At 40.1% G+C, this 57,671-nt stretch carries 56 protein-coding genes, 2 pseudogenes and 4 riboswitches (1 of these 62 running past the window's edge); of the genes and pseudogenes, 14 read left to right on the top strand and 44 right to left on the bottom strand.

Annotated features, from left to right (window positions below):
* The 3 genes in view from AWH49_RS12155 to AWH49_RS12145 are tightly spaced (at most 22 nt apart) and all read right to left on the bottom strand, a layout consistent with a single transcriptional unit that may run on beyond the window.
* Nucleotides 1-1,034 carry the 5' portion of an LLM class flavin-dependent oxidoreductase gene (locus AWH49_RS12155; protein WP_063965928.1) on the bottom strand. 37 nt of this gene lie to the left of the window's left edge, so the window shows 1,034 of its 1,071 coding nt (coding positions 1-1,034); the start codon lies at nt 1,032-1,034; its stop codon lies off the left edge, out of view.
* Between the two features lie 22 nt (nt 1,035-1,056).
* Nucleotides 1,057-1,905, bottom strand: coding sequence for a VOC family protein (locus AWH49_RS12150; RefSeq protein ID WP_063965927.1), 849 nt, complete (start codon nt 1,903-1,905; stop codon nt 1,057-1,059).
* Between the two features lie 16 nt (nt 1,906-1,921).
* Nucleotides 1,922-2,329, bottom strand: coding sequence for a DoxX family protein (locus AWH49_RS12145; RefSeq protein WP_063965926.1), 408 nt, complete (start codon nt 2,327-2,329; stop codon nt 1,922-1,924).
* 143 nt (nt 2,330-2,472) lie between these two features.
* On the opposite strand from AWH49_RS12145, the gene AWH49_RS12140 reads away from it, so the two are divergent.
* Entirely contained in the window at nt 2,473-2,799 is a 327-nt protein-coding gene (locus AWH49_RS12140) for a winged helix-turn-helix transcriptional regulator (protein WP_063965925.1), read from the top strand.
* An 87-nt stretch (nt 2,800-2,886) separates the two neighbouring features.
* On the opposite strand, the gene AWH49_RS12135 is transcribed toward AWH49_RS12140, so the two are convergent.
* Together AWH49_RS12135 and AWH49_RS12130 are read right to left on the bottom strand one after the other, a co-directional pair.
* Nucleotides 2,887-3,636, bottom strand: a complete 750-nt coding sequence (locus tag AWH49_RS12135; RefSeq protein ID WP_063965924.1) for an NADPH-dependent oxidoreductase — start codon at nt 3,634-3,636, stop codon at nt 2,887-2,889.
* Between the two features lie 286 nt (nt 3,637-3,922).
* Nucleotides 3,923-5,140: an MFS transporter gene (locus AWH49_RS12130; protein WP_063965923.1), complete on the bottom strand. Its 1,218-nt coding sequence runs from the start codon at nt 5,138-5,140 to the stop codon at nt 3,923-3,925.
* A gap of 190 nt (nt 5,141-5,330) precedes the next feature.
* Here AWH49_RS12130 and AWH49_RS12125 point away from each other — a divergent pair, with 190 nt between their 5' ends.
* Nucleotides 5,331-6,683 (top strand): amino acid permease, encoded by a 1,353-nt coding sequence (locus AWH49_RS12125; protein ID WP_063965922.1) that lies wholly within the window; start codon nt 5,331-5,333, stop codon nt 6,681-6,683.
* A gap of 5 nt (nt 6,684-6,688) precedes the next feature.
* Here the strand turns inward: AWH49_RS12125 and AWH49_RS12120 are convergent, their stop codons facing one another.
* Nucleotides 6,689-7,315, bottom strand: coding sequence for a LysE family transporter (locus tag AWH49_RS12120; RefSeq protein ID WP_063965921.1), 627 nt, complete (start codon nt 7,313-7,315; stop codon nt 6,689-6,691).
* A 364-nt stretch (nt 7,316-7,679) separates the two neighbouring features.
* On the opposite strand from AWH49_RS12120, the gene AWH49_RS12115 reads away from it, so the two are divergent.
* Entirely contained in the window at nt 7,680-7,955 is a 276-nt protein-coding gene (locus tag AWH49_RS12115) for a YqhV family protein (protein ID WP_063965920.1), read from the top strand.
* Nucleotides 7,956-8,169: 214 nt separating this feature from the next.
* Here the strand turns inward: AWH49_RS12115 and AWH49_RS12110 are convergent, their stop codons facing one another.
* Entirely contained in the window at nt 8,170-9,339 is a 1,170-nt protein-coding gene (locus AWH49_RS12110) for a glucose-1-phosphate adenylyltransferase (protein WP_063965919.1), read from the bottom strand.
* A gap of 355 nt (nt 9,340-9,694) precedes the next feature.
* Between AWH49_RS12110 and AWH49_RS20780 the strand changes: the two genes are divergently transcribed.
* Nucleotides 9,695-10,012: a YfhD family protein gene (locus AWH49_RS20780; RefSeq protein WP_244886832.1), complete on the top strand. Its 318-nt coding sequence runs from the start codon at nt 9,695-9,697 to the stop codon at nt 10,010-10,012.
* Nucleotides 10,013-10,041: 29 nt separating this feature from the next.
* Complete coding sequence (locus AWH49_RS12100; RefSeq protein WP_063965917.1) at nt 10,042-10,230, top strand: H-type small acid-soluble spore protein; 189 nt, start codon at nt 10,042-10,044, stop codon at nt 10,228-10,230.
* Nucleotides 10,231-10,321: 91 nt separating this feature from the next.
* On the opposite strand, the gene AWH49_RS12095 is transcribed toward AWH49_RS12100, so the two are convergent.
* Nucleotides 10,322-10,645: a hypothetical protein gene (locus AWH49_RS12095; RefSeq protein WP_063965916.1), complete on the bottom strand. Its 324-nt coding sequence runs from the start codon at nt 10,643-10,645 to the stop codon at nt 10,322-10,324.
* 475 nt (nt 10,646-11,120) lie between these two features.
* On the opposite strand from AWH49_RS12095, the gene AWH49_RS18810 reads away from it, so the two are divergent.
* Nucleotides 11,121-11,276 (top strand): DUF1540 domain-containing protein, encoded by a 156-nt coding sequence (locus AWH49_RS18810; protein WP_064506470.1) that lies wholly within the window; start codon nt 11,121-11,123, stop codon nt 11,274-11,276.
* Between the two features lie 81 nt (nt 11,277-11,357).
* On the top strand, nt 11,358-11,513 hold the full coding sequence (locus AWH49_RS18805; RefSeq protein ID WP_064506469.1) for a DUF1540 domain-containing protein: 156 nt from the start codon (nt 11,358-11,360) through the stop codon (nt 11,511-11,513).
* A gap of 379 nt (nt 11,514-11,892) precedes the next feature.
* Here AWH49_RS18805 and AWH49_RS12090 read toward each other — a convergent pair whose 3' ends face one another.
* The 6 genes from AWH49_RS12090 to AWH49_RS12065 all read right to left on the bottom strand — a co-directional run bounded on the left by AWH49_RS12090 (nt 11,893) and on the right by AWH49_RS12065 (nt 15,633).
* On the bottom strand, nt 11,893-12,114 hold the full coding sequence (locus AWH49_RS12090) for a helix-hairpin-helix domain-containing protein (RefSeq protein ID WP_063965915.1): 222 nt from the start codon (nt 12,112-12,114) through the stop codon (nt 11,893-11,895).
* 37 nt (nt 12,115-12,151) lie between these two features.
* Nucleotides 12,152-12,406 (bottom strand): hypothetical protein, encoded by a 255-nt coding sequence (locus tag AWH49_RS12085; protein ID WP_082862814.1) that lies wholly within the window; start codon nt 12,404-12,406, stop codon nt 12,152-12,154.
* Complete coding sequence (locus AWH49_RS12080; protein WP_063965914.1) at nt 12,384-12,929, bottom strand: RNA polymerase sigma factor; 546 nt, start codon at nt 12,927-12,929, stop codon at nt 12,384-12,386. The genes AWH49_RS12085 and AWH49_RS12080 overlap by 23 nt, the downstream gene beginning before the upstream one ends.
* Nucleotides 12,916-13,287 carry a hypothetical protein gene (locus tag AWH49_RS12075; RefSeq protein WP_034289569.1) on the bottom strand — a complete coding sequence of 124 codons (372 nt, stop codon included), beginning with the start codon at nt 13,285-13,287 and terminating at the stop codon, nt 12,916-12,918. The genes AWH49_RS12080 and AWH49_RS12075 overlap by 14 nt, the downstream gene beginning before the upstream one ends.
* A gap of 142 nt (nt 13,288-13,429) precedes the next feature.
* Nucleotides 13,430-14,548, bottom strand: a complete 1,119-nt coding sequence (locus tag AWH49_RS12070; RefSeq protein WP_082862813.1) for an alanine/ornithine racemase family PLP-dependent enzyme — start codon at nt 14,546-14,548, stop codon at nt 13,430-13,432.
* Complete coding sequence (locus AWH49_RS12065; protein ID WP_034289566.1) at nt 14,545-15,633, bottom strand: N-acetyltransferase DgcN family protein; 1,089 nt, start codon at nt 15,631-15,633, stop codon at nt 14,545-14,547. The genes AWH49_RS12070 and AWH49_RS12065 overlap by 4 nt, the downstream gene beginning before the upstream one ends.
* Before the next feature lie 508 nt (nt 15,634-16,141).
* Between AWH49_RS12065 and AWH49_RS12060 the strand changes: the two are divergent.
* Nucleotides 16,142-16,393: pseudogene (locus AWH49_RS12060) on the top strand (methionine synthase); the annotation flags it as partial.
* A 117-nt stretch (nt 16,394-16,510) separates the two neighbouring features.
* On the opposite strand, the gene AWH49_RS12055 reads toward AWH49_RS12060, so the two are convergent.
* From AWH49_RS12055 to AWH49_RS20770, 4 genes and pseudogenes are all read right to left on the bottom strand, one after another.
* Nucleotides 16,511-17,038: a thioredoxin domain-containing protein gene (locus tag AWH49_RS12055; RefSeq protein WP_034289563.1), complete on the bottom strand. Its 528-nt coding sequence runs from the start codon at nt 17,036-17,038 to the stop codon at nt 16,511-16,513.
* Nucleotides 17,039-17,137: 99 nt separating this feature from the next.
* Nucleotides 17,138-17,341: pseudogene (locus tag AWH49_RS20775) on the bottom strand (short chain dehydrogenase); the annotation flags it as partial.
* A 118-nt stretch (nt 17,342-17,459) separates the two neighbouring features.
* Nucleotides 17,460-17,885, bottom strand: coding sequence for an OsmC family protein (locus AWH49_RS12050; protein ID WP_244886833.1), 426 nt, complete (start codon nt 17,883-17,885; stop codon nt 17,460-17,462).
* A gap of 93 nt (nt 17,886-17,978) precedes the next feature.
* On the bottom strand, nt 17,979-18,200 hold the full coding sequence (locus AWH49_RS20770; RefSeq protein WP_342341789.1) for a sulfurtransferase: 222 nt from the start codon (nt 18,198-18,200) through the stop codon (nt 17,979-17,981).
* 330 nt (nt 18,201-18,530) lie between these two features.
* On the opposite strand from AWH49_RS20770, the gene AWH49_RS20985 reads away from it, so the two are divergent.
* Nucleotides 18,531-18,665: a hypothetical protein gene (locus tag AWH49_RS20985; protein ID WP_280512828.1), complete on the top strand. Its 135-nt coding sequence runs from the start codon at nt 18,531-18,533 to the stop codon at nt 18,663-18,665.
* A gap of 647 nt (nt 18,666-19,312) precedes the next feature.
* On the opposite strand, the gene AWH49_RS12040 is transcribed toward AWH49_RS20985, so the two are convergent.
* Nucleotides 19,313-20,989 carry a ribulokinase gene (locus AWH49_RS12040; protein WP_063965910.1) on the bottom strand — a complete coding sequence of 559 codons (1,677 nt, stop codon included), beginning with the start codon at nt 20,987-20,989 and terminating at the stop codon, nt 19,313-19,315.
* Nucleotides 20,990-21,199: 210 nt separating this feature from the next.
* Here AWH49_RS12040 and AWH49_RS12035 point away from each other — a divergent pair, with 210 nt between their 5' ends.
* Nucleotides 21,200-21,619, top strand: a complete 420-nt coding sequence (locus AWH49_RS12035) for a cupin domain-containing protein (RefSeq protein ID WP_063965909.1) — start codon at nt 21,200-21,202, stop codon at nt 21,617-21,619.
* A 204-nt stretch (nt 21,620-21,823) separates the two neighbouring features.
* On the opposite strand, the gene AWH49_RS12030 is transcribed toward AWH49_RS12035, so the two are convergent.
* The 5 genes from AWH49_RS12030 to AWH49_RS19270 all read right to left on the bottom strand — a co-directional run bounded on the left by AWH49_RS12030 (nt 21,824) and on the right by AWH49_RS19270 (nt 30,296).
* On the bottom strand, nt 21,824-23,281 hold the full coding sequence (locus AWH49_RS12030) for a restriction endonuclease subunit S (protein WP_063965908.1): 1,458 nt from the start codon (nt 23,279-23,281) through the stop codon (nt 21,824-21,826).
* On the bottom strand, nt 23,278-24,708 hold the full coding sequence (locus tag AWH49_RS12025; RefSeq protein ID WP_063965907.1) for a type I restriction-modification system subunit M: 1,431 nt from the start codon (nt 24,706-24,708) through the stop codon (nt 23,278-23,280). The genes AWH49_RS12030 and AWH49_RS12025 overlap by 4 nt, the downstream gene beginning before the upstream one ends.
* 83 nt (nt 24,709-24,791) lie before the next feature.
* Complete coding sequence (gene hsdR, locus AWH49_RS12020; protein WP_063965906.1) at nt 24,792-27,998, bottom strand: type I restriction-modification system endonuclease; 3,207 nt, start codon at nt 27,996-27,998, stop codon at nt 24,792-24,794.
* A 473-nt stretch (nt 27,999-28,471) separates the two neighbouring features.
* Nucleotides 28,472-30,076, bottom strand: a complete 1,605-nt coding sequence (locus AWH49_RS12015) for a M20/M25/M40 family metallo-hydrolase (protein ID WP_063965905.1) — start codon at nt 30,074-30,076, stop codon at nt 28,472-28,474.
* A gap of 91 nt (nt 30,077-30,167) precedes the next feature.
* Nucleotides 30,168-30,296 carry a MazG-like family protein gene (locus tag AWH49_RS19270; RefSeq protein WP_082862810.1) on the bottom strand — a complete coding sequence of 43 codons (129 nt, stop codon included), beginning with the start codon at nt 30,294-30,296 and terminating at the stop codon, nt 30,168-30,170.
* A 143-nt stretch (nt 30,297-30,439) separates the two neighbouring features.
* Between AWH49_RS19270 and AWH49_RS12010 the strand changes: the two genes are divergently transcribed.
* Nucleotides 30,440-31,027 (top strand): LysE family translocator, encoded by a 588-nt coding sequence (locus AWH49_RS12010; protein WP_342341790.1) that lies wholly within the window; start codon nt 30,440-30,442, stop codon nt 31,025-31,027.
* A gap of 217 nt (nt 31,028-31,244) precedes the next feature.
* On the opposite strand, the gene bioC is transcribed toward AWH49_RS12010, so the two are convergent.
* From bioC to AWH49_RS11960, 10 genes are all read right to left on the bottom strand, one after another.
* Nucleotides 31,245-32,039: a malonyl-ACP O-methyltransferase BioC gene (gene bioC / locus AWH49_RS12005; RefSeq protein WP_063965903.1), complete on the bottom strand. Its 795-nt coding sequence runs from the start codon at nt 32,037-32,039 to the stop codon at nt 31,245-31,247.
* Nucleotides 32,032-32,751 carry an alpha/beta fold hydrolase gene (locus tag AWH49_RS12000; RefSeq protein WP_063965902.1) on the bottom strand — a complete coding sequence of 240 codons (720 nt, stop codon included), beginning with the start codon at nt 32,749-32,751 and terminating at the stop codon, nt 32,032-32,034. The genes bioC and AWH49_RS12000 overlap by 8 nt, the downstream gene beginning before the upstream one ends.
* Nucleotides 32,751-33,923 (bottom strand): 8-amino-7-oxononanoate synthase, encoded by a 1,173-nt coding sequence (gene bioF, locus AWH49_RS11995; RefSeq protein WP_063965901.1) that lies wholly within the window; start codon nt 33,921-33,923, stop codon nt 32,751-32,753. Before bioF ends, AWH49_RS12000 begins: the two co-directional genes overlap by 1 nt.
* Nucleotides 33,920-34,615: a dethiobiotin synthase gene (bioD, locus tag AWH49_RS11990; RefSeq protein ID WP_063965900.1), complete on the bottom strand. Its 696-nt coding sequence runs from the start codon at nt 34,613-34,615 to the stop codon at nt 33,920-33,922. The genes bioF and bioD overlap by 4 nt, the downstream gene beginning before the upstream one ends.
* Nucleotides 34,612-35,994 (bottom strand): adenosylmethionine--8-amino-7-oxononanoate transaminase, encoded by a 1,383-nt coding sequence (bioA, locus tag AWH49_RS11985; RefSeq protein WP_063965899.1) that lies wholly within the window; start codon nt 35,992-35,994, stop codon nt 34,612-34,614. The genes bioD and bioA overlap by 4 nt, the downstream gene beginning before the upstream one ends.
* Before the next feature lie 606 nt (nt 35,995-36,600).
* Nucleotides 36,601-37,578 carry a magnesium/cobalt transporter CorA gene (gene corA, locus AWH49_RS11980; protein WP_063965898.1) on the bottom strand — a complete coding sequence of 326 codons (978 nt, stop codon included), beginning with the start codon at nt 37,576-37,578 and terminating at the stop codon, nt 36,601-36,603.
* 222 nt (nt 37,579-37,800) lie between these two features.
* A riboswitch (M-box (ykoK) riboswitch) is annotated at nt 37,801-37,963 on the bottom strand.
* A gap of 87 nt (nt 37,964-38,050) precedes the next feature.
* Nucleotides 38,051-39,391: a TrkH family potassium uptake protein gene (locus AWH49_RS11975; RefSeq protein WP_063965897.1), complete on the bottom strand. Its 1,341-nt coding sequence runs from the start codon at nt 39,389-39,391 to the stop codon at nt 38,051-38,053.
* 96 nt (nt 39,392-39,487) lie between these two features.
* A complete protein-coding gene (locus AWH49_RS11970; RefSeq protein WP_063965896.1) occupies nt 39,488-41,314 on the bottom strand; it encodes an APC family permease in 1,827 nt (608 codons plus the stop codon).
* Nucleotides 41,315-41,650: 336 nt separating this feature from the next.
* Nucleotides 41,651-41,793: riboswitch (cyclic di-AMP (ydaO/yuaA leader) on the bottom strand.
* Between the two features lie 52 nt (nt 41,794-41,845).
* Nucleotides 41,846-42,232 (bottom strand): Na-translocating system protein MpsC family protein, encoded by a 387-nt coding sequence (locus AWH49_RS11965; protein WP_063965895.1) that lies wholly within the window; start codon nt 42,230-42,232, stop codon nt 41,846-41,848.
* Nucleotides 42,233-42,261: 29 nt separating this feature from the next.
* Nucleotides 42,262-42,681, bottom strand: coding sequence for a sporulation protein (locus tag AWH49_RS11960; RefSeq protein WP_082862808.1), 420 nt, complete (start codon nt 42,679-42,681; stop codon nt 42,262-42,264).
* A 155-nt stretch (nt 42,682-42,836) separates the two neighbouring features.
* Nucleotides 42,837-42,976, bottom strand: a riboswitch (cyclic di-AMP (ydaO/yuaA leader).
* A gap of 589 nt (nt 42,977-43,565) precedes the next feature.
* A riboswitch (cyclic di-GMP riboswitch) is annotated at nt 43,566-43,652 on the bottom strand.
* 474 nt (nt 43,653-44,126) lie between these two features.
* On the opposite strand from AWH49_RS11960, the gene AWH49_RS11955 reads away from it, so the two are divergent.
* Nucleotides 44,127-44,834, top strand: coding sequence for a class I SAM-dependent methyltransferase (locus tag AWH49_RS11955; protein ID WP_063965894.1), 708 nt, complete (start codon nt 44,127-44,129; stop codon nt 44,832-44,834).
* A 23-nt stretch (nt 44,835-44,857) separates the two neighbouring features.
* On the opposite strand, the gene AWH49_RS11950 is transcribed toward AWH49_RS11955, so the two are convergent.
* Nucleotides 44,858-45,697: a DUF2268 domain-containing putative Zn-dependent protease gene (locus AWH49_RS11950; protein ID WP_063965893.1), complete on the bottom strand. Its 840-nt coding sequence runs from the start codon at nt 45,695-45,697 to the stop codon at nt 44,858-44,860.
* A gap of 195 nt (nt 45,698-45,892) precedes the next feature.
* Between AWH49_RS11950 and AWH49_RS11945 the strand changes: the two genes are divergently transcribed.
* A complete protein-coding gene (locus tag AWH49_RS11945) occupies nt 45,893-46,141 on the top strand; it encodes a hypothetical protein (RefSeq protein WP_063965892.1) in 249 nt (82 codons plus the stop codon).
* 51 nt (nt 46,142-46,192) lie between these two features.
* On the opposite strand, the gene AWH49_RS20050 is transcribed toward AWH49_RS11945, so the two are convergent.
* From AWH49_RS20050 to AWH49_RS11910, 7 genes are all read right to left on the bottom strand, one after another.
* A complete protein-coding gene (locus AWH49_RS20050) occupies nt 46,193-46,354 on the bottom strand; it encodes a hypothetical protein (RefSeq protein WP_157723720.1) in 162 nt (53 codons plus the stop codon).
* A gap of 217 nt (nt 46,355-46,571) precedes the next feature.
* Nucleotides 46,572-47,585 (bottom strand): C40 family peptidase, encoded by a 1,014-nt coding sequence (locus AWH49_RS11935; protein WP_094777171.1) that lies wholly within the window; start codon nt 47,583-47,585, stop codon nt 46,572-46,574.
* Between the two features lie 244 nt (nt 47,586-47,829).
* Nucleotides 47,830-48,573: a response regulator transcription factor gene (locus AWH49_RS11930; protein WP_211268401.1), complete on the bottom strand. Its 744-nt coding sequence runs from the start codon at nt 48,571-48,573 to the stop codon at nt 47,830-47,832.
* Between the two features lie 224 nt (nt 48,574-48,797).
* Entirely contained in the window at nt 48,798-49,859 is a 1,062-nt protein-coding gene (locus AWH49_RS11925; RefSeq protein ID WP_063965889.1) for an ATP-binding protein, read from the bottom strand.
* Nucleotides 49,846-50,544: a response regulator transcription factor gene (locus AWH49_RS11920; RefSeq protein ID WP_063965888.1), complete on the bottom strand. Its 699-nt coding sequence runs from the start codon at nt 50,542-50,544 to the stop codon at nt 49,846-49,848. Before AWH49_RS11920 ends, AWH49_RS11925 begins: the two co-directional genes overlap by 14 nt.
* Before the next feature lie 170 nt (nt 50,545-50,714).
* Nucleotides 50,715-52,904 carry an ATP-dependent helicase gene (locus AWH49_RS11915; RefSeq protein ID WP_063965887.1) on the bottom strand — a complete coding sequence of 730 codons (2,190 nt, stop codon included), beginning with the start codon at nt 52,902-52,904 and terminating at the stop codon, nt 50,715-50,717.
* Nucleotides 52,905-53,211: 307 nt separating this feature from the next.
* Nucleotides 53,212-53,475 (bottom strand): DUF1292 domain-containing protein, encoded by a 264-nt coding sequence (locus AWH49_RS11910; protein ID WP_034289506.1) that lies wholly within the window; start codon nt 53,473-53,475, stop codon nt 53,212-53,214.
* Between the two features lie 275 nt (nt 53,476-53,750).
* Here AWH49_RS11910 and AWH49_RS11905 point away from each other — a divergent pair, with 275 nt between their 5' ends.
* Complete coding sequence (locus AWH49_RS11905; protein ID WP_063965886.1) at nt 53,751-54,668, top strand: proline dehydrogenase family protein; 918 nt, start codon at nt 53,751-53,753, stop codon at nt 54,666-54,668.
* 62 nt (nt 54,669-54,730) lie between these two features.
* Here AWH49_RS11905 and AWH49_RS11900 read toward each other — a convergent pair whose 3' ends face one another.
* Nucleotides 54,731-55,924, bottom strand: a complete 1,194-nt coding sequence (locus tag AWH49_RS11900; protein ID WP_063965885.1) for an ornithine--oxo-acid transaminase — start codon at nt 55,922-55,924, stop codon at nt 54,731-54,733.
* A gap of 28 nt (nt 55,925-55,952) precedes the next feature.
* The gene (gene pruA, locus AWH49_RS11895) at nt 55,953-57,500 is read right to left on the bottom strand and encodes an L-glutamate gamma-semialdehyde dehydrogenase (RefSeq protein ID WP_063965884.1); all 1,548 of its coding nucleotides are present in this window, start codon (nt 57,498-57,500) and stop codon (nt 55,953-55,955) included.
* Nucleotides 57,501-57,671: the final 171 nt, after the last annotated feature.

Below are 57,671 nucleotides of genomic sequence, written 5' to 3'. Positions count from 1 at the left end.
TCTGTTGCTAATCGTTCAATGTTTTTGGCGACTTTATTAAAAGGCATCCCACCTATGTCCATCTGAGCCATAAATCGCTGATGCCCGAACAATTCGTATTGATGCATAACCTTTTCAATAATTTGCTGTGAACTGCCAACGAATAACGCGCTATCTGGACTCGACATCTGGTCGAAATCAGCCCGGGACATACGTGTACTCATTCCTCGTTGACTATTTACATATCCCCAATAATTTGAATAGTAAGGATAGAATTCTTCTCTTGCCTGCTGAGTGGTTTCCGCAATGTATGCGTGCCCAGTAACACCTATGTTCAAATCGTTCACATTGTGCCCAGATGCTATGCCTGTCCTGCGATAAATGTCAACAAGAGGCTTGAAACGAATCGGATCGCCTCCGAGGATCGCTAAAGCCATCCTGGTTCCCAATCTGCCTGCTCGTTCAGCACTCTCAGGAGTCCCGCCAACCCCAATCCATAGGGGAAGTTGCTTTTGTGCGGGCCTAGGTGCAATCTCTGCATGCCCAAGTGCTGGGCGAAAGCGGCCGTTCCACGTGATGTTCTCATGATTGTTTAGCTTTAAAAACAACTCAATATTCTCTTCGAACAAGTCGTCATAGTCATTGACGTTATATCCGAAAAGCGGGAAGGATTCTACAAACGCTCCTCGGCCAGCGATGATTTCAGCGCGTCCATTTGACAGCAGATCCAACGTCGCAAAATCTTCGAATAAGCGGACAGGGTCGACCGTACTTAGTACCGTAGTGGCACTGGTCAATTTAATCTGTTTCGTTACTTGCGCAATGGCAGCCAAGACAACCGGCGGTGCAGAGACGGCATAGTCTAAACGGTGATGTTCACCAACCCCAAAAACATCAAGTCCAGCCTCGTCAGCGAGTTTCGCTGCTTCTATGATTTCTTTCAAACGCTGCCCTGCACTGATTTCTTTACCGGTATGAGGATCCGGTCCAATATCGGCAAGCGTATAAATACCGATGTCAAAACCGGAATTGTTTAATGCACGCTCTTCCTTCATTATCCGTTCCTCCAATAGGCCTTTATATGACTAAATGAATTTCATTTCCTGATGGATCAGCCGTGACATAAACATTGTTTTCTTGTGTCACGACAGCGCCTATTTGCCGCAGCTGCTCAATCACTTTATTTCTCGCTGCTTCATCTGCAAAAACGAGCGTATACCAGTTGAGTCCTACACTGTTCTTCTTAGGTGCAGGAGCTCCAACACCATTCCATGTGTTTAATCCGATGTGATGATGGTATTTACCCGTAGAGATGAAAAGTGCCTGAGTACCGTATCGGTTCACCACTTCGAAACCGAGTCCCTGAATATAAAACTCTTCTGTTTTTTTCAATTCGGATACATGTAAATGAAGATGTCCCATGACTGTACCAGCCGGCAAGCCTTTCCATGACTGCTGTTTCCCACCAGAAAGAAGATCTACAAAATTCAATGGATCAACGGCCATTGCCACTTCACCGTTACGCCAGTCCCAATCGGAAGGATCGCGGTCTATATAGATTTCAATTTGATTTCCATCTGGATCTGATACATATAGAGCTTCACTTACAAGATGGTCTGATGACCCAAATCGCAAACCGATCTCCGCAAAATGTTGCACAATTTTAGCTAAATCAGAGCGTTTAGGGAGAAGAAGGGCAAAGTGATATAAGCCCGTCGTCTTTCCTTGTTTTGCTATAATGTTTTCTGGTTGTTCGATTGACAATAAACTCGTTTTGCCATCCGTCGTTAATTTAGCTGTTGTTTCGGTTTGTTCAAGAATTTGAAAACCGATCATCTCTTGATAAAATGTAAGAGAACGATTTAAATTTTGCACCTTAATCGCTACATGCTCTACAAAAGTATTTGGTTTACGATGAAATCCCATATTATTACCTCCCGTTTTATTTTTCTTCCTCAGAACGAAAGAATTTGTTATCTAGTGAGAAGCGAGAGCCGGTTGCAACAGCAAAATAAATGGACATAGCGAGCAGTACTATTTCCAGTTCATATCCTGCTGTTTGACCATTGCCAAGAAATCCTGCAGAAAGTTTCACTGTAAAAATGGCTCCTAGCATAATAACAACGAACAACACAGAAACAATTCGTATTCCCAACCCTAGTATCAATGCAATACCACCGATTAACTCTACAAATGCAACGATATAAGCTAAAAACCCTGGAATGCCAATACTGTCGAAAAAGCCAGCCGTATTACTTATTCCCCCCTGAAACTTGGATAATCCGTGAATGAAAAAAGTAAGACCTAAAATTGCACGCAAAAGAATGTTACCTGCTTCATGTTTATTCATGATGTTTATTCTCCTTTTTTGTTTAGTTACTTTATGTAAGTTATTATATTTTTATAATCATATTACGTCAAGTAATTTTATTGTTAAAAATAACTTAATGTCAAATTATAATATGATATACTGGAACAGAGGAGTGAAAGAACATGAATCAATCCATTATTTGTCCGCGATTTGAAAAAGCCATCTCGCTTTTAAGTCAGCGCTGGACGGCTTTGGTTATCTATCAATTATTGTCCGGTCCACAACGATTCGGCACCATCCAATCATCTATTGCGATCAGCGGAAGAGTTTTGTCAGAACGATTAAAAGATCTAGAACAACAAGGAATTGTGAAACGTGATGTCATACCAGAGACACCCGTTCGCATTGAATACTCATTAACGGAAAAAGGGTTCTCATTGGAACCGATTTTGAAAGAAATAGAAAAGTGGTCTCAGTCGTGGGTCGAAACAGAGCGCATAGAAAAATAAGATGGATCGCGCCCTTTAAAAATTTTGTTCAATAAAAAAAGGTTACAACCCGGAACAACCGAGTTTGTAACCCTTTTTCTCTTAACGTTACTCATACGTAAAGCCTTGTTTCTTCAACGCAGAAGGCACATTTTTTTTGTACGCTTCAAAACCGGTATCATAAAAAGCCGCCGTTTTCTCAGACCAATTCGCCGACTCTTTTCCATCCGTTCGCTCATTTAAATAACGGCTATACGTCGTATCGTACGCATCTATGTCCTGTTGTACATGTTCTTTCCGGTACTTTTCCTTATGATGGACGGCACGAATGGGAAGCCTTGGTTTCTGATCCGGAAGACTCTCCGGATGCCCCACGGCAAGACCCGTCACAGGAAAAACATACTCCGGCAAATCGAGCAGTTCAATCACTTTTTGAGAATCCTTGCGAATCCCTCCAACTGGAACAATGCCTAGATTCATTGATTCCGCTGCCGCGATCGTATTCGATAATGCGATGCCTACATCGGTCGATCCGACAAGCGCAAATTCAATATTATGGACGATTTCCAATGGTCGATTGTTTTTTTCCGCTGCCAGCTTTGCCCGGTAAAAGTCTAAACAAAAAACAAAAAAGACAGGGGCTTCCTTTACCCATGTTTGATTGCCGGCCAAAACAGACAGTTCCTGTTTCGTTTCTTTGTTTTGGATTTCGATAATGGTCACCTGTTGTCCGTTCGCCCAATTCGGCGCGGCCATAGCTGCTCTCATCATGACGTCGATTTGATCGTCTGTTACAGATTTTGGCTGAAACGCGCGAACCGAACGATGGTTGTTCAACACATTGATCACTTCGTTCATATGATGCTGCCTCCTTTATATCATCCTTTTTATACTACCACTTTGTTGGGGAAGACTTCTATTCTTGAGGGTATGTTATACTGAAATAGAACAACAGGTATCGTGCCTAAGTCATTTATTTTTAGGAAAGAAGGATAAACATGCCTAAAACGCAAGGATTTCATCTTTATCCATGCGTTTTTGTTTGCTATTTCTATTGTTATTTAACTTTCTATATTAAATGAGATTTCCAATGTTTTTACTTTTTCTCCACATTATCTGAACTACTTATCTTGGATGGCCCCCTTTAATTCTCGATTCCCTCCACTTTAATAAACTTCATGACAAGAAATAAAAAAAAGATTCCGAGTACACTTGCTGTGATATAGCTGACATTAAGATAATTTTTCATCACGAGCGACATAATCGGCGGACCTGCCGCTACCCCGATAAACCTGGCTGAGCTGTAAAAAGAAGAAATCGTGCCCCTCTCCTGCTTTTCGATGTTTTCCGTTACAATGGCGTCAAGAATGGGCAGCAACATGCCAATAGCCATCCCGACAATGCTCGTAACGATTAAAAGCAAGATCAGTTTTTCGCTTGTATAGCCAACAAAAGCGACACTCACTGACAAGACAATTAAACAAATAATCATCATTTTTTTCATTGTTGGCAAATTCCCTTTAATATTGCGGCCGGTAATAAAAGAAGCGACACATAGGAAAAAAAGCGGAATAGCTAGAACGAATCCTTTCTTTATTCCTTTCAAATCGTACATTTTTTCTAGGTTTTCAGATAAAAAAAATAACACGCCAAATAAAATCAGCATGACAAAAGCACCAATAAGAAAGACGGCAAGCAGCCATTTCCCTTCCTTTTTAAACGTTTTTTTCGTGTTTTCCAAAAACTCTTTTAACTTTTTTGGCTCCTCTTTTTCTTTTGGTGCTTTCACAAAGAAAAAAATAAGGGCAATGGAAATCAAACTGAACACGGAAATAGAGAAAAACGGCAAGAACCATAAAACCGCGGCAAATACGGCCCCCAAGATGGGACTTAATACTTTTCCAAATGTGTTGGACGTTTCGATGGTACCTAAACAGGAACTTGTTTTTTCGTCATCATCTTTATACAAATCGCCTACAAGCGGCAAGATGATCGGCATAGCCCCTGATGCTCCTATCCCTTGCAAAATCCGACCGATAATAATCCACATATAGGGATCTTCCATTTTCCATGAAGCAAACCCGGCAATAAGCCCCCCGATTAACGCCAGGATCAAACTGGGCAATATCACTTTTTTTCTTCCTAAACGGTCTGATAAATAGCCCGCTACAGGGATGAGTAAAATAGCCGCTACCGAATAGCTTGTAATGATCATGCTCGATTGAAAGGATGTAATCCCAACCTTTCTTTCCAATATCGGCAGCACCGGTATAAGCATGGAATTTCCAAGTGTCATCACAAGAGGGATGGAGGCCATACTTACCACACACCATATACTTACTTTGTCTGCGCTTTTCTCCATACATACCCCTCAATTCAACTATACGTTATCTTTGAACATTACCTGTATGCTTTCCCTGCTTATTCTTTTTATACAGATAGGTACAGGTTGCTGACTTGTTTTATAAGGGACTAACCTCATTTTTTCCCAACACTTCATTTACATAAATCGATTTCCTTGTGAGAGCCTATTTTCGTGAGGAGGTGTACATATGGAGAAAAATGTGTGCGGCGGCAGTACAGATAAAGAGAAATTTGCCTGGTGGCAGCTCTCCCTTATTGGGGTAGGCTGTATTATTGGCACAGGATTTTTCCTCGGGTCAAGCATCGCTATTCAAATGACGGGCCCTTCTGTCATTTTGGCTTTTTTACTGGCTTCATGTGGAACGTATATTGTCTTTCAAGCACTTGCCAAAATGTCCGCAAAAGATCCGCAAAAAGGCTCTTTTCGCTCCTATGCCAAAAAAGCCTATGGACGGTGGGCTGGTTTTAGCAGCGGCTGGGTTTATTGGTGTTCGGAAATGTTAATCATCGGCAGCCAGCTTACGGCGATTTCTCTTTTGTCACAGTTTTGGTTTCCTCATATTCCTTTATGGATGTTTGCATTAGGATTTGCCGTTTGCGGCCTCCTTGTTCTTTTTATTGGTACAAAAGCATTTGGTAAATTAGCCAGTATATTTGCCGTAACAAAAACTGCCGCTATTTTTATGTTTATTGTCATTGCCGTTTTAGCACTTACAGGTGTAATCGATGGCGGTCCAAAAGAAGGCCTTCCCCGTTCGGTAAATGCCTTTTTTCCTAACGGAGGAATTGGTTTTTGGAGTTCTCTTTTGTTTGCCTTTTACGCCCATGGAGGAATTGAAGTAATGGGCGTCATGGCCATCCATCTCCGTAATAAAGAAGAGGCGCCGAAATCGGGAAAAGTGATGCTTGGGTTGCTTGCCTTGATTTATGTGACGGCTCTGTCGTTAGCCCTATTATTGATTCCGTGGACGACGTTTGAACCGGATAAGAGCCCGTTTGTTGTCGCATTAGCTACTTATCATCTCGACTTTTTCCCGCATGTGTTTAATGGGGCAATCATTATTGCCGGGTTTTCAACGATGTCTGCTTCCCTGTTTTCAGTTACCACAATCCTTTTAACTTTATCTGAAGAAGGGGATGCGCCTAAGATCTTTAGTAAACAGACGAAAAAGAAGTTAAAAGTACCGTTGCCTGCTGTCGCTTTAACGTCCGTCGGGCTTATTCTTTCCATTGTTTCCTCTTTATTATTGCCCGAAAAAGTGTACGAATATATTACAACCGCTGCAGGACTTATGCTGCTTTATAATTGGTTTTTCATTTTACTCATGTACCACAGATTAATCGAACCGTCTTCCGGGGACAAAGTGAAAAGAGTAATCGGGATGATCCTTGTCTTTTTGGCCGTTAGCGGCACACTCTTTCACCCGACAAGCCGGCCTGGATTTTTTATCAGTTTAGCCTTCATCACCGTGATCGGCATTGTCGTCTTATTTCTTCGGAAAAGATGGAAAAAAGAAGAGACGAAGGAAAGCCCTGCGTAAGCGGATCAAAACAGGACCTGATACGCCTGAATACCAAAATAAATCCCGAAGCCGATCATAGAAATGGAAGAAAGAACAGAGATGAATTCCAAGAGCGTGGTGGATAAAAATCTCCGGGCGCCACTGGATAGAAAAGCCATCGTTAAGTCCCATAAAAGAACACCCGATATAATGGCCATACTGTAAATCATGACTTGGTTTTCTGTAAAGGCGTCGGCTGTTTCTGCAAGGACAGAACCATAGATCCCCAGCCAAAAAAGGATTGTGAGCGGGTTTAACAGAGACATGAAAAAACCAGATAGTAAGGATCTTCTAAGCGGGATATTTCTACCGGATCTTATATCCACCTCAATTTTATGCAGTGTCAGTAAGTTTTCTATACCGGTATACGTAAGAACAAAACAGCCAAACAACCAGAGAAGGGTTTGCATAAATGGCAGCTCAATAAAGTGGCCAACGCCAAAATAAACCAGGATCATATACAAGACGTCGGCTGCTAAAGCACCAAGACCAAAAATCCAAGCATGAAAAAAACCATTTTTAATGCCTGTATCGAGTTGCGCCGCATTAACAGGGCCTACTGGTGCAGCTAACGATATGCCTAAAAAGATATAGGTCAGGAGCGAATTCATAAAGTAGCCCTCCGTTAAAATGATGTCTTGGCATCTTATTCAGAGGGAATAGCTTGTACGACTGTCTAAAGGAGAAATTTTCATGAGCAAACAGAGTATTCTTTTCCTCTTTTTATTAAGGTCTTCCATTTCATTTTGATTGACCTACTATATCTATTACATGCATATATATGATGAACATAGGGAAATCCAGATAAAAAGTACGGGGTCCCTTGTTAATACTTGAGTGACCGGCTTCATGCAGGCCCGAACCAATCGGGCTTTTACAGGCAGCCAATCCCAAACAGAGCCTTCTTTTCTTGAAGTTAAAGATCTTACTGTCCGTTAATGCGGAATAAATAGATATCAGATAGAGGGTGATAGAATGGTCATTTTTATGGAAAAGGCACTCCTTTTTATGATTACATTGCGACTTCTTTCAGGAAGCATCGAGATCACAGCTGCGATGTTGATGCTTAAATTTAATAATTTAGAAAAAGCCTTTTATATTAATAGCCTGCTTGCATTAGTAGGCCCCGTGATCTTAATCGTGACGACGGGAATTGGCCTATATGGACTTGCGGGGAAAATGCCCTTAACAAAAAGCATTGGTCTCGTATGCGGGGTTTTGCTTATTCTTTACAGTTTACGTTCTAAATGAACAGGAGGAGAATGAAGATAAAAACAAAAAAATTTTATAAGGAGAGGACCGATTCGGCATAATTGATGATTCGGTCCTTTTTGTCATTTTTTCTTCAAAATAAGGAGGCTTATTCAAAATGACGTATGATTCATAAAACTCAGTAATAAAAAGCCCGGTCCATCCTCAAAGATGAAACGAGCTTTGAAATTGTTTAGCATAGAGTATGGAGAAGTCATCCGCTTTTTTCTTCATACTTTACCGATTCCTGTTTATGTGCCGTTAAGAAAGCCTCTGTAATCAGCAATATTTCAGCTGAATTATTATAAATCACTGTATTTTCCGGTATATAAATGTTTTCCATTACAATTGCCCTTTCAATAAAAGATCCACGTCCAATTCGCGCATTTGGCATGATAACGCAATCTTTCATAAAAGCGTCTTTTTCCACTTCGACGCCCTGGGACACAATCGAATGTTGAATTTCTCCATCAACGATACACCCTTCATTTAAAAGCGAATGTTTAACAACCGCGTTATATCCCATAATTTGCGGCGGCTGATTGGAAGGAACCGAATAAATGCGCCATGAAGGGTCATATAAATCCAATTTCTTTTCTCGATCCAGCAAATCCATATTTGCTTCCCATAAACTTTTAACTGTTCCAACGTCTTTCCAGTATCCCTTAAACGGATAAGCAACCAATTTCTCTTTATCCGCAAGCATTGCTGGAATCACATCTTTGCCAAAGTCATTGGTTGAATCTGGATTATGAGCATCCCGTTCCAAATATTTTTTCAATACGGACCATTTGAAGATGTAAATACCCATTGACGCAAGATTGCTTGCCGGGTTTTTCGGTTTTTCATCAAAGCGCGTCACGTGATAAGAATCATCTATCTTCATAATGCCAAAACGGCTTGCTTCCTCCCACGGTACCTCAATAACGGATATCGTTGCATCGGCTCCTTTCTCCATATGATAATCAAGCATCAAATCATAATTCATTTTATAAATGTGGTCACCTGATAAAATTAACACATGCTCTGGGTCATATTGGTTTATATAATCAAAGTTTTGATAAATGGCATTGGCTGTACCCGAATACCATTTCACTTCAGATGAATTAGCGTATGGCGGAAGAACAGTCACCCCGCCATTGCTGCGGTCAAGGTCCCATGCACTGCCAATACCGATATATGAGTTTAACACGAGTGGCTGATATTGAGTCAAAACGCCAACCGTATCAATTCCTGATTGAGCACAATTGGAAAGAGGAAAATCAATGATACGATATTTCCCTCCAAATGGCACTGCCGGTTTTGCTATGTTTTCAGTCAATTGTTTTAACCGACTCCCTTTTCCTCCCGCAAGGAGCATTGCTATACATTTTTGTTTAGTCATGTTGTAAGTTCTCCCTTTTTATCTTTTGTAAAGTCTAAAAATATCCATATTTTTTAGCATACCCTATTTGAACTGTCGTAAACCTGTTACCGTTTACATATTTCTTCCACTAAGCTATTCAACTGAATTTTTAAAAACCTGTTTTACAAAAGGACAGCCGGGTAACATAATATGGTAAATAATTACAACCCACTCTTAGATGCTCAAAAAGGACCTTCTAAACAAGATGATAATCCTACACTACTCTCTTTAGGAGGAATAAAATGAACTCGATAATTTTATTTTATGGTTTTATCATTATTCCAAGCCGGATTCGACATATCGTGTATAATTGGATTGCCAAGAATCGTTATAAATGGTTCAGGAAAAAAGAAAGCTGTATGCATACCTTGTACGTTATTTTTCCCATTATTTTTATGAAAAATCCGCTGATAATTTTATTTCTTCTCCCCATACTATAGGAACGGGAACGCGCGCACCCGAGTTCGAATTAGACGAAAGGAGACGAAAGGATATGGGAAGAGACGGGAATAAAAAAGGCAACCGCAACAAAAATTCGTTGCCACAAACACCAAAACATTCAAAAATACTTCCAGACAAATTGAATGAAGAGTTTTCCACTGAGATGAATGGAATCAATAAACGAGAACGAAAAAACGCACGAAGAAAATAAGTTGCTGTTACGCCTGAGGAGGAGATCGTATGGAATTAGTACGGGCAAAACAAATTGTGTCTACTCCATCATCCGATGTGGAAGTTCAATTTAACGGTGTTTCCGTCTGGATTGATGAAATCCATGACAATGGAAAAACGGCGACTGTCCATTTACGCGGGCTGGGAGAGGAACGGACCGAAGTGGGCATAGAAGACCTTGAAGAAATCACACATTAAGCAACTAAACAACCATCCTTTTTTGTTGAAAAGGATGGTTGTTTTCCAAATAAAACAAATGCTTCGTGCTTCAAAACGGTCTAGCAGCTGTTCAAACATCCAGCCGTTTCAGCAGTTTGATCGTTTTTGACATATCAACGATGCCGTTATCATCTGTCTGTATGTAATTGTCTTTCACGAGGACCGTCATCGTTTTTCCCATTCTCGGTTTATCTGGCTTTCGAAATGACAGATCCTGCAATTGAGGCAGACTTAACAAGTAAGCCGCACCATTTTTGCGGGCTTTCCGCTGTTTTTCTTTCTGTTCTTCCACGATTTTAATACAAAGACGCGTTTCTTCGACCTGGAAATAATACGGACTATTTGAATTTTGTCCCCACCAGAACGCTTGAAAGCCCCTGTTTTGATTCGGCACATACCCCCAATTTCCTTCAATCTCTTCTTGAAGGCGGCGAAAAAACCCTTGCTAGGAAAAAGAATGCCACTTCTCAACCGGCCATTTTTTGTACGATTGATAACTGAGAATTCAACACATTACCCGACGTCATTCATTTTCACTGTCAACTTCACATTTTTAAAATACTTATTTAAGTTAGTCTAGTCGGGTAGAAATCAGATTTCTTTATCTTTTCAGCAAGAAAATTTATAAAAAAGGAGAAATATAGAAAAACTCTGCAGAGATTTCTCTCCACAGAGCTTCACTTTATCATTTGAAAGAAGTGGGTATAATCCTTTTCCCCTCCTCCCCTTTGCTGATTCAACAAGTTCTATAGTAAACTGGTATAATCTTCGAAATTTAATTTTTCAAAAAAATTAAAACAATTTGCGTTTTTTAAAATTGAATGATAGTTAAAATGTTGTTATACTATTGAACAAGGAGGTGCAATACTATGGCTCAAACTGTTCTTTGTGAAGTCAATAACTGTTCATATTGGGCTTCTGGAAATAAGTGTAACGCAGAGACTATTTATGTAGTAAGTCATCATGGTAAGGTAGCTTCTACTACTGAAGAAACAGACTGCAAAACATTTAAACCAGAAGCTTAATAAAATAACACCATTTGCGTTTTTTAAAATTGAACGATAGTTAAACTGTTGTTATATTATTCAACAAGGAGGTGCAATACTATGGCTCAAACTGTTCTTTGTGAAGTCAATAACTGTTCATATTGGGCTTCCGGAAATAAGTGTAACGCAGAGACTATTTATGTAGTAAGTCATCATGGCAGAGAAGCTTCTACTACTGAAGAAACAGACTGTAAAACATTTAAACCAGAAGCTTAATAGGATAAGGTTAATTTAAAGTAGCCAATATTTTGGTTACTTTTTTTATATAAATATTTCCAATCAATTGATATAGATTATCATTATTAATTGATGTATTTAATATATCAAATCGAAGTAACTTCCGTCAAGTAGACGGTAATAAAAACAATCATATTTTTTTTATTCACACTCATTTTAAAACTTTGCTAAGTTAGGTAGTTCAAATATGTAAATTGTCCCTCATTGTCACTAAACTTCTCTCTACTTCCTGTTGAACGAGCTTGATAAACGAATCATTATTCCCTTAATCCGCTTTACCTATTGCTGAATAATAGTCAATTCGTTCTTCTCGGAGTATCATTGGATTTCCACCACTTGATGTTTTGATCATCAAATTTTAATCTGAATCATTAGCGAACGATAAACCTTTATCAGCGAGAGCACGGCGGAGTTGATCCATCGCTTTTGGACCCATCCCATGCAGCTGCAAAATATCGGCTTCACTGAGCTTCGTGAACTGCTCTAGCCGCACATACCCAGCTCCTTCAAGCGCTCGTCTTGCCGGCCTGGCTAACTTAGCCGGAAGGTCGCTTTCTTTCGCCTGATCCTTCTCTGTCATCATGATTCCTCCCTTTATTTCTGATTGAAGTTTCACTTTATAAGAAAATCAAAACTTGTATAAGTGTAAGTGCAGCTGTTCCCGCTATTGGTGCCATTTTTAAAAAAATGAACCCATTCGTCGTTGAAATGAATGGCTCAAGCGGGTTTTTTGCGGGTGAAGCGAGAACGTTGATCAATTGCTCCCATCTTTTCCTTTTCAGTTTCATAGGGAAATCAGGAACATCCACGTGATATTCATCTAATTTCGTACGCAGATGAGGCTCCTCTTTAAAGGGATCTTGTTTCATCATCGTCTCTCTCCCATTCTTCTTTTAATCGTTGGATCGCCTTGTGCAATCGTGATTTAACGGTCCCTATCGGAATGTCTAGAATTTCGGCCATGTCCTTTTGAGTCATATCATGATAATAGAAAAGTAAAATAACTGCACGCTGTATGTCAGGAAGCTTTGCGACTGCTTCACGAATCGTCATTCGATCGGCATGATGGAATTCTTCTTTCCCGATGGGTGTGAGAAAAGGCAAATAGGTCCGTAATTTTTTGCGGCGATTTAATTTGGCGATCATTAATCGGTAGGCGATTTGAAAAAGATAGGGTTTTAATTTCCCTTTACTTGGATCGTAGTAATGCTTGTAACGTTGTAGTTTGACAAACGAATCTTGAACGATATCAATGCTTAATTGCTCATCTCTCGTATAACGGAAAATAAACGAATAAAGAGGCTGTTTTAACAGGTTGTATATGCCTCCTAACGCGTCATCATCTCCATTTTGATACGCGATCATTAATTCATCTTCCCGTTCAATCAATATCATCTCCCCAACGTTCCTTAATCGATTTTAACGTCAACGACACCCGAGAGACTAAGTAAATAATCGATACGAGTGTCCACACTTGTGCCTGGTTTGTAAAAAATTGTACGAAAACATTCTCAACCGTTTCCCCGGAGGAAATGAACATATTTAGCGCTTGAACACAAACAATCGAATAGATGGCTAGAATAAGCGTAACCGTATCGAATACATTCCATCTTAAATATATTTTCGTTTTCTTATAATTGATTTTACCATTTTCACGGACAACGTACTTACGATCCATTGGAATCGCAATTGCTAAAATGGAAACCAACAAAACACCTGCAACGATCAGTGAAACCACCCAACCTGTATCCATTTGAACATCCCCTATTTCCTTTCTTTACTGACTATACAAACGAGAAAGCGAAAAGGTTCATTTAAATACAAAAAAACTACACCGTTGTCGGATGTAGTAATTGTGTAATGCTACCTGCTAACCCATATGTTCATGATGAGTTCTACCGTAGCGCCAAAAACTCCCTAGCTATTTTTCTTTCATCATATATAGGTTGAATATATTTTTTCATCACATAGGGTGAAGTCATAACCGAAAGAAGGGCTCCATAATCAAGATTGAATGCTACTTCGTCTCCTATTTTCAAATCCACTTTTTTCGCATCAAGAATCGTATGGTCACTGCTTGATCCTAAAATATCTATATCCAGTTTTGGGATGAGTCCACTCACAAGCACATCCTGAATGCCTACCCCAAGGATGGCTCTTCTAATGTGCCCGCGATCTTGCCATGTTGGAGAAATTCCAAATGCATTTTGACCTATTTCTCCATCAGGTACGGATGACTTTATTTTTGATTCGATGACCTCAGATATGAAGGTGAAAACGTCTGTAAATAATTCGGGTATTCTTTTACGACCAAGTGTTTCTCTCCCTAAAAATATGGATTCGCCCAATCTTAAATTGTTGATAAGCCCTCTATTCTCAGCCGTCATAAACCAATTATAATTGGCTGAATTTCCTCCTGAAACATAGAGAAGCGGCAAAGCAAATTTTCGCTCCACTTGGATAGCGAGTGAAGATAACGTTCTCATCTTCTCGTTATTCGGTTTGACTCCTCCAAAGCAGGAAAAATTGGCCCCAATCCCGACCATTTTAATTCCTGGAAGTTTCAATACCTCTTGAACATGCCAATCGAGATCGAGCGGCATGATTCCTTCTCGTAAATCACCCATTTCGATCATAAGAATAATTTTATGCACCTTTTTGTTTCTTATCGCGGTTTCTGAAAGACTCTTCATGACCGCTATCTCCGTATTCATACTAATATCAGCATATTTTATGACTAACTCAACCTCACTTAAAGCAGGTGTTCGTAATAAAATAAATTCTGCCTGAATACCGGCATCACGCATTTTCTTAAGGTTTATTATTTTTGAATCTGCTAACAGACGAATGCCCTTATTCACAAGAACGTTTGCAATCTCTGGCTGTCCGCAAACTACTTTTGTCACACCCATAAGGCCAATTTCTTTTGAAGCATACAAATTGAAGAGTTTTTCTGCATTATGTGCAAGCTTACCAAGATTAATTTCAATCCTTGGTGTGATCAGGTCAATCAATTGGCCAGCACTTTATTCTTCTTATCCCCTATTTCTGGGAATGCCTCAAAGATGCTGGAGATAAGCTTGTCACATCCATGCTTTAAAACATCGGTCGTTGGAAGTTGTAATTGGTCTTCATACTCTATCACAACATCCTCAATTTCTTCATCTGACATGTTTTCATGGTTAATGGTAATCGCAATGACCTTTGAGCTTGAAAAGTTTTCGACTAGCTCAATCTCACTTTTAATCGTTGGCATTTTCATAAAGCCAAAATCGCCTAAATTCTTTCGTTTCGGAGGATGTTGAATGATCACCGCTCCCGGTCTTGAGCCTCTTATAATTCCACAAGAGCTTACATACGCTGGATGACTTAAAGCGCCTTGGCCTTCCACAATAATAATGTCAGGATGCTCCTCATCATAGGCTTTCATAATTTGATTTTCAATTTCACCAATCATAAACTGCAGAGGCATGGCATCGATCGCCACCCCATATTTAGCTCCTTGGATAATACCTGTTTGTCCCGTCGCCACAAAAGCAACGTTCAATCCCTTTTCTAACAAAGCAGCTTCAAGAATAATAGAGGTCGTTCTCTTGCCAACTGCGCTATCTGTTCCAAGAACGGCTACAATCGGGGTTTGAATGTCTAAAATTCTTCCTGAAAAAAGATGTAAATCCTTACTTTGTGGCGGCTTTCGAATATCTTGAATAGTCACGCCATATTGAATGGATTGATTTAAAAATTCCGCGTCTTCCGTAAAGAATTCATGAAGGGGATTGACGATATCCATCTTGAGTTCCATTGCTTTCATCACGATCGCTCTTTCATCCTTTTTTAAAAAGGCTTCCGCAGGCGCAATGCCGTAAATGAAATGATTTGGTAAATAGGCCAATGTTTCAATCGCATGCTCAAGGCTTTCGAATATCGGGATTCCATTTTTTTTGCCCTCAAGATACTCCCCTGCATCTAGCCCAGCCTTCGTACTATCAATGACTCCAGTAATCTGATATTTTCTTGAACTTCTCACAAGTCCATTGGCGGTCTTCCCGTCCATCGTTCCAAAATGATCTTCACAATAAATAATGGCCGTTTTTCTCATTATAATTCCCCATCCCTTTTTTAGGTTTATACATTCAGATCAGAGGAAATTTTACATTTTTATACACAAAAAAACACCTTAACAATAATAGAAGACAACAAGCAGGCTTACAGCCCAGACACTAATCACGTAAGGTGTTTTTCGAATATCAAATTTTTTCCATTCCTTAATTTTAAGTATACCACATATTTGATAATAAGCCATCTTTACGACCTAAGATGAAATAGGCAATAGAACTAGGAACAAACTAAAAGAAGCGTTTAACCCCTTTTCACCCTCTTTGTTCTGCTCCTACATGTTAAAGTTTGAACTACCCACCACTTAACACCCTTACAGGTTGTTTGAAGTGAGGGATTCCTAAGAACAGCAGCGTACCCCACCCAGTTATGGATTAGGCGATCCCCGTAATTCCTACGGTTATAAGTCTTATCGCTTCATTTTTAAGATTTATACTTGCGGCAGCTGGTGGCACCTTGATTTTATATGGGGATTATAAGGCGTGGATTCACCGCTTCAATTTGTTACTGGAGAGAAAAACGTCGTACTCGGTCTTGTCTCTTCTAAAACAGGGGAACTTGAAGAAAAAGAACAGATCATTACGCACATTCAAGAAGCGTCCCATTACGTGCCGCTTGATCGGCTCGCCTTAAGCCCACAATGCGCATTCGCTTCAACAGAAGAAGGAATCATTTTAACCGAAGAACAACAATGGGCGAAACTGCACTTCATTAAAGATATTGCAGAAGACGTGTGGAAATAATCAAAAAAAACAGGCAGGAGAAAGTCCATCTCTCTTGTCTGTTTTTTTGTTGTGTTAGGGGTTTTTAAACCGGCATATTGCTCTCATTATGTAGTCGCGGGAATGAGCGCGAATGAGTTATACTACTTTACTCGTGAGTGCCGCCTCGATTTCAGCTTTCAATTCATCCGCAGATAATTCTGTAGGATATTGATATTCTTTGTTATTGATAAAAACAGTAGGCACCATTTTCACATTTCTGCGGATGGCCTCTGCCGTTACGTTCAAGCTAATTTCGGTATTTTGCGGTTCTTCTTTTAATTGATATTTTTCTGCTAATACATTTTTGATTTCTTGATTATTCAATTGATCCCATTGTCCTTGTGTTTCAAATAATTCCTTTAAGATTTCTTTTACGCGCGATGGATTCTCATAATCGAGGAATAGGTTGATTAACGTTCCATTTAGCAGCATCTCTCTCGGCTTGTCATAATGTTTGACAATGAACTCAACTTGCTCATTATCTAAATAGTCTTTTAAAACATCCTCCGCAATGCCAAAAAATGTAGCGCAATAAGGGCACGTTAAATTCAAAAATACTTCAACCTTTACAGGCGCATCTTTTTGTCCAAAACTCAATTGTGTATTCTCAATCTGATTCGTCATCTCTCTCACTCGCTTTCCGGAAAAATTTAATTCTTATTTTCACAAAGTATAATAATTCTTACTGAAATTGTCAACATTAAAATTACAGAATATTCATTATTAAAATGGATTCGTTACCCAAAGACTGGAAGACGGAATAAAGACACGCGGATGCAATTTTAATTGAGCAAGCATATAGTCCGCTAAATCCTCTGGCTGCATAAACTTCTCCGAATCATGATCCTGAACGTTCTCTTTAGAGACAAATTCCGTCGCGAACATACTCGGCGTTAAGGCAGAAACACGAATATTATGTTTGCGTACATAAAAAAGACAGCAGAATCGCTGCCTTCACGTTAATGAGAAGGTAGAAATTTTAAGGGTCCCCTTTTTATTTTATAGGTCTTACAAAATGAATTCCCTAAATTATTGGATGATCACTTCATTTCGAGGAAACTTTGCCTTGAATTTCAATTTTAACATCTGCTTTTTTCAACAAATTTCCAACTTCGCATCCTTTATCTGCCGCTTCCATCGCTCTTTGTGCTGATTGTATTTGTTCTTCTGATGCACCAGCAGATAAAACAATATGAGGATAATGGATAATTTTAAATTCATTATCAGATATGTTTGCCTCAGAATTCACCGTAAGTTCCGCTACAGGCAGTTTTCTACTTTCAAGTGTAAACACAAGCATTGCTGTATAACAAGTTGTCACGGACGAGACAAGAACCTCTTTTGGATTCGCTCCATTCCCGCTGCCGCCTTTAGCTGTTGGTATAGCTATTTTTGTATTAAGAGATTCTGCTCTAAGCGTTCCATTCCCTTTTACCCCGCCATCCCAAACAGCATTCACATTTATTTTCATATCAGCCAAATTTAACACTCCTTCAAATAAGTAATTTACATACATATCATGCCTATTCAAGTATGTTTTGATTCTACTTGTATCGTAAGTACTTCATTTTGTAGATTCGCCAGTTTCCAAAGGAAGTGAAGGATCAGTGGCCCATTCTGTCATGGAACCATCATAGATCGTAACATCTTTTTTTCCAAGTTTGTTTAATACGAGGGCGTTCCACGTTGCCGCAATCCCACTGCCGCAATACGTAACGACCTTTTTATTCGGATCAAGGACGCCTGTTGACTCTACTTTCTGTTTCAAAGACGCTTCATCCAGCAATGTGTTTGTATCTGGTTTTAAGAAATTTAAAAACGTTTTTTGGGAACGGCAAAAAACCCGGCCGCTGGGGTGGGCCGGGTTTTCTTTGTCTATTTATTTGTTAGCTTTACGATAGAAATAAATGTGCCCTCTTCAGAATATATTGCACCAAAAATGGTCGTAATTGTGGTGGTGAATCGACGAACGTTCGTAAAAGTGTACTTTTACGAGCAGATTTGATAAGTTTACATGAGTCTCCTTATCTATTTTCAAATGTTATGTGCTTCAAACAGATCCGGTGAGAAAATAGATCCTTTTATTTAAAATAAAAAAGAAGAGGAAGTGACATGAATGGGTCTTAAAGAAAATTCAAAAAAGATCGTATCAACGGCGAGTGACATGCTGAAAGATGAAAAAAACAGGGAAAAAGCGAAAAATATTGCTTCTTCTGTCTTAGCACAAGCCAAAAAACTGAAAAAGAAATAAGTTATGATTAAGATAGAGCATGATTCCATTTAGGAATCATGCTCTTTTATTACCCGTGGGCTATAGAAGCTGCATTCAGCTGCTGAGAAACCAAATTTCCCTTTCCAAAACGATCCAAAAGTATGAATCTAGCTTGAAGGTATCTCCTTTTTCAGGCACCTTATCACATTGTACTTGATTCCAGACACCGATCGTTCCTGTCTATCAGGCCGTTCATCGCTGTCCTATTCATTAATAAAATACCCCGCCACAGAAGCAGTGTCGTTTCATTTATTATTTAAAACATTTCTTCATCATTTATATTGGCCGTATGGATTATGTAGAAACAACTCATGTTATTCTAATCTATTGGGACTGCGGATAAGAATTCTTGCTTGCCGATATTTTTTCCATTGATTCGATCCTTTTTGACAATGAGACATTTTCTTTCTCAAATCCGCTAATGTCTTGGCACGGAATTGAGAAAGACTACGTATCGCCCGTCTCGATACCAATACGGCTTTGTCTTCTGTTGCCACTGTGAACGCATCGATTTCACCTAAATCCCCGCCCACCGCTTGAAAATCATCTGTAAACTAGTTGCCCTGTGGTCGTCATATTGAATCACAACAGGCAATTTCATCTACATCTGTACCTCTAATTTCCTGTCACTCCGCCTCGTTGTCTAGACTTCTCATCTTTTTTAAGCCGTGCATGATTTCATACTTCTCACGGCCAAAATAATCATGAAGCTCTAAATAATATTTATAAAGTTCATCATAAATTCGCACATTTTCCACGATAGGAAGGAAAGTTTCTTCTTTCACTTTTGCCATATTCTCAGCTGCTTCGAAAATCGTATTGTAGCCGCCCCTTAGCTCTCCTGCTGCAACGGCTGCATACATGGCTGCACCAAGAGCAGTTGTTTGATTAGAGTCTGGTATTTTAATTTCTCGATTCGTAATGTCGGCATAAATCTGCATAAGCAATTTATTTCGTTGCGGCAAACCGCCACTCGCAAAAATTTCATTAACCTCGATCCCAGCCTCCGTATAATTTTCAATAATTTTTCTCGTACCAAATGCTGCCGATTCTAATAAGGCTCGATAGATTTCTTCCGGTTTCGTCGCTAATGTAAGCCCCACAATGGTCCCGGATAAATTGGCATCTACTAAGACAGAACGGTTTCCATTCCACCAGTCCAAGGCAATAAGGCCAGATTGTCCTGGTTTATAGTTGGATGCCTTTTCCTCCAATAACTGATGCACACTCTTTCCTGCTTCTTCAGCTTGTTTTACGATATAACTTGGCACTGCATGATCTACATACCAAGCAAAAGAATCCCCTACAGCTACTTGTCCTGTCTCATAACTGTAATAGCCTGGAATGATTCCATCTTCTACAATTCCGCATACACCTTCAATTTTTTCCTCTTTATCCGCGATCAGCATGTGACAAGTAGATGTCCCCATCGCCATCACAAACTGCCCTGGACGCACAGCGCCAACTGCAGCTACTCCTGCATGGGCATCAATAATTCCGACAGCCACAGAAGTTCCCGGTAAAAGCCCTAAACGCTGGGCCATTTCTTCTGTCAGTTCTCCTGCCTTTTCGCCAATGGATTGAACCGCTCCGCGCATTTTTGTTTCTAAAATATTTTCAAGACGAGGATTCAGCGCTTTAAAAAAGGAGGGCTCTGGATACCCGTTTTGCTTACTCCAAAATGCTTTGTAGCCGCATGTATTACTACTACGAATAAGATTGTCTGTTAATCGAGAGGTGATCCAGTCACATACTTCCATAAATAAGTCTGTTTCCTCAAAAATCTCTGGTGCTTCTTTTAGGATTTGGAGGATTTTAGGGAACATCCATTCCGAAGAAATTTTCCCGCCATAGAGGCTTAAAAATTCTTCTTCCCTTTCCTTTGCCAACTGGGTAATTTCATCTGCTTCACCTTGTGCCGCATGATGTTTCCATAATTTCACCCAACTATGCGGATTGCTTTCCCATTTTTGATCAAAACATAATGGATTTCCTAATTTGTCTAAAGGAAGAATAGTTGACGACGTAAAGTCAATTCCTATTCCAATGACATGACTTTTATCTATTTGCGCCATACTTATTACTTTAGGGACTGATTGGTAAAGTACATCTAAATAATCTCCTGGATGTTGTAAAGCCCAATCTTGTTGAAGAGGTTTTCCATTCGGCAATACCTCGTCTAAAACTCCATGTTTATATTGGGTTACGTGAGTGGCGATCTCCTCCCCAGTCATGACGTCAACCAATAATACTCTTCCTGATTCCGTTCCAAAATCTACTCCAATTGTATATTTTCTAGTCAAATCGTTTTTCCCCTTTCCTAATCTTTAACTTAGTAGTCTTCTTCCAAAAAAGCAAGATAAGAAAGAAGCCCAAAGCCAAGCAGGAGCCCCACACAAAGAACCATCATCCAATTTGAAATGTGCGATAGGAATGAATCTGTCCTTGTCGAATATGGATTATGTAGAAACAACTCATGTTGTTCTAATCTAATGGAACTGGAGGTACATAATATGAATACAGAATCTACTTGCCGACTTATTCGTTCGGCCAAAACATATCATGGCAAACAGGGGTTTGACTACTTAGGAGCCATCTCAAAAGAAAGCGTCGGTTCTAAAGGGATCTGCATGCATTTATTGACGATTCCCCCGGGCCAACGAGCAAAAGCACATCTTCATCAAGACCACGAGACAGCCATCTATATGCTTCAAGGGAAATCAGCCATGTGGTATGGTGAGAAACTTGAGCAGCATATGAACGTAGACGAGGGAGACTTTTTGTATATTCCGGCAGGTACGCCCCATCTTCCTTATAATCCCGATGAATTTGAATCTTGTACAGCCCTGATTGCTCGTACGGATCCAAATGAACAGGAAAGTGTCCTCCTCCTCCCAGAACTTGATTCCTTATGGGAAAAGAAACAGTCGTAAGCGGAACCGTTATCCATTCTTGTTGAAATTAAAACGGAAACAATTTAACTTTATTTTGTCCCGTGCTGAAGCCAATGATTTCGCGGTTGACGTTTTTTATTTCACTTCTGAATAAAACTCATTTCCACTGTATTCTAAAATCACACAAATCAATCAAAGCAAAAAGCCCGAGGACATAAATATTCTCAGGCTTTTTGGAGACTTTTATTTCACTTTGTCTTGCAGCACTTCTTTCAACAACTCAATCGCACTTTCTTCACTCGGATCGTTGGTACCAAGTTCACCCCGGAAAGCTTTTGAAAGAATAGTCTGTTTTAGCGTTTCCAGTTGTTCCTCAACATGTAGAATTTTCAAGGAGTCTGTTTCTTTTTTAAATATAGCAACCAATTTCTTTTCAATTTCCTTTGCCTCATCTAGTGGCGGTACTGGTATTAATATAGATTCTACTGCCTTAGAACCTACGTTACCTTGGTTTACTCCCCCTGTCTCAAAACCAAAAAAAGTATTTCTAAATGTAGATGATTGAAGATAGTAGAAAACATACTCATCCATTCGTTTAGGCTTTAACGACAAAATACGTTGATTAAGTAGTAACGGTTTATCTGTTCCATCCACTTTAACCGCATAGCCATAGTCTCTTTTATATTTCGTTCCCGTCAAGGACAATAAAATATCTCCATTTTTAATGGTGTATTTCTCGAGAATTTTCACATCATATTCTTTAGGCAAATAGACAGGATTTCGTTCTAATGCTAATTTATTTTTATATAGATTCCCCATTCTAATGAGCTGGATGCCTTGATCTACAAAATCCTTGCTCTTAAATGCATAACCATTCTTAAATTCAGCAATATCTTTTAGAGTGCTCCATCTCCATGTATCTGGTATCTCATAAGGCATTGTCGAGTCGTTTGATATGGAAACTTGAATAGATTTATTCTCTTCAATATTTTGATTTTCTAATCTCCATGAATTTGTTAGCTCCCCGCGAAACGCCTTATCCAAAATAGCCGCTCGACGAAGTTCAAACGTTTCTTTCGCTTCCTCAATCAACTGCTTTGTTTCTTCCATTTTATTTAAAAGGCGCTCTATTTTCCCAGCAATCCTTTTTTGCTCATTTAAAGGTGCTACTGGTATAGGGACTGTCTTTAAATTCTTTTGATTCAAACTCACTTGATTGACAGCTCGATTGACTCTTTCTCTCACATCTTTTCTAAATTGATAGGACCTCATATAGTATTGAGCATATTCTGGAGCTACTTTCTCCTTGAAAAGTCCTATCTTTAATAAATTCATCCCATGCACTAAAGGAAGATCACTCCCCTTAATTAAAGCTGTTTTCCCAACATGTTCTATACTATTAATATGACTTAGCACAATATCATTAGGTTGATAATAATCCTTCTCTTTAACAGAGCTAACTTCTTCAATATATCCAATTCTATTTAAGTCAATCTCGTTATTTTGTACGGATTCAATTCTCGTTACCTTTACTCCCAAACCATCTTTATTTTGTTTAACCGTAGTGCCATTTTTAATTTCTTGTGCTATTGTATCGACATATGTCCACACCCAATTCTTTGGCACCCTATATGGTTGCTCTTCCTCTGGCACAAAAGCTTCTTCCAGCAGTTCTTCGATGGTCTTCTGTTTCTTACTCATTGCGTGACCACCTTGTCTTCTTCCACTTCCCTAAGCTCTTCCACAACTTCATTTAATAAATCCATCGCCTGCTGAAGTTTCATTATCGCTTCTTCTGCCGAATCAATTGGATCTGGCAGATTTTCATAAGCAGATAATGAGTCATCAGCAATCAATCCGATATCTAAGCTGTCATCCTTTTTCGCGATTTCTTCTCGTGTATACTTGTTCCAGCGTTCATCTTCCACTTGAGAACGGTCTTCTGCCACATAGGCTTTCATGAAGTTTTCAAAATGAGCCATCGTTAACTGATTACGTTTCCCAAATGAAGACATATTTGTGCGAAGGTCATATACCCAAACGTCTTTTGTGTTATCTTGGTCTGTTGTTCCTTTTGTGAAGAATAAGACATTTGTTTTAACACCTTGTGCATAGAAAATACCTGTTGGCAAACGTAAAATGGTGTGTAAGTTACATTTGTTCATCAAGTCACGACGAATTTGCGCACCGATGCCGCTTTCAAACAAGACATTATCAGGGATTACAACCGCTGCACGTGCTTGTCCGTCATCTTTGAGCCCATTGTAAATGACCTGTAAGAAGTTCAACTGCTTATTTGATGTTTCAAATGTTAAGTCATCACGTGTCACACGTTCGCCGCCTTTTTTCGTACCGAATGGCGGATTGGTGAGGATCACATCAAAGTTTTTCATCCATTTTCCGTTACTTGACAACGTATCACCTTGTTCTAAGCGTCCTTCCATATCGTGCAGCAATGCATTCATTAACGCTAAGCGGTGCGTGTCTTTGACGAGTTCCATACCAGTAAAGGCTTCCTTTTTCTGAAAGTCTGCTTCTACCGTTTCTAAATCAAAATAGTTATCCGTTTTTTCTTTGACGTACCGATCTGCCGCAATCATAAAGCCAAATGTACCAGCTGCCGGGTCATTGCACCGCTCACCGGGTTTTGGATCAATTAATTGCACCATAACGTCAATAAGTGGTCTTGGTGTAAAGTATTGTCCCGCTCCTGATTTTGTCTCGCTCGCATTTTTCTCAAGCAATCCTTCATACAAATCGCCGAGTCCTTCTTCTTTCGCATTGTACCAGTCAAGCGCATCAATGGACTTAATGATCTTCTCCAAGTTCTTTGGCTCTTCAATACTTGTCGACGCATCGCTGTAAATAAGACGCAGCTGTTTGTTGTCGCTGCTGCCTAGTTCAAGAAGGAGCTTTTGATAAAACTGCTTTAATGGCAGTCCTTCTTTTTCGATTAAATCATCCCAGCGGCAGCCTTCTGGAATTGCCGCTTCTGTGTCTTGTTCTTTCATCATTTTCAAAAACAGCAAATACGTGAGTTCTGTTACATATTGCTGATAGTTAATGCCGTCATCACGCAGCACATTACATAAATTCCATAACTTCTGTACAATCTCTTGGTTTGTCATTTTCACGCCTCCAACATCTAGTTCCATCATTATATCGTAAAAAAGCACCGCTACACGGAATAGCGGCACGTTTCTTATTGGGATTAATTGGCATATAAATTCTCATTAATCGTGAACACAATGGGATCAATTAAGTCGCCGAATTCCCTTTTCAACACTTTGTATCCACCGCTGCTTTTAAAGGGCTCTTCCGTAAAAGCATCTTCTGGTGTAGGAGCGAGTACAGGGAACAACAAGAGTTGCTTTTCAATTCGCTCCAGCCATTTTTTCTGTCTAGGTGTCCATTCATGAAATGAATATACTTTTTGCATCGCATATTTAATACGCGTCTCGTGATCCACAAGTGCTACACCGAGAGCGGCTTGGCGAATGAAACTGATCATATCGGCCGCAATTTCTTCGTTCTTCGCTTGCTTCCAGGCGGTCTGTAAATGGGATTGCTTAAACCCTTTCGTTTCCAAAATGGTCATCAGCTCTCTCAAGTCTTGTTTCGTTAAATCTTTCGGTCGTGTGCAGATGAGTTGAAGCGCCGGGATTTCGTTCATATTTTGTTTCACAAATTGAACAAACCCATCCAAATAGTCTTCAGGACGACTATTTCCTTCTCCATAACCTCTTATCACGTCCGTCACTTTGTCTTCTCGATTGGAAATGTACCGTTTCTCGCCTTTCGCTCTGTACATTTCCATATATTCAAACAAAACTGAATCCTGCTTTGCTTCTTGTGGTGAATAGGCTTGAACTTCTTTTGCCCACTGATCAATGCTTTTGCCGTTGGACAGCTCTTCAAATTTCTTTTTATCTTCTTCCGTCAATCGTTGCTTACGCCGCTGCAATTTCGCCGCCAATTGCTCACTGTAAAAGCTGGCTTCTTCATCGGTCCCCGCATCGGTCAGCCGCTCATACAATTCACCAATGCTTTGATTTTGCTGCTTCACAACCGGCTTCATTTCTGTATAGCTTTGCAACTTGTCGTAAATGCCGACTGCATCATAAATAGTAAAATGTGTCTTGCCGATCTCGGGACAAAGACGAGTTGCACGACCGAGCATTTGATCATATAAAATACGGGACTGCACCCGTCGTAAGAAAACAAGGTTTGTAATAGCTGGCACGTCGATTCCGGTTGTGAGCAAGTCCACCGTGACAACGACATTCGGCAGCCGCTCATTTTTGAACCGCTTGATTGATTCGAGCGGCTTATAAATATAGCCCGTAATTTTAACAATGGCATCATCTTCGACTTCATCGCCCCGCTCTTGAAAGGCTTCTTTCAATAAACGAACAATTAAATCGGCATGTTGATCCGTTGCCGCAAAGATGAGTGTTTTTTCTTTTCCCATTGGATCAATGTATTCAACCAGTTTATTCAAAATCGCTCGGTTAAACGGTTCGGTAATGACTCGTTTGTTAAACTGCTCCACTTCAAAATGAATGGCATCTTCCACTTTTTCAAGTTGAATTTCACCTTGATCTACGTCATATACTTCGACTTCCTCGTCTTTTTCAAAGGTAATCCCAAGAGTAGAAAGCTCTGTTTTAAATAAATAGGGCGGCTCGTGATCGACTAAGAAACCATCCAGTACCCCTTCACCGTACGAATATTTGAAGATTGGCATTCCGAATATGTCGGTCGTATGAAGAGCGGGTGTCGCTGTTAGTCCTAAGCAAGCTGCATCAAAATAATCAATTACTCGCCGGTACTGACTAATGTAATCGTTCTGATCCCGAAATTGTAATTCATCATCCGACATTTCACGGTCACTCGTATAGCCACGATGCGCTTCATCAACAATGATAAAATCGTATTGTCCGACACTCGGTATTCTGTCATCTTCACTATAAAATAGACGATGAACCATTCCTTGCACCGTCGCAATATGGACTCTCGTCATCACTTCCGGCGACATGTCTTCCATTGATTTCACATCATATATGCTCGAGAAAGGGAGTCCTTCTATTTCGGTATCTTTCAAAGCATTTTCGGTTTGTCTGCCGAGCGCTTTACGGTCAACAAGAAATAGGATTCTACGGCACTTCTTCGCTTTGATCAAGCGGTACATTAACGCAATAGCAGTTCGTGTTTTCCCTGTCCCTGTCGCCATCGCAATCAGCATTTTTCGCTTACCTTCTTGCAACGCCTTTTCAGCAGCTAATACCGCATGTTGCTGATAAAGTCTCAAGCCAAATTTCGTCACGTCCTCTTCTTGTAGCTGCTCATTCACCCGATCGTCCTCTTGACTGAGAAGCAATTGAAGGTCTTCAGGAGAGTGCCAACCTTCGAGCGGTCGAGCATGCTCCATTTGCTTCCGAGAATCCCAAAACCATATCCCGGATTCTTCTTGCAGCTGTCTTAAAAAGGGTCTGCCATTTGTCGCATATAGAAAGGGCGCTTTATAGTTACTCGTTGTTGGTACAATCTGCTCCTTTTCAATTGGCGTGACATTTTTGGCATATGTTTTCGTTTGGCTTTCCAGTACAGATGGAACATTTTTATGCTTGGCTTTTGCTTCTACTAACCCAACAAGCCGCAAGCCAATAAACAAAGCATAATCCACTCTGCCGCTTCCTACTTTCCATTCCGCAATCGCCATGTTGCGATTTTTCTCCGGCAATGTTCCTTTTGTGTAATGATTTAACACGTTCGTGTCTGCTTCCCACCCTGCTAATCGTAATTTTTCATCGATAATCGTACGTGTCTCTGCTTCCGTTAATTGCTGACGACGTGCTAATTTTTTCGATTTCTGTTTACGCTCTTGTTTCGTATCGCTTTGCTCTTGTTCTGCTTTTTGACGAATGACTTCCAACTCTTTTTCAAGTTGTTGCAATTTAGCATCATACTCTTGCTGAAGAGTGTCCATTTTATCTATCTCTTGATCCGTGTATTCAACGTACTCAGGCGCTTGAAAATGCCAATCACCGTACACTTCCATAAACCATGCAGACAGACGAAAAGCGATTTGCAGCATCGCTTTCGCTTCCTCCACCTGTCCATATTCCGCTTCATGAACCGCTTGATTCCCTTTGCGTCGCAGTGTCTCAAACAGATCAATGAATTCAGGCTCCAAAACCCCTTCGCGCCGCAACGTATTAATCCGATCCACCTGCGTCGTATTATAGGCTTCACGAATATTTTCAGATGCCAATATGTATTTCGCCATCGTTTCCGCAAATAAGCGCAGCTTCATTAACGTTGTATGTGGATCCACATATACATTTCTTTCCGCGGACTCCGCTAAATTAGCAAGAACATCCCATTTTCCTCGGAAAAACGAAAAATTGCTCGTCATTTTTATCACCGTTTCGAGTAGTTATTTATGAATAGTATACTATACTCAACCAAATATCCGTAATGGACTGGGGTTCAGACTGTGATCCTTTTCCTACACATTATTCCGAAAAACCCCAATTCTTATTTGCTTTTTTAATGATTGATTCAGCACTATATTTTTAAATTTAGTGTTACTATTTCATTAACGGACCCGATAGTTGAAGAAACAGCACGTATTTTTATTGAGATAATACGAAAAGCAAAATGAAGCGCTGGTTACAGACATTATTGCTTATTCAAATCGGAGATGTTGTATCTAACTGATTTAAAATAGTAAAGGAATTGATCCAAGCCGTTGAGAGTTATATTTACTATTATAACTATAAACATTTCCAAAAATGACCTAGCCACCGAGCTCCGATAAAATACCGAATCACGATAGCTGCATAGTCTTTTTAGAGCTGTCTACCCTGGCAGGGGGAAGTTCAGAACTCAAGGCTTTATGTTTTTGATTAATTGCTCTACCAAATAAGGCAGCTGTTCAAAGGCATGTTTCATATGCAAACGCTCTGTCCGTTTATGGGCGTCTTTTCCAAACGGTCCGATGTTTAAAATAGGCGCTTGCAGCTCCATCATTTCTGTAAACGGAATCGAATAGATATCTTTCCAGACGGGTGTATTTTGTCCATATGCTTCCCATCCAGCATCCATACTGCTTCCGTTTACATAACTCAAATCGCATATACCGTTGAAATAATGCATGCGTTCAATCAATAAGTCGAATTCGTCTTTTGCCAGACTCGTTACCTGCAAAATTGCCTCTTCTACGAGCGAATTGCCGGATGAATTGACCGCCGGATAAAATGGGGGCGCAAATAATAAAATAATCGCTGGTGTCAACTCCTGCGATTGGATAATAAGCTTATCGGCAATTCGAAATGACTTTTCACGGTCATCCCACTCTTCATAGGTATACACATCCGCTTTTACTTCTTCCACAAAATCTGCCCCAAACTTTTCAATAGAGTAGCGTAGCAGCTCTTCATAGCGGATCACGCGCACCTCACTAACCGGCTCCACTTCATTGGACCGACAGACCTTCGTGTAGGCTTTATTGCATTCGTCTGCCGCCTCCATTGCTGTCTGTTCAAACTTTGTCATAATGTCTTCTGCTGTCTGCTTCATGACAAATACGTTATACAGCGCAGATGAGCGATACGGTGTCTGAGTTGAGTATTCAAGGCGGAGATCTTTTTGCTGTAAGGTAATCGGAAGCGGCGTCTTTTCGCCGAGCACTGTTTCCTGAAACAACGGATTCCATTCCATTTTCTGGGTCAAGAAAGATGCGATGTAGGGGGAAGTTAGTCCATTGATTGGTTCACCTGCATGTGTTTCCCGGCCATAAAACAGGGCACCCGGCATAACTTTTCCAATCGTACCAGAATAAGTTTTACATGTTGTATCCCCTGGTTCCTGCGTAAAAACAGGCTCGCTATTTAAAAAAAGCTTGTACGTCAGGCCAAATTCTTTTTGCAGTTCCACCAGCTTGGGAACGGCGGCGCGCATGCCGGCTGAATTCACTTCTTCATCTGGCACGGCCAAAAGCAAGAGATTAATTGGCCACTTTTCTGTACTCGCTTTTTCAATCAATTGCATATGCAAAGCCAGCCCCATTTTCATATCCATTGTCCCGCGTCCAAATAAATACTCTCCCGACTGCAGGTCTGCCAGCACGTCATCCGGCAAGTCATTCGGGTTTCCCATCCAGTAAGCCGTCAATTCCTCGGGCTGTGTGGCAAGTGGCTCCAGCTCCCCGTATTCCTCCGTGCTGACGGTATCATAATGGCTAATTAGACAGATTGTATCCAATGTGTCCGGATGTTTATAAAGTGCCGTCACAAATTTCCGCCGCATGTCCGCGGCATGCAGCGTCAGGTGTTCCGGGTACTGATGAAAATAATCCAGACTCTGCAATTTCGACTGAAGCTTCATCGGAAATTGCCGCTCATCCTCTGTCATCGTGATGCTTTTCCAACCGGCCAGCTCGCATAAAAGTGCCCGCAGCTTATCAGGTGAATCCCACAGTAACGTTGTCATCGCGATCCCTTCCTTTTATAGATCTGGAAAAGACAAAAGAGGCCTACAAATACATGATTTTAAAAACTCGATGAAGTTTTGTTATATATAATCATTCCTGATTCCCCAATTTTACGGGGTATTTTTCTGCATTTTTTTCGAGCTTTTTATAGACTTCTGTCTCAAGGTCTATTTCCAGCTTATCAGCCATCTGTACTAAATAAATAAAAATATCAGCCATCTCTTCTAAAGCTGCAGGAAAGTGAAATAACTGTTAACTCCATTACACTAAAGCGTTAATATAAATAATATGGTTTAGCCATTAAATCAAAAATCTAAGAAAAGGATTTGATAAACTTGGTCACTTTTATATTAATTGTTCTAATGCTCTTTCTGATCCCAGGTCCGGCCGTACTGTTAACGATCTCTCAAACTGTTAAAGGCGGGAAGAAGAATGGGATGATAACGGGAGTGGGCATAGCTGTCGGTGACTTAGTCCATACTTGCGCAGCAGTTCTTGGGCTTTCTGCTATTTTAATGACATCTGCACTTGCCTTTGAAATCGTTAAGTATGTAGGTGCAGCCTATTTAATTTATTTAGGGATAAATGCTTTCATTGAAAAATCGAAAAAGGGTGAGAAGCCCGTCACAAAAAAGGTGAATTCTACTTTATCTTTTCATCAGGCTTTATTAGTCGAACTGCTCAATCCTAAAACGGCTCTTTTTTTCTTAGCTTTTTTACCTCAATTTGTCCAAAGTGATGGATCTTCAGTGACAATTCAGCTTTTAATTTTAGGCTTAACTTTTGTTTTAATGAGCATCTTGTATACGACTTTGTTGGTGCTGCTGGCGAGTTTGGTAGGTAATCGGTTATTTCTAAAAAATAGTATAAACTCACAATGGATCGGTAAGGTAGTCGGTATAGTCTATGTTGGTTTAGGTTTAAAGTTAGCTTTTCAAAATCAAGAATAAATACTTCCTTTATCCCTTATGTGCGATGCTGATAAGAAACGTACATAATATGTATATGTTCGTTCTGCAAACTAGGGTAACGACAGCATTCTTTCATTTACCACGCTAAGATCATGGCCAAAATGAAAAAGCCGATTGTCCTACGCTACAGAACAATCGGCTTTTATGAGGTGAAGGGAGCAACTACTGGTTTTGGGGCCAGTTACTTTCGTCTTCACTATTTTGTAATTGTACAAAATAGTGCGTGATATGTGGCTTGTATACAGCCGTTTTGTTGAAATTTCTCTTCGTATAACCTGATCATGCTGCGAAAAACACGAGGGCTTTGACTCGAAATCCCGTCATTACTGTTGGCTGCTCCGATTTTGCGAACAGAATCCAAAAAATCGCGAACGGTTGAAAACCATTCTATGTAGTGCGCTTGCTGCATGGAAACATGCCCATACTGTTCACATAATTCCTTTAGCTGCTGCGGCGTAAAAAATGACTGCCCGATAGCCCTATCTTCTGTTCCTACCAAATTTCTTACTGCCTGTTGGAAAGACAGATGAAGCTCTTTAAACGTTTCATGGCCAAATGTCGTAAACATCATGGTGCCGTTATCCTGCAATGATTTGAACAAACGGTCTATCGTTCCTTGCAAATCATTCATCCACTGAAATGTTGCATTTGAAATAATCACATCATACCGCCCCGAAAAATCAATTTGCTCAATATCTCCGCATATAAAAACAGCTTTTTCGGCTCCTATTCTTTTTTTCGCCTGCTCAATCATATCCGGTGCAAAGTCAACTGATGTGACAAAAGCATAAGGAAAGGAGTTTACTAGTTGTTCTGTAACATATCCTGTACCACAGCCAAGCTCTAAAATAGAAAGGGGGGCCTGTGATGTGTATGTTTGACACAGTTTTTGAATAATCACATCACCCATTTTCTTTTGCACATTCGCATATTCATCATAAGTTAAAGCTGCCTTATTAAAACGTTTTTGAAGCAGCGCTTTGTTAATCATGCTCGTTCCCCACTTCTGCAAATTGTTGAATCATATGAGCACATTCCTTTGCTTTTGTAATGTGAGGCGCATGTCCAGCACCCTCCCATACATGCAAACAGGCATTCGTTCTTTCTCCGATGTAGCGGGCAGCTTCCACCGAACATACACGATCATTCTCTCCATGCAGCAAAAGAAGAGGAACATGCAAGGTAGAAAGAAGCGACCTTACGTCACGATGTATCAAGTAATTGAGCCCAATAAGGAGTGAGTTTGTATCGTCCTTTGCAAAATGTGCACGCACGGCTGGAAATGACTCCTTCCATAGTTGTTCAGTAGCCGAGAACATACTTTCATCAAACCTTTTAAGAGCACCGTCAGTTTCCTTCTGTACGCTCCGCTTTAATCGGTCCACAAACTTAACCTCCCACCCTGCATAGTCAGAGTCAGTATCTTGCGTAAATCTTGCTGCCCCTCCTATGAGCACTATACCGCATACAGGCTCTTGCGACGCTGTCGCTAATGCAGCAATAGCACCAAGTGACCAGCCGATCAAAATAACCTTCTTTTCTTGCCGAATAATGTGACGGACACGATTTTCTATATCCTCCTCACTTTTCGTATGATGCCAATTTATAAATCGAATACGGTATGATGATAAATGCTGGCACATTTCATCCCAAACCGGGGTATCCATTCCCCATCCCGAAAGCATAATAAGTGTCGGTCTCATTAAGAAAGTACACCTTCTCTCAGCCCAGTTTCTGCTATGAGCTTTACTGCCTCTCGGATTTCTTCAGGCTTATGCTCGGATGTAACAGTCAACCGAATGCGCGAACTATTTTCCGGAACTGTCGGTGGACGAACAGCAATGGCCGCAATCCCTTTTTCCTGCAGCATCTGACTAAAGCTGATAGTTGCTTCATTTGATCCAATGACAATTGGAACGATGTGAGTGCTGCTGCCCCCAGTATTAAATCCCGCTTGCTTTAATAGGTCGCGAAGCAATGTTCCATTTTGCATAAGCAAAGCGCGTCTGGTTGATTCATCACGGACAATTTCAACGGCGCGTTTAATAGAGCCGACAGTACTAGGCGGCATCCCTGTTGTGAAAATAAAGCTGCGCATTGTGTTAGTCAAGTATTCCATTAATAGCTTGCTTCCTGCTAGATACGCTCCGCTGCAGCCAAGCGCTTTGCTGAAAGTACCCATATGAAGATCAATACGTTCAACCAGCTCCTGGGCGAGACCCGCCCCATTTTGACCATAAACTCCACTTGCGTGGGCCTCGTCAACCATAAGAAGAGCGTTGTATTTTTCTTTTATATGTACAAGTTCACGCAAATACGCCGTATCGCCGTCCATACTAAACACTGTATCCGTTACAATAAGCTTTCGTTTATTTGCAGGCGTCTCCTGAAGAAGTTTCTCTAAATGCTCTAAATCGTTATGTTTATAACGCTTTTGCTCGGCCCGGCTCAATATAATCCCGTCTGTAATGCTGGCATGGTTCAGCCGATCACTGTATACAACATCGTTTCTTCCTAAAAGGGCGGACAACGCTCCCAAATTAGCTGTATAACCGCTGCCAATGAGCAAAGCTCTTTCCGTACCCTTCCAGTTTGCAATATCTTGTTCCGTCTCCTCATATAGAGGATAGTTGCCGACAATCAATCTTGAAGCTGTTGCACCTGCTCCGTACAGAGAAGCAGCCTCTATCGCAGCTTCTATTAATCTTTTGTCACCCGCCAAACCTAAATAGTTATTGGAAGCTAGATTCAATAGCCTTTTTCCATCTTTTGTAATCCAGCAATCAGGACCGTTTTCAGTTACATGAAGCTTTCGAATTTGCTGACGCTCTTCCCTCAATGCCAATTCGTTCTGCAAATACTGATACCAACTCATGCAAGCCACTCCTCCAGCTTAGAAATATGAATAGAATATTCTGTGGCTTCAAGTGCGTATTCTCTTGTAAATTCTTTGCCTAGCCAAGGTATCATTCCTAAAACAGGTACACCGCTGAACTGTTCAATCATATCCCGGTTTTCTTTTACCCTCTCCAGAGCTTCATCCCGATATCCTGAAAGAATAACTCCAGCAACCTTCAAACCTCTTGCTTTTGCGCATTCGATTGTCATTAAGGTGTGATTTACGGTACCAAGGGTCGGGCGAGCAACAATAAGGAGAGGCATATTAAGGGCTTGTGCAAAGTCTGCTACTAGTGCATCTTCGGTATATGGAACAATTAAACCGCCTGCCCCTTCCACGATGATATACTCGAAATACTCTTGTATATTCTTGCAGCATCTTACAACGTCTGCCAAAAACACTTGCTTTCCGGCACGCTTAATGGCCAATCTAGGAGCGAGCGGCTCCTTGACAGAAAACGGACAAATATGAGAAGCATATGTCTCTACTCCGGATAAATATTGTAAGCGGGATGCATCACCTGCAGGGTCACAGGAAAGATGTCCGCTTTGAATTGGCTTGCACACGCCGACGTCATATCCTCTTTTACGTAGAACACCTGCTAATGCCCCTGCCACAACAGTTTTCCCAACCTCTGTATCTGTCGCCGTTACAAAGAACCCTTTCATCCTTCTCTCTCCGTTGTGTCTGCTATTGCTTCATATAAAACGTTAATCATTTCATTCAGTTCTTCTATGGTGGAAGCTAGCGGAGGCATGAACACGATGACATTCCCCAGAGGACGAAGAAGCATACCTAGTTCGCGAGCACGGCGACATGTCAGTCCCCCTATGCGCTCCGTCCAGGAGTACGGTTCTTCCGTTTCTCTATCCTTCACAAGCTCAATGCCGACCATAAATCCTTTTTGTCTAATATCACCTACATGTTTTAAACGATAGAAATCTTGCAATCTGTTTGCTATATACACCGACTTATCAGCAACCTCCTGGACAAGATTGGTTGTTTCAAACAGTTCCAGATTCGCAAGAGCAACCGCGCATCCTAGCGGGTTTCCCGTATAGCTGTGACCATGGAAAAATGTTTTTTGCTCCTCATAATCCCCTAAAAATGCATTATAGATTTCATCTGTCGCAACCGTTATAGCTACCGGTAAATACCCCCCAGTAAGCCCTTTTCCTGCTGTCAATAGATCCGGTGTTACGCCTTCATGCTCGCAAGCAAACATCTTCCCTGTTCTTCCAAATCCCGTTGCCACTTCATCCGCTATAAGTAGTACATTGTATTGCGTGCAGAGTTCTCGTAGTCCTTTTAAATATCCTTCAGGCATGACAATGATTCCGCTTGCGCCTTGTACAATCGGCTCTACAATAACAGCCGCTATTTCATGCGATTGCTCTCGTAATAGCTGCTCCATCTCTTTAAGGTTCTTTTTAACAATCTCTTCTTGTTTATGCAGGGAACGATATGTATAAGGATAGGGAAGCTTAATAGAAGGAAATAAAAGCGCATGAAAGGTTTCATGGTACAAATCAATGGCACCGACCGAAACAGCACCGATTGTATCCCCGTGGTAGGCTTCCTTCATCGTAATAAATTTATGTTTTCCCTTCTTTCCCTTATGCTGCCAGTATTGAACGGCCATTTTAATCGCAATCTCTACTGCCGTTGCTCCTGCATCAGAATAAAATACTTTTTTGAGCCCCTTTGGCATGATCTCAATCACCTTTTCAGCAAGCAGAATAGATGGTATATTGGCCATGCCAAGCAGTGTAGAGTGTGCAATTTTTTCTAACTGATCCGTAATCGCATTATCGAGTTCCTTCACTTGATGACCATGTACGTTAAGCCAAATTGAGGAAACACCATCCCAATAAGCATTTCCTTGTATATCATATAGCTTTCTTCCCTCCCCGCGTTCAATAATGAGCGGATTGTCCTCCATATATTCTTTCATTTGTGTAAATGGATGCCACAAGTATTCCTTATTTTTTTTGGACATTTCTTCATACGTATACGTAAGTGAAGAGTGTGTAGAAGTTGTTTTCATGCATTACACCTCTTTCGTTAACCATATTTAAAATTAAGTTAACATAAAAAAGAGAATTGTGTCAATATACTATAATCTAATTGTACAGTCTTCAAAACTATGCTTTGACGCCTTTTAATCGCTGAAAATAAAGTAGTAATTGGAGGTCAAACAGGAACATTGTGTAAATAAAAAAAGACCCAATCTTTTAGACTGAGTGGGGGAAACTAAAGCGAAAAAATAAATGGGTTGCAAAAAGGGTTGACCCATGGTGGCGGATCAGCCTTTTTTGCATGATTGATTCTTCCCTTAACACCCTTCCCTTACCGGTTGTTTACAGAAGAGGCTTCCTGCTTCATTGATCACAGCCTTACGTCTTACACGATCTCTACAGGCGTAGATTATTCTGGACTGACATGTCCGTTGCATGCATTTACTCGTTTGACTCCAGCTGCTTTTAGTTTGAATTTTGATATTTTAAAGTGATCTCTTTTATATAATCCATTTTGTCTAGTGGTTTATATAAATGAAAAATGCCTTTATCCAGTATGGGATTAAGGCATTTTTCATTTGCCGATAATCTTGTCTATTTAAACTTCGTTTTAAAGGGACTAATACCTTAATTCGTTATAATAGCTGCTTCTTTTTAAAATATTTCCACATTCCAAAAGTTAATAGAACTAGAAATGAAAAGATAAGAATCGTTGCAATGGGAGAATCCTGATAAGGCAAAGGAACATTCATTCCAAAAAAACCTGTCACAAATGTTAAAGGCAGCATGATCGTTGATATCAATGTAAGAACGTTTAATTTTTCTGAGGATTTTGCATTGATGATTGAATAATAAGTATCCAGTGCACTGTTTACTAAATCTCTAAATGTTTCTGTTGAGTCTACAATACGCTCCAGATGATCAATCAGATCCGTATAAAATGGAACGTTTTCTTCTCTAATATCGAACTTCCATTTCCCATCAACCGTTAAAAAGATTCTACGCTGCGGGAGGATCACTCGCCGAATTAATATGATGGTGCGTTTTAACGCCAGAAACTCTTCTGTTACTCCTCTTATTGCTTCATCATAAATTTCATTTTCTAACTCATCAATCCGAATACTAATTCGGTCAAGAATAGGGAAATATTCATCGGTGATCCCATCAATTAAAGCGTATAAAAGAAAGTCCGCACCCTTATTCATATATTTTGTATTCTTGGAACAGATTGCGTCCATTTGTCCAAGCCATTTTAACTTGCGCTTGTGAATAGTTACCACATAGTTTGGACCAACAAAAACGTTCAGCTCAAGGGTGGTAATCTCATTATCACTATCCTCGTTATAACGAAGGGCATGGAGAACAAAAAATTTATAATCCTCATAATTATCCATCTTTGCCCGCGGGCTATCATGAAGGCAATCCTCAATCGCTAAAGGATGAAAATCAAAAATCTTTGCCACTTCATACAATTCATGGCTTTGTACATCATAAATATCAATCCACAACAAACTATCTGCATCGCTTAAATGCTTATTAACATCCGATAAGTTAATATTGGAGATCATTTCTTGTTTGTCATTGTCATTTCTATAAAGATATGTCTTAATCATCCATCATTCACCTCGTCTAATTTATTCGAGGCATTTAAAGGTTGCTAGGATCTTCTTTGGTGGTACAAGAGGAACAGGAACACTTTTGCTGCCTCAATCTTGTCATGTTCTTGAAAGTACCTATCGAATTGGGGTCATCAGTATCCATTTCCTCACCTCCAAAATTGATAAAAAGGCCCCCTTCAGGCAGAAAGGAGCCATAAAAAGCCTATAAATGCTTTACATGTCTCCCCATGTTGAGTTTTAGCACTGTATAGCATAGGTATTTACCAGCTACGTTAAGAAAAACCTTAATCCGATTTTTCCTGTTGACCCATTGGCGTCTTTCGACGTTTTTGGGCAGCAGCATATCTCTATACAGGAGCCTCACCTAACAGAAGACGTATTCATCTATTGGTACTATATGCAACAAAAAACTTTATGTCAAACCATTTTCCTGTTGAAATACAAACCTCTTTATTCATTATCAAATTTATCCAATCATGATTTTTTCTTCCGCATAACGGAAAGGATCTGGGCGGCGATTCAACGTAAGCGCAATGGCCAACGTTAAGGGCCCTAATCTTCCCGTAAACATCGTCATGATAATGATGACTTTCCCAACAGGGGATAAATCCGGTGTAAGTCCCATCGATAATCCCGTTGTGGCAAAAGCTGATGTCGCTTCAAACAGAATCATTAAAAACTCCTTGCCTGGTTCTGTGACCGTCAGGATCATCGTTACGATGATGACAACAGACAGGCTACTTAAAATAACCGTCAAGGATTTGTAAATCAGCTTGTGATCCATTCTTCTTTTGAAAAAAACAACCTCTTCTTTTCCTTTAATTTGGGACAGCATCGCTCCGACCAGCGTCGCAAACGTCGTCGTCTTAATCCCTCCTCCTGTAGAACCAGGAGAAGCACCAATGAACATTAAAAAGACAATCAAAAACAATGTCGTGTTCGCTAGATCGGGAATATTCAATGTATTCGAACCGGCTGTACGCGCCGTCACTGCCTGAAATAAAGATCCCAGGAACTTTCCGCTCCACGACAAAGGCTCAAGTGTTTTGGGGTTATGAAATTCCAGTAAAAATATCAGAATTGTTCCGCCCCCTACCAATATAGAGGTAGTCAGCAGTACTAATTTCGTATGTAGAGATACTCTTTTCGTTTGCCGATATTCATACACCTCATTTATGACGACAAATCCAATTCCCCCAATAATAATTAATGAACAAATGACCAATACTACCAAGGGATCTTCTACATAGCCAGTCAAGCTTCTATATTCGCCCATAAGATCAAACCCGGCATTATTAAAGTTGGAGATCGCATGAAAAAATCCATAATAAGCAGCCTTTCCGATTGACATATCAAAAGAGAAACGAATGGCCAGTAGGATGCCACCAACCACCTCACAGACGAAAGTGAAGAGCACAACTCTTTTTACCATTCTGACAACGCCTTCTATCGTTACATAATTAAAGGCTTCTTGCAAAATGAGGCGCTCTTTTAAAGAGATTCTTTTTCTAATCAAAAAAGCAAAAAGAGTCGCAAACGTCATAAACCCCAACCCGCCAATTTGAATGAGGCTCAAAATAACTAGCTGGCCAAAGGTCGTAAACGTTGTCCCTGTATCGACGACAACCAGGCCGGTTACACAGGTCGCAGAGGTAGACGTGAATAGAGCATTTAAGAAAGAATGACCTTCCCCATCTTTCGTGGCGACAGGCAGTGTCAAAAGATAAGCACCTAAGAAAATAACAAAGATAAATCCGCTAACTAATATTTTAGGCGGGTCCATGGAATAGCTGAATTTACGTTTCATCATTATTTCCCCCTCTTCTGCCCTACATAATGAGAGGCAGCTCTACATGATGTAAAGCTACCCAAGAAATCGTTTTTTAATCATTTTTTAATCATTCTATTTTTTCAAATGATAAGGGACCGTTGTGACTACTACACTTCTCCGATGAAGCAAGAATGCACGAATCAGAAAACTTGACTGATTATGAAGAAAATTATGCCAGCCTTTCTTAGGAATAAATTGTGGGATAACGACCGTGACTCGGTAGTTCGATTCACTCGCTTTATGCTCAACGATGTCCACGAATTTGGTCAGCGGCTGGATGATGCTTCGGTAATGAGAGTGCAGTGTTACGAGCCTAATATCAGGCTGCCATTGCTTCCATTTTTCCTCAAACTTTTTTTCATCTTCTCGTTCAAAAGCGACGTGAACGGCAATAATCCGGGCCGCAGACAAAGATTTCGCATAGTTTAATGAATTCTCTACCACATGAGTCATACCAGACACAGGTATAACGATGACGTTTCCTTCGATAGGCGATGCGGGCTCAGACGCGTTAATCCTTAGCTGATTGCCTACTGCTTCATAATGATTTCTATTTCGATGAAAGACATAAATGATGATCGGTAAAAACACTAAGACGGGCCAAACCTGTGCGAATTTGGTTAAAAAGAACACGATTGTGACCGTAAAGCTAATCAGGGCACCGGTTGAGTTAATAATGAGTTTCGAGATCCAGCCTTTCGGTTTTTCGCGTATCCATTTCATCATCATTCCCGTCTGAGACAGGGTAAATGGAATAAACACGCCGACGGCATACAGCGGGATGAGCTGTTCCGTATGTCCTTTAAACGCAACAATGAGCACGATTGAAGAAAGCCCAAGGATGATAATCCCATTGGAATAGCCCAAACGGTCTCCTCTAACGGTAAACATTCTTGGTATAAACTTATCAGTGGCCAGATTAACGGCCAGCAATGGGAACGCAGAATACCCCGTATTGGCCGCCAGGATTAAGATTAATGCAGTTGTTCCTTGAACGAAGAAATACATAAAATTCCGACCAAATGTTTCTTCCGCAATTTGTGAGACAACGGTTACTTCTGCCCTTGGCGTAATTCCATAGTAATAAGCTAAATACACAATGCCTGTAAATAACAAAGCAAGCAAGGCACCCATCGCCGCTAACGTTTTAGCCGCATTATTAGGGGCAGGGTCTTTAAAATTTGGAATGGCATTGGAAATGGCTTCAACGCCTGTTAACGCAGAACTTCCGGATGCAAAAGCTCGCAGGAGAATAAATAAGCTGATTCCTGCTATCGGTGTGCCGATGGGCGTATGTAAATCAGGTGACGCCTCACCCGTTACAATGTTGTATAACCCCACACCAATTAAGATGAATAGTGCTAAGACAAATAAATAAACCGGATAGGCTAACACGGAAGCCGACTCTGTTACCCCCCGTAGATTCAAAATGGTAATAAAGACCACAAATACAATGGCAATGCCTACGTTATAAGCATGTAAACTTGGAAAAGCAGACGTAATGGCATCTGTACCCGCAGACACACTTACTGCCACCGTTAAAATGTAATCCACCAGCAAGGAACCTCCAGCGATTAATCCAGGGTTTATACCGAGGTTTTCTTTTGATACGACATACGCTCCTCCACCGTGAGGATACGCAAAGATAATTTGCCGGTAAGACAAAATAAGTGCTGTTAACAGAATTAATACACCGACCGCGATAGGGATTGAATACCAAAATGCTGCCGCACTAACGGTAATTAAGACGATCAGTATTTGTTCAGGACCATAGGCAACAGATGACAAAGCGTCGGAAGAAAGAATGGCTAACGCTTTCGTTTTGTTTAATTTCTGTTCCCCTAGCGCATTGGATTTTAACGGCCGCCCGATTAAAAATCGTTTTATAGAAGAAAACACTGCTTTTCACCACCCACTATTTTATTTATATACTGCCCTGTTAATGAAAGTTTGATTACCCACATCAAAGCCCTTTCTTTTAAAAATAAAAAAGACCAATGACGTTTTTCTCCGCACAAAAACAAAGGAAAAATTCTTCCTGTTTTGTAAGAGAAAAAGACATCATTGGTCTACTTAACGCCCAGCAAGCATCCCTGCTCTCTTTGCGCTCTGTCTTCCAAGCTGCTTTTCCTAAAAATAGGCACAATAAAAAGACCTGCTTTTTTGCTCAAGCTGCTCTTTTTCGCCGCTCATAACGCACCAAAAAAAAAGCCCCCTGAATAAAGGTGGTCTTTAGACCTCCTTCGCTTTAGCCGACGAAGTTAGCTGACGGGCAGGATGGCGAAAGAGTTGCTCTCATCCCTTCTACTAAACTGTAGAATTAGCCCCACTAGATTGGGTCCTCCGTTCCCGATGAAGGGACTAGGCCGAGGTATATAGTTGTTGATGGAATTTATTCTACTCTGCTTATTTTTTAAAGTCAATATTATTTTATTCAGCAACGAATACTTTTTCTAAGTTGCGATCCATAATAAATACTTCGATATGCTCACCTGTTTTTGTGCTCATATCACTGTGACTGGAAAGGACTTTGCACTTTGTGTGCTTTTCTACAATTTCTTCAAATTGCTTACTGTGCATTTCCCGAAGCACTTGGCGCATTTCTTTCACCAATTTTCTTCCATCTGGATGACCAGCTAAATGCTTTTCTTCAACCGTCATGACTCCTTTGAAACGGGTGATGACCATGTCCTGGGCAATATGTGTTTTTGTTTCCTGCGGCCCACGGCCAATCAATTCACGCTGTAATTTAATGAGTGCCTCACTCAGCTCTGCTTCGAGCCTTCTCTTCTGTCCCGCCACGATTGCTTCCTCCATTTTTGAAAAATCACGATGTCCCTATTCATTTATGAACTGATATTCTCGGTTTTGCTCGTCAAAATTTTTATTTGATCATGATCAACACGCTTATCCCCGTTGCTAAAAGTTAATTTTGTACGAAATCTATACTGACATACGTTTGAGGAAGGTGTTAATCCGTTCGGTAATTGGAAAGTAAACGGAATTCGACTTGATGCATGGGGGTCTATCGATCTTGACGTTAATATTGTTATACCTTCTCCAATTAATTCCTCTGCTTGTTTTTGCTTGCCTGTTACGACCAAGTCACATTCTAGTCTATTAAGCTGTTGCTTAAACGAACCGCCTTTAATAGAAAAATAACCGTTCACTTTTTCTCCTGGTAAAAATTCATTCGTGTCCAACGTAAGATTAATACTTGCTTTGCCACTTACACTACCTATTAGGCTCCTAAATACTCTAATCACTGCGCGAAAATCCTCCTGAAATTGGGATTATATTTAACCGGCCCAATTTTTGTAGCTTATATCGTTCCTTATTATGAGCAAAATCAATAAACGACCTAGAAATTACAAAAAAGAACACTAAGGTCCTACTTAGTGTTCTTTAAAACAACAAAGCAAACCTCCTTTTGAAACGCTGATGGGGTTAGCTGTCGGATTCGGGCCTCGAAAGTAGCCCTACCTTCTAACGAAGGATTCACCCCTAGTGGTTTGCACGAAATTGGGTCCCCCACTCCAATGGATTAAGCGGTATTAGGTATGAGTCAATATACATATTAAATTGATGATTGCTACTATACTCCCGAAATGAATGTTTGTAAAGAAAAAAAATAGATTTCTTTAATTGAAATATATGAACGCAATATTTATGTATATATAATTTTGAATTTTAGGCCTGATATTGAAATTGACAGAACTTACATATTTAATAATTTTTCCATCTCTTCAACTGGTATAGGTGGACTAAAAAGGTAGCCTTGACCTATTTGACATTTACGATCTTAAATCGATCTAGATCTAAAAACATGACGGCTAGTTCCTTGTTATTTTGCTTACATCGCTCAATTGAAATAAAAGTAAAAATCGTTTTTCTAACATTATTTCTAGTAGTAAAATACAACAAAAATGAAGAAAAAGAACAATTGGGTTTTGATAAAACAAGATTTAGATCCATGTACACTTCTTCGTCTTATTAAAAAGATCATTAATTTATAATTTGTTTAATTTTTCCATTATATCATTAATTTCAAATACAAAAAAGCCCACCAAAAAGATTGGTGGGCGCATACAAATAAGGGAGTTCATTACAAAAAATGTAAATCGTTCCTTTTTAAATATCTCCAATTCTTTTCGGTAACCCGGCGATCATAGCTTTTAACGGCCTTAGACCCGTAGCTTTGCGTCCTTACCTTTCGATAAGTTTGCCGTTGTCGTAGAATTTCCTATTTATAACGTGAAAATAGGAATAATCGTTCTCTTATGTCCCGATTATATTCATTTTTACATAGAGATACAACTTGATTTTTTTATATAGTTTTTCCTTTAGTGTCGATCTAACTATATACATAATAATCTTATATTCAATACCAAAACCAGTATAATCTACTTTTCTCAGAAGTATTTTTACTACCTACGAGTTTATGGACAAACCTTTCAGGGGTGATAAAGGACATTGGGGAAAACCGAACTGTAGACATAAATTAAAAACCTGCTCGAAAACTTAGTTGAAATGGATCGCATATCTTTGAAGAGCGTTGTATTAGGTTCTTTTACTTGAAAAGAAACAAATCGATTGATTAGTGGAACTTAAACTAATCCATCATTTTCATATGCACCTCGCTTAAGGTTCAACATAAGTTGGTATATAGTACCACTACTAGCAAAAAATTTTTAGGAATAGGGGATACTTGATGAGCCGTAACTATCTAGATTTATTAGCCTATTTTGGAATTGGCGGAGCGCACCCTGGTGGTTTTCCTTTAACACAACTTCTATTGCAAGATGAAATCATCCATCCATGCAGTTCAGTTTTAGATATTGGCTGCGGAACTGGACAAACAGCAGCTTTTCTAAATCAAAAATATGGTTGTCAAGTGACAGCCGTAGATAATCACCCCATTATGCTTGAAAAAGCAAGAGAACGCTTCAAGAATCAAGAGTCAACAGTACAAGTGATCGAAGGAGATGCACAAAAATTACATTTTAAAGACAATAGTTTTGATTTCATTATAGCGGAATCCGTTATTACGTTTACTACTATTTCTAAGACGTTAAATGAACTATTCAGATTATTAAAAAAGGATGGGCGTATGATTCTTATTGAAATGACAGCGGAAGAGCCCCTATCAAGAAAAGTACAAAAAAAAGTGCACACCCTATATGGCATACACGAAGTTTTGAGTGAAGAGGAGTGGAAAATGAAACTGCAACAGATCGGATTTACACATATCGACATGATAACCCCCTCTTCTGAACTCATCCAAACGGAAATTACCGATATGAATCCATCGAAGAATCTTAGCGATGAATGGTATGATTTATGGGATAATCACCACTCTTTTATACATCAATCCACTGTCCCTCTTGGCTTTCGTGTATTTCGTTGTGGCTTCAAATAATTTTTTTATTTCTTCCTAACTAGTCACTTATACGGAAACTTAGATCCAGCGATCAACTCTTCAGACGTTTTGGCATACAATTCGTTATTCTTAAAAGGACCGTGAAGCATTTGATAAGAATCCACGATTTGAAACCCTATATAATACCCAATCCATTTCGGAAGTTGTCGATTATTACCATATAAAAAAAGATCGTGTTTTTCCTTCCCCATCGTAGTCAATGACGGAACAAAGTGGCGCTTCCACAATCCTACGATCTCTTCAAATGAATAAAGATGGGCCCATGGGGCTAACCACTTTTCTCCATATAATTCTTTAACGGCAAACTCCCCGAGCCCTTCAATAATAAGTGAATCTTTTAAAGTGAGCTTTTCATTCTCTACATTTAAATAGGCTAACCGGCACACATGGTTATATTCATGAGCGAATATAGCCTTTATTTCTTCTTTTACTAGATCAGGGGATAAAAATAAAAAGATTGCTCCCATAACGGTTACCCCGTTTTTTTTAATCCTATTTTTGCTCGCTGAAAGGTGAGCATTTTTAATTGGAAAAATAAAGATCGGAGCCTCTGGTCCATTCCATTTCTTTTTTAATCGCTTATATTCCTGATTCACTAGTCTCCATACATTATTTTTTTCCATTTTCTGAACAGTCGTTACAATCTCTTTCCATTCCTCTGGTTCAAATAATCCTTGTTCTAGCAAGTGATAATGCAGTTCTTCAGCGCTTATTTTGGGAAACCAGTCTTCTAGTGGATCGCATAAAGTCTCACATTGAATAAAGTAGGGCTCTCTTGATTGTTGTTCTTTGCATGCTTTCACGAACGTATTCAGCCATGTTTGAGTCTCTATAACGGACAAGTGTCTCCCCCTTTTTACGCATACATGCTTTCTTATTTATATGATCCTGGGTGTTTCATTATTAAAGGAAAACACTATTTTCACTTAAATAAATATAATGCGTATATGGAGACAAGTGTCTATGACAAAATCTCATTTTCTACATACGTTAATAATACATGGAAGCATGTAAATAAGATTAAAAGGAGGATATGTATGCCCTATTCAAATATGTATAATCTTTGCTGTAAATACCAAGGGAAAATGGTCAGAATAACGGGTCGTGATGGCAGCGTGCATGTGGGAGAAATCACTAGAGTTAATAAAGATTACGTTTGGCTACGGCCTAGAAATCTCGGAGGCTATGGCTATGGATTTTTCGGAGGCTATGGACGGGGATCTGGTATTCCGTTCGCTCTCGGTTTCATTACTGGGGTTGTCTTAGCAACCGCGTTTTTCTGGTAATTAAAATGGAATACTAAGGATAAGGGTTCTAGGGTTCTTACACAAGAACCCTTATGCGGGGTTTAAAGAGAAGCATACAAACGAAGATCCTTTGCTAAAACGTTCAGCATTTTTTGTCACGTTGTTTACTCGATGCTCATCTGCTGTCGGATAAACGGAATACACCAAGTCTTTTGCTACATGAGCGTTCCAAAATGGAGCTGCCGTTTTCATTTCTTCCACCATCTTCAGAGAGACCTTACTATTAGTCTTTCGTATAAAAGTGGTATTTACATTTTTATAAAAGGCTGGTGTAACCGAAAAAGAATCCATAACAGTATCTTCTATCAGATACCCTAAGCCATTCTTGGACTTCTTCGTAGATTGAAGAAGTTCAAGATTAAGAAATAAAAAAATGAGCCCCGATCTAGATAGATCGAGGCTCACTTTTTTATTTTGCATTCAAAGCATTGTAAATCGCAATCGTGAAGGCTTCGCGTGTCGCAAGGTGCGTACCGTAGAACTTTTCGCCTTTAAAGAACCCTGTTTTGTCGATAGAAGCCATCGTCACGATGCCCTCATATGCCCAATGACTTGAACTGATATCTGTGTAGGCGATGTTTGCTGATGCTGTTTGAGAAATCGTCAATTTAAACGCACGCTGGATAATGGATGCCATTTCATTGCGTGTCATTTCTTCAGATGGACGGAATGTTTTATCTTCAAATCCATTGATAATGCCTGCTTCACGGATCGCGGCAATATCATAGGCAAAACGGTTTGATTTTGGCACATCTGTAAAGTGACTCATCACTTTAGGCTCTAAATTCAACACACGATTCATAATTGCTGCCGCCTGACCGCGTGTTACTTTCTCATCTGGTCGAAATGTATAATCCTCAAATCCTGTAATGACATCTTTATCTGACAATGTTTTAATAGCTGTGTATGTTGCATCTGATTTTGATACATCTGTAAACCACTCAGGTGCTTCCTCTTCTGGAATAACGCGTTTCGCACCGGCATATTTTGGCCCCCAATAAGGATTATCCATGGAAACAAGGTCAACCCCTTTGCTTGTCGTGGCATTTAATACCATGTTATTGCCTGCATACACACCTACGTGAGAAATTCCTTTTTTATATGTATTCGCGTAAAAAATAAGGTCCCCCGGCTGAAGGTCACTTTTGGCTACCGATGTCCCAATTTTATATTGCTGATCTGTCGTCCGTGGAATGGAAATATTTGCTTCATTTTTATAAATATATTGAGTAAAGCCAGAACAATCAAACCCGCTCGGTGAAGTACCTCCCCAAACATAAGGAACACCCATAAACTTTTCACCATACTGTACAATTGACTCTGCAACAGATGCAGCTTCCGTTTTTAAAGACACGGCTGGAGATATCGCCATAAACATAACTGCTGCTAAAAACGTAACCAATACCCTTTTTACCCTTTTCACTTTATTCCTCCCAAATGACTATTTCTATAATCTCTTTATTGCCTTTATTTTACCAAAAAGAACGAGACTTTTATTTTAAGTTCCAATGACAAAACCATTGATATATAAGGCTTTTCTGTCGAAACTTGATGAAATCTGCACGCAATTGAAACGAAAGTTTAATTTGCTTTCTCTAGTTAAAGAAAGTTGCATTTTCAATGAAAAAGAGCTACTGAATGTTGAATACGACATTCAGTAGCTCTTTTTAGTTTAGTTTTATTGACTTATGATTCATCTTCGATTCTTTTTCTTTCATTTTGTACTCGCTCATTTTTCGGTTTGGATTTACCATATCGATTTTCCATCTATATCCAATCCCTCTAGCTGTTCTTAAAAATTCATCGACAGGAAACGCTACTTCCCGAAGTTTCACCCTAATATTTCGAATATGAGAATCGACTGTTCGTGCATCAATATGCTGGTAGCCGTCCCAAAGATGCGAAAGCAGTTTTTTTCTTGTCAAGACTTGATTAGGGTGGCTTAAAAAATACTCTATCAAAGCATATTCTTTTCGTGTGAAAGACAAAAGAATATCATGATACCGTACTTCAAACAATTCTCGATTTAAGACAAGTCCCTTAAAACGAAGTTCTTGAGTGCTACTTCGGGAGTTTCTTCTTAAATGAGCTTTTATTTTCGCAATAAGAATGTCTATATCCATCAATTTTATAACAAAGTCGTCTGCTCCTGCATTTAATCCTTGCAATATAAATTCTTTATCGCATGTTTCCGTCATGATCACAATTGGAACAGCTGAACATTCTTTTATCTTTTTGCATAATTTAATCCATGAAAATGAGGGTGACAGGACATCCAAAATAACTAAATCAATCCATTCATTATGTACTGTATGTAAGGTTTCCTCATAAGAATGATTCCGGATACAAGATATCTCATGATGCTCAAGCAATGTACATAATGCATCCAATAAGGCTTTTTTTTCTTCCATCAATAATACTGTATACAAGCAAATATCTCCTTTCCTTCAACTGAACATCAATTAAAAAGTGAGCGACAATAATTTGTATGCCCCCTAGATTCCAGGACTAGTCAAGCACTCAATTTGAAAATAAGTCAATGCCTCTCACCGTTTTGTCGAAAACATTCAGCCATGAAAGTGATTTCCACAAAATTATAGATTTTAATTGTTAAGATATGATTAAGATAAAATATTTATTTTTTTATTAGCGGCAGTTCGATCCAAAATGTATGGTTGCTGCCATCTGTTTTTAGTCCAATGGTTCCTTTATGGGCAGTTACAATACTTTTCGCAATTGCCAGGCCGAGACCTGCACCATTGGCTTTTGTGCTTCTTGATTCCTCAAGTCGGTAAAATCGGTCAAAAATCATTTCTCTTTTTCGAGGATCGATGAATTGGCCGGTATGAGAAAAAGAAATAAAGTATTTTTCCTTTCTCTTTTCTCCATTAACAATCAGTTTTTCTTCAGTATCATAATCTAAAATATTCTGAAGAATATTTGTAAAAACTTGCATGAGACCGTCTTGGTTTCCTAATAGAATGGATTCTTCAATATTGAAGCGGGCATCTGTAAAACGGTCATTTATTTTCAAGTTAAAGGAAGTTAATGATTCTAATAGTACTTTTTTTATTTTTACTTGATCAAAAGGCTTTTCTGAAAAATAGATTCCATTGTTCCATGTATTTAATTCGGTGATCAGTTCAACAATTCTCGTAATACGACGGGATTCTTCGAGAAGTGAACCAAACAATTCTGGATTCCCATCAATCACCCCATTTTGCAGTGCTTCGAGGTAACCGTTTATATTTGTCAAAGGTGTCCGAAGCTCGTGTGCAATGTCTTTAAGCATTTCTTCTCTTTTTTCCTGAACAGAATGAAGCGACTCCGCCATAGAATTAAAGTTTTCTGCCAGTTCTTTCAGTTCACTTGATGTGGACACCTCGATTTTTGAAGGTGTTCTGCCTTCCTTGATTTCTTTCGCTGCCCTAGATAAATCTACAATGGGGCCTACTATTTTTTTGACTGTAATGTAATGGAACAGGCCAGCGATAACAAAAGCAAGAATGCCTACCTTCCAAATAAATCCGTCTAATGTTTTGACAAGATTAGGGCCTGTTACATTTTCGGAGTTTACCAAAAAACAGGCATAATCTTTGACAGAGAAGCCAGCCAGAAGAATGACGAGAAAGATAACCAGGCTATTTAATATCACCAGCTTTGATAATAGGTTGGATAATTTCCTATTGAGCCACAAATTTATACCCCATTCCTCGCACAGTTTGAATATAGTCTTTCGGTGTCTTTTCTCTAATTTTTCCCCTCAAATGCTTGATATGCACATCAATAGTTCTATTAGACACTTCTTTTTCATGGTTTTCATAGATAAAGGACAGAATCTGTTCTCTTGATAAGACCTGGCCTGGATGCTGCATGAACATATGAAGGAGTTTAAATTCAAAATGGGTCAATTCAAGCCTTTCCCTTTTTATCCAAGCTTCTCCTTTTGCGGGTTTAATCGTAAAACCTGTAAAGCTCAGCTTGCCGCAGCGACTTGCCGTTCTTCTCAAAACGGCTTCAATCCTTACCATTAATTCAGCGGGACTAAAAGGCTTGGTTACGTAATCGTCCGCGCCCATCTTGAACCCTTGAATACGATTTTTTTCAGATACCTTTGCTGTCAGCATAATGATCGGCATCATGCTTTTTAAATCCTCTCGGACCCACTGGCAGATTTTTTCACCATTGACGCCCGGCAGCATGAGATCAAGTATTAATATACAGGGATCCAGCTGCTCAATTTTTTCTTTTGCATCGAATCCGTTAATCGCTTCAATCACTTCATATCCTTCTTTAATTAAATAAATTTTTACAAGGTTGCGGATTTTCGGATCATCTTCCACAAGTAATACCGATTTTCCGATTAGGTGATGTTGCATCAAGAGAATCATCCTTTTCTATAAATTTATTAAAAAACTTTACTAAGAAGAAAAGAAGAATGTATTAAGTAAAGAGCAACAGAAGTTGTTTAGTGCATACAATCTAACACAAAAAGGATCGATAATCGGTATTATGCCAATTATTCCGATCCCTTACATATATCATTCCTATTTTACACTGACTCTAACAGCCCCATCTCCAAACAAGTCGCAATCAGCAGCGCTTTTTCTCTTGCCTCAAATCGAATATGGATCTTTTCTTCTTTCACGTTAATAATGGTTCCCGTCCCGAAAACCCTATGCTTCACCATTTTCCCTACGACTAACTCCGAGCTGTTACGGATAGCATTAAGATTGTACGGAATATCAACGACTGTCCCTCGATGTTCCTCTACTTGTCCTGTATGATGCTGCTTTGGTGGGTTCATAATGTTCCTAATCGCCGCTACGAATGAAGACTCTGTCATCTTTTCCCCATCCCGCTCCCTATACACGATGAGTTCCAAGTGTTTTTTCGCTCTTGTCGTGCCAACGTAGAACAAGCGGGTCGCTTCTTCCATTAACGCAGCACTACCTTGATCATCTGAAGATGGGATCATACCATCAATCAGGTCAATCATATAGACCCGTTCAAACTCCAATCCCTTCGCACTATGAAACGTGGAGAACGTCACGACATTCTGACCCTTCCTGGATTTTGCCGTCTTTAAAACCGATTCCAGATGCTTTAATCGACTCGCAAATTCCTCCATCGTCTCCAGTGTATCTGCGATCTCTTCCAGCGTGTTTAGGATGCCTATCAAATAGTCCTTTCGAAAACTGAAACGCTCACACATCTTTTCAAGTGCCTTCTCATAGCCTAACCGCTCTCGAATGACACGGATGGCATGCAGTGGGGGCATCCCTCGCATTTGCTCGAATGTTTCTTTGCTTGTCTTCAACGGTTTGACTTGATAATCCTGAACTTGAACATAATTAAGCAAGTTATCAAATACCGATTCATTGTTGTTGAATTCTTTCAATGCCTCCATCTGCTGTTTGCTTATGTATCCATTAAACTTAAAATGGATTTTCTCCAATATTTCAGGACGTTTATCGGTAAACGTCATCCGCATGAAGTTCAGAATATCTTCAATTACCCAATGCGAGAAGAAACGATTGTCCGCATCCTTCATATAAAAGGGAATCCCCGCTCGATCAAACTCATTCATTAAAGCGATGGAAGACGAGTTATTCCGATACAATATCACCACTTCAGCAAGGTTTTCAACTTTCTGGATGTCCTGAACCAAATATTTTGCCTGTTCTACGTAATCTGCAAAACTTCTGATCTTAATCGGTTTACTCGGAGGATTCTTCGTAAACATATTCTTATCGTATCGATTCTTATTTCTTTTGATAAATGAATTGGCAACATTCACGATATCGCTGGATGACCGATAATTTTGCTCCATAAACAAGATGGCTGCATTCGGGTAAATTTCCTTAAAATTAAGCAAGTAGGATGGCTCCGCACCTCGCCAACTATAGATGGCCTGATCATCGTCGGCAACAACGCACAAATTTCCATGCTCTCGTACCAGTTTTTCAATGATGGCATGCTGCACCAATGAAGTGTCCTGACTTTCATCCGTCAACATATAATCGAACCTTTGTTGATATTTGCGAAGAAGCTCCTGATCCCGCTCCAATACCTCGTTCCCTATCGTCAGCATATCGTCAAAATCAAGCAGCAATTGACGATGGCCCGACTTCTTAAATGTCTCATACTCACGCAGTATCCGCTCGGCTTCTGGAACATCACATTGAACCCTTGACCACTTATCTTTTGGGATCATCTTATTTTTAATGAAGCTAATATAGGTAGTCAGCTCGTCCAGTTGGTCATCAGGGATGTTCTCACCTACGATCGATTTGAACAGCTTCCGCAAGATGATCTTTTTATGCAGCGGCATATGAGCCGAATGGACGTCTTCTTGCTCCTCCACATCTAAGTGGCCCTCGATAATCTGAAAAGGTGTCCCTATTTTACGAAAATGGTTCCGCACCACTTCGAAGGCAAAACTATGTATTGTTGAGAAATCAACGGGCGGAAGATCGGGAAAGAAGCGCTTGAATCGCTCTTTCATATCATTTGCCGATGCACGACTGAACGTAACAGCCTTGACTCTTGTTGGATCTACACCCTTTTCTTCTATTAAATAGCCAATCCGCATGATAATGGTTGTGGTTTTCCCCGATCCAGGTGATGCTAATAAAAGAAGCGGCCCTTCCGTTTGACGAACAGCCTTCAACTGGACCTCATTTAATAAAACGCCTACTTCCTCCTTCTTACGGACAAAGAAATCTTCTTTTATTTTCATACCGAAATCCCCTTTCATTTGATCGATTCATTCCAAGACTTCTATTATAGCATCCTGTCAATCGGGCGATTCTACAACCGTGTAAGTAGAAATGGATGGTATCTACACTTTAACTATGACATTTCACAATCTTTTTCAAGTCAAATCGGTAGAAACTCCCTTTTCATTCGCCTTTCCCAACTGCGCCAAGACAAAAAAGTTCCATTCCGTATCGTGCTCTTCCTAAAGTGCATGTAAGTTTTCCCGCTATTATATACAAAAAGAGAGGAGAAAATCATTTCTCTCCCTCTCTTTTCCAGTCGTCCATTTACTCTTCTATGGCTTCATCAAACGCAGCAAATACCTTATCAAATTCCTCGTCGTCCTCGATAACGGATAATTGCTCGTCAGCTTCAACTTTGAAAAAGAAGACTTCGATCTCTTCTTCTGACTCTTCTTGATCTTCTTCTACAGATCCGACCGCAACGTATTCGTATCCATCAAGACTTAACATGTCCAATACTTCAAATTCTTGCTCCTGATCGTTTTCATCAATCAATGTTAAGATGTCGCCAGCTTCAATTTTTTCCATATTACCTTTCCCTCCTATGTTTTTCTAAAAATAATTGGACCAAAATAGTATCCCCAGTAACTTATCTTTTAATTAGAATGTCACCTTTTACAGCTCACTCATCGGTACCTTCCCCTGTTCGCACACTAGTTTCTGTTGAGCAAAAAAGGCCCTAATTTTTCTCATTCATGCATATACATATACAATGAGGACACGTAAGGTAATGCCGGACAACTTTTCAAAGTTGCCTGGTCTTCACTCTAAATAAAACCAATTATCATTAGGGGGGGTTAGCGATGTTAGCAGAAGTTTCGAAAAACATATTTCTTTACGCTTCGCAAAACAAAGCCTTAAATACGGCCGCAAAGAAATGGGGCCTTAAATTTGGAGCGTCCCAAGTAGTAGCCGGAATGAACATAGAGAGTGCAATCAATCAAGTTCAAATATTAAACGAAAAAGGACTTCTCTGTACCCTCGATCATTTAGGGGAATTTGTTTCAAGCCGAGAAGATGCAATAGAGGCGACCGAATATAATGTAAGAACATTGGAAGCCATTACAAAGGCCGGCGTCAATAGTAACTTGTCGGTTAAAATGACCCAGCTTGGTTTAGATATCGATCGGGATTTCTGTATCCAAAATATGTATCGAATTCTGGAAACAGCTAAAAAATACAATAACTTTGTCCGAATCGATATGGAAGATTACTCGCATTGCCAGATTACCTTAGACATTTTAAGCGAACTGCGTGAAACGTATGATAATGTCGGGACGGTCATTCAAGCTTATTTGTTTCGAGCAGAACAGGACGTGAAAAAGTTGAAGGGCATTCCTCTTCGTTTAGTGAAAGGAGCGTATAAAGAATCTTCTGAAGTCGCTTATCAGGAGAAAGAAAAAGTAGATGAAAATTATATGAGAATCATTGAAGAACATTTATTGAGCGGAAGTTATACAGCGATTGCTACTCATGATCATCATATCATTTCTAAGGTGAAAGAATTTGTACAAAAAAAGGAGATTAAGCGTGATCAATTTGAGTTTCAAATGCTGTATGGTTTTAGAACAGAGATGCAGATCAGTTTAGTTCAAGAAGGATATAAAACGCGAGTCTATATTCCTTTCGGCGATGACTGGTTTGGCTATTTCATGCGCCGGCTCGCTGAAAGACCGCAAAATATTTCATTTGCTCTTAAAGGTTTTTTTCTTAAGAGATGAAAACAAAAAAGCCTGCGGGTCTGGGGACTGACCCTCTGATCGCCGGCTTTTTGTGAAGTTTTTTACGCAAATATTTTTTTGATTTTCTCAATTGCCCAATCCAGCTCTTCTTTAGAAATGATAAGCGGCGGCGTAAAGCGAATGACGGTTTCATGCGTTTCTTTGCATAAAAGTCCTCCCTGTTTCAGCTTTTCGCAGTATGGACGGGCAGCTTCTGTCAGCTCAACACCAATAAAAAGGCCGCGTCCACGTACTTCTTTAATAACAGGATGGCTGATTTCAGACAGTTTTTCTTTGAAATAGGTGCCAAGTTCGAGTGAACGGCTGACCAGATTTTCGTCTTCAATGACTTCCAGGGATGCGATTGACACCGCACATGCAAGCGGATTTCCGCCAAATGTGGAACCGTGCGATCCCGGATTAAAGACACCTAAAATGCCCTTATTGGCCACAACGCATGAGATCGGGAGTATACCTCCGCCAAGTGCTTTGCCGAGAATAAGCATATCCGGGTTCACATCTTCCCACTCGCATGTAAACATTTTACCAGTGCGGGCAAGCCCAGACTGAATTTCATCTGCAATAAATAGCACATTATTTTCTTTGCAGAGCGTATCCGCCGCTTTCAAAAAGCCTTCGGGAGGAATGACAATGCCGGCTTCGCCTTGAATCGGTTCAATCAGGAACGCCGCAGTATTCGGTGTAATAGCCGCTTTCAATGCCTCCATATCACCGTATGGAATTAATGTAATGCCCGGCAGCATCGGACCGAAGCCACGTTTGTATTCCGCTTCTGATGAAAGCGACACAGCCGTCATCGTCCGGCCGTGGAAATTGCCGACGCAGGCGATGATTTCCGCCTGATTTTCCGAAACTCCTTTTACTTCATATGCCCAGCGCCGCGCCGCTTTCACTGCTGTTTCCACTGCTTCTGCGCCTGTATTCATCGGCAATGCCATTTCTTTTTTCGTCAATGTGCAAATTTTTTCATACCATGGCCCGAGCTGATCATTGTGGAAGGCACGCGATGTTAGCGTCACGCGGTCTGCCTGATCTTTCAACGCCTGAATAATTTTTGGATGACGGTGACCTTGACTAACCGCTGAATAGGCGCTTAACATATCCATGTAGCGCTTTCCCTCCATGTCTTTCACCCAGACACCTTCTGCTTCTGAAATCACGACTGGCAGCGGATTGTAGTTATTTGCGCCAAATTCTTCTGTCTGCTGCATCACTTTCTTTACTTTATTCCTCATTTCTTTATCGATGTTCTATCCATTCCCCTCAAAATGCCTCTGATGTTGTTTGTCCCTGCATATGGAGAAGCAAGTAATCCGGGCTTCCCGCTTTTGAATCTGTTCCCGACATATTAAATCCGCCAAATGGTTGGTATCCGACGATCGCGCCCGTACAGCCACGGTTAATGTACAGATTGCCAACATGGAATTCTTTACGCGCGCGGTCGATATAATCGCGGTTATTGGAAATCAATGCACCCGTTAAGCCATAATCTGTATTGTTCGCAATGGCCATCATATGGTCAAAATCGGTCGCTTTGCATATGGCAACAACAGGCCCAAAGATTTCTTCCTGCATAAGACGATCATTTTCTTTTACATCCGCAAAAATCGTAGGCTGTATGAAATAGCCATTTTCATCATTGCCTGATCCGCCTGTCATCAAGCGGCCTTCTTCTTTGCCGATTTCAATATAGTCCATAATTTTTTTGTATGCTTTTTCATCAATGACCGGCCCCATATACGTATCGGCCCGTTCAGGGCTGCCCACAAATAATGTTTCAGTCAGTTCAACGACTTTTTCAAGCACTACATCGTACACATCCTGATGAATGACCGCACGTGAGCCCGCTGAACATTTTTGACCGGAGAAGCCAAATGCGGAATAAACAATGGATGAAGCAGCCAAATCAAGGTTGGTGTCGCGATCAACAAGAACCGTATCTTTTCCACCCATTTCCGCGATGATCCGCTTCAGCCAAATTTGGCCTTCCTGTACTTTTGCAGCACGCTCATAAATGCGGCAACCGACAGCACGCGAGCCAGTAAACGATACAAACCGCGTTTTCGGGTGTTCCACAAGATAGTCCCCGATTTCAGCGCCCCTGCCCGGAATATAATTCAAGACGCCAGCTGGGAGACCCGCTTCTTCCATCACTTCCACAAATTTTGCGGCAACAACCGGTGCTGTCTCGGCCGGCTTTAAAAGAACAGTATTGCCGGTAACCAGCGCAGCGACAACCGTTCCCGCCATAATCGCCAGTGGAAAATTAAACGGCGAAATGACAATGCCAACGCCGAGAGGAATGTAGTTGAACACATTTTGCTCACCCGAACGGCTGTTAACCGGCGCGCCATTTTTCAGTTCAAGCATTTGTCGTGCATAATATTCAAGAAAATCAATCGCTTCTGCCGTATCCGCATCTGCTTCTCTCCATGGCTTTCCTGCTTCTTTTACAAGCCAGCTTGAAAATTCATGCTTCCGGCGGCGGATGATCGCGGCAGAACGAAACAAAATGTTGGCGCGATACGCCGCGTCTGTTGTTTTCCATGTTTCAAATGCCGTAAGCGCCGCCTGCATTGCTTGTTCCGCCAATTGTTTGTCGGCCATGGATACAGTGCCAATTATTTCGGCTTTTTTTGCTGGATTAATAGACTGTACTTTTACGCTTGAAATAATTTTTTCACCATTAATGACAAGCGGGTATTCTTGTCCAAGTTCAGTATTCACATGAGCAAGTGCTTCTTGAAAAGCCCTTTTATTTTCTTCTTTTGTAAAATCGGTAAATGGTTCGTGAGTATAAGCTGTTACCATGCAAATCCCTCCAAATTGATTTGATCCATGTAACGACTGATAAAAATAAATAGCTGTATATAATAAGCATATTCCTACTTATCAAAGAATAGTATCTGAACTTCATAAATACAGAGCCAAAACATGATTGAGAGCGTAAAATATCTTGTGTAAATGAATAAACAGAAAAAG

Origin of the sequence: Domibacillus aminovorans (assembly GCF_001643235.1) — a bacterium.
GTDB lineage: Bacteria > Bacillota > Bacilli > Bacillales > Domibacillaceae > Domibacillus > Domibacillus aminovorans.
The sequence above is the reverse complement of the archived record's forward strand: the minus strand, read 5'-3'. Positions and strand labels throughout refer to the sequence as shown.

Excerpts from the sequence above, each read along its gene's own strand:
- AWH49_RS12150 (WP_063965927.1), bottom strand. The coding sequence starts at position 1,905 with ATGGGATTTCATCGTAAACCAAATACTTTTGTAGAGCATGTAGCGATT.
- AWH49_RS12145 (WP_063965926.1), bottom strand. The coding sequence starts at position 2,329 with ATGAATAAACATGAAGCAGGTAACATTCTTTTGCGTGCAATTTTAGGT.
- AWH49_RS12140 (WP_063965925.1), top strand. The coding sequence starts at position 2,473 with ATGAATCAATCCATTATTTGTCCGCGATTTGAAAAAGCCATCTCGCTT.
- AWH49_RS12135 (WP_063965924.1), bottom strand. The coding sequence starts at position 3,636 with ATGAACGAAGTGATCAATGTGTTGAACAACCATCGTTCGGTTCGCGCG.
- AWH49_RS12130 (WP_063965923.1), bottom strand. The coding sequence starts at position 5,140 with ATGGAGAAAAGCGCAGACAAAGTAAGTATATGGTGTGTGGTAAGTATG.
- AWH49_RS12125 (WP_063965922.1), top strand. The coding sequence starts at position 5,331 with ATGGAGAAAAATGTGTGCGGCGGCAGTACAGATAAAGAGAAATTTGCC.
- AWH49_RS12120 (WP_063965921.1), bottom strand. The coding sequence starts at position 7,315 with ATGAATTCGCTCCTGACCTATATCTTTTTAGGCATATCGTTAGCTGCA.
- AWH49_RS12115 (WP_063965920.1), top strand. The coding sequence starts at position 7,680 with ATGGTCATTTTTATGGAAAAGGCACTCCTTTTTATGATTACATTGCGA.
- AWH49_RS12110 (WP_063965919.1), bottom strand. The coding sequence starts at position 9,339 with ATGACTAAACAAAAATGTATAGCAATGCTCCTTGCGGGAGGAAAAGGG.
- AWH49_RS20780 (WP_244886832.1), top strand. The coding sequence starts at position 9,695 with ATGGTTCAGGAAAAAAGAAAGCTGTATGCATACCTTGTACGTTATTTT.
- AWH49_RS12100 (WP_063965917.1), top strand. The coding sequence starts at position 10,042 with ATGGAATTAGTACGGGCAAAACAAATTGTGTCTACTCCATCATCCGAT.
- AWH49_RS18810 (WP_064506470.1), top strand. The coding sequence starts at position 11,121 with ATGGCTCAAACTGTTCTTTGTGAAGTCAATAACTGTTCATATTGGGCT.
- AWH49_RS18805 (WP_064506469.1), top strand. The coding sequence starts at position 11,358 with ATGGCTCAAACTGTTCTTTGTGAAGTCAATAACTGTTCATATTGGGCT.
- AWH49_RS12090 (WP_063965915.1), bottom strand. The coding sequence starts at position 12,114 with ATGACAGAGAAGGATCAGGCGAAAGAAAGCGACCTTCCGGCTAAGTTA.
- AWH49_RS12085 (WP_082862814.1), bottom strand. The coding sequence starts at position 12,406 with ATGATGAAACAAGATCCCTTTAAAGAGGAGCCTCATCTGCGTACGAAA.
- AWH49_RS12080 (WP_063965914.1), bottom strand. The coding sequence starts at position 12,929 with ATGATATTGATTGAACGGGAAGATGAATTAATGATCGCGTATCAAAAT.
- AWH49_RS12075 (WP_034289569.1), bottom strand. The coding sequence starts at position 13,287 with ATGGATACAGGTTGGGTGGTTTCACTGATCGTTGCAGGTGTTTTGTTG.
- AWH49_RS12065 (WP_034289566.1), bottom strand. The coding sequence starts at position 15,633 with ATGAGAAAAACGGCCATTATTTATTGTGAAGATCATTTTGGAACGATG.
- AWH49_RS12055 (WP_034289563.1), bottom strand. The coding sequence starts at position 17,038 with ATGACGAATCAGATTGAGAATACACAATTGAGTTTTGGACAAAAAGAT.
- AWH49_RS12050 (WP_244886833.1), bottom strand. The coding sequence starts at position 17,885 with ATGAAAATAAATGTGAATGCTGTTTGGGATGGCGGGGTAAAAGGGAAT.
- AWH49_RS20985 (WP_280512828.1), top strand. The coding sequence starts at position 18,531 with ATGGGTCTTAAAGAAAATTCAAAAAAGATCGTATCAACGGCGAGTGAC.
- AWH49_RS12035 (WP_063965909.1), top strand. The coding sequence starts at position 21,200 with ATGAATACAGAATCTACTTGCCGACTTATTCGTTCGGCCAAAACATAT.
- AWH49_RS12030 (WP_063965908.1), bottom strand. The coding sequence starts at position 23,281 with ATGAGTAAGAAACAGAAGACCATCGAAGAACTGCTGGAAGAAGCTTTT.
- AWH49_RS12025 (WP_063965907.1), bottom strand. The coding sequence starts at position 24,708 with ATGACAAACCAAGAGATTGTACAGAAGTTATGGAATTTATGTAATGTG.
- hsdR (WP_063965906.1), bottom strand. The coding sequence starts at position 27,998 with ATGACGAGCAATTTTTCGTTTTTCCGAGGAAAATGGGATGTTCTTGCT.
- AWH49_RS12015 (WP_063965905.1), bottom strand. The coding sequence starts at position 30,076 with ATGACAACGTTACTGTGGGATTCACCTGATAAGCTGCGGGCACTTTTA.
- AWH49_RS19270 (WP_082862810.1), bottom strand. The coding sequence starts at position 30,296 with ATGGCTGATATTTTTATTTATTTAGTACAGATGGCTGATAAGCTGGAA.
- AWH49_RS12010 (WP_342341790.1), top strand. The coding sequence starts at position 30,440 with ATGCTCTTTCTGATCCCAGGTCCGGCCGTACTGTTAACGATCTCTCAA.
- bioC (WP_063965903.1), bottom strand. The coding sequence starts at position 32,039 with ATGATTAACAAAGCGCTGCTTCAAAAACGTTTTAATAAGGCAGCTTTA.
- AWH49_RS12000 (WP_063965902.1), bottom strand. The coding sequence starts at position 32,751 with ATGAGACCGACACTTATTATGCTTTCGGGATGGGGAATGGATACCCCG.
- bioF (WP_063965901.1), bottom strand. The coding sequence starts at position 33,923 with ATGAGTTGGTATCAGTATTTGCAGAACGAATTGGCATTGAGGGAAGAG.
- bioD (WP_063965900.1), bottom strand. The coding sequence starts at position 34,615 with ATGAAAGGGTTCTTTGTAACGGCGACAGATACAGAGGTTGGGAAAACT.
- bioA (WP_063965899.1), bottom strand. The coding sequence starts at position 35,994 with ATGAAAACAACTTCTACACACTCTTCACTTACGTATACGTATGAAGAA.
- corA (WP_063965898.1), bottom strand. The coding sequence starts at position 37,578 with ATGATTAAGACATATCTTTATAGAAATGACAATGACAAACAAGAAATG.
- AWH49_RS11975 (WP_063965897.1), bottom strand. The coding sequence starts at position 39,391 with ATGAAACGTAAATTCAGCTATTCCATGGACCCGCCTAAAATATTAGTT.
- AWH49_RS11965 (WP_063965895.1), bottom strand. The coding sequence starts at position 42,232 with ATGGAGGAAGCAATCGTGGCGGGACAGAAGAGAAGGCTCGAAGCAGAG.
- AWH49_RS11955 (WP_063965894.1), top strand. The coding sequence starts at position 44,127 with ATGAGCCGTAACTATCTAGATTTATTAGCCTATTTTGGAATTGGCGGA.
- AWH49_RS11945 (WP_063965892.1), top strand. The coding sequence starts at position 45,893 with ATGCCCTATTCAAATATGTATAATCTTTGCTGTAAATACCAAGGGAAA.
- AWH49_RS20050 (WP_157723720.1), bottom strand. The coding sequence starts at position 46,354 with ATGAAAACGGCAGCTCCATTTTGGAACGCTCATGTAGCAAAAGACTTG.
- AWH49_RS11930 (WP_211268401.1), bottom strand. The coding sequence starts at position 48,573 with ATGGAAGAAAAAAAAGCCTTATTGGATGCATTATGTACATTGCTTGAG.
- AWH49_RS11915 (WP_063965887.1), bottom strand. The coding sequence starts at position 52,904 with ATGAAAATAAAAGAAGATTTCTTTGTCCGTAAGAAGGAGGAAGTAGGC.
- AWH49_RS11910 (WP_034289506.1), bottom strand. The coding sequence starts at position 53,475 with ATGGAAAAAATTGAAGCTGGCGACATCTTAACATTGATTGATGAAAAC.
- AWH49_RS11905 (WP_063965886.1), top strand. The coding sequence starts at position 53,751 with ATGTTAGCAGAAGTTTCGAAAAACATATTTCTTTACGCTTCGCAAAAC.
- AWH49_RS11900 (WP_063965885.1), bottom strand. The coding sequence starts at position 55,924 with ATGAGGAATAAAGTAAAGAAAGTGATGCAGCAGACAGAAGAATTTGGC.
- pruA (WP_063965884.1), bottom strand. The coding sequence starts at position 57,500 with ATGGTAACAGCTTATACTCACGAACCATTTACCGATTTTACAAAAGAA.